This window comes from Anaerobutyricum soehngenii (assembly GCF_009697165.1).
Lineage (GTDB): Bacteria > Bacillota > Clostridia > Lachnospirales > Lachnospiraceae > Anaerobutyricum > Anaerobutyricum soehngenii.
Genome location: NZ_VULP01000009.1, coordinates 57,672 through 100,293, shown reverse-complemented (window position 1 = coordinate 100,293; position 42,622 = coordinate 57,672). Strand labels below are relative to the sequence as shown.

The 42,622-nt window shown below is 38.3% G+C and carries 37 protein-coding genes (1 of these 37 running past the window's edge); 7 read left to right on the top strand and 30 right to left on the bottom strand.

Annotated features, from left to right (window positions below):
* Positions 1 to 403: transposase (locus tag FYJ25_RS06270; protein ID WP_167513782.1), on the bottom strand; the 403-nt coding region annotated here is incomplete at its 3' end.
* 364 nt (positions 404 to 767) lie between these two features.
* Positions 768 to 1,940, bottom strand: coding sequence for an ABC transporter ATP-binding protein (locus tag FYJ25_RS06265; protein WP_147607985.1), 1,173 nt, complete (start codon positions 1,938 to 1,940; stop codon positions 768 to 770).
* Between the two features lie 494 nt (positions 1,941 to 2,434).
* Between FYJ25_RS06265 and FYJ25_RS06260 the strand changes: the two genes are divergently transcribed.
* From FYJ25_RS06260 to malQ, 5 genes are all read left to right on the top strand, one after another.
* Entirely contained in the window at positions 2,435 to 3,754 is a 1,320-nt protein-coding gene (locus FYJ25_RS06260; RefSeq protein ID WP_154580814.1) for an ABC transporter substrate-binding protein, read from the top strand.
* A gap of 138 nt (positions 3,755 to 3,892) precedes the next feature.
* The gene (locus FYJ25_RS06255) at positions 3,893 to 4,735 is read left to right on the top strand and encodes a carbohydrate ABC transporter permease (protein ID WP_005348304.1); all 843 of its coding nucleotides are present in this window, start codon (positions 3,893 to 3,895) and stop codon (positions 4,733 to 4,735) included.
* The gene (locus FYJ25_RS06250; RefSeq protein ID WP_005348302.1) at positions 4,735 to 5,568 is read left to right on the top strand and encodes a carbohydrate ABC transporter permease; all 834 of its coding nucleotides are present in this window, start codon (positions 4,735 to 4,737) and stop codon (positions 5,566 to 5,568) included. The genes FYJ25_RS06255 and FYJ25_RS06250 overlap by 1 nt, the downstream gene beginning before the upstream one ends.
* A gap of 35 nt (positions 5,569 to 5,603) precedes the next feature.
* The gene (locus FYJ25_RS06245; RefSeq protein WP_147607983.1) at positions 5,604 to 6,614 is read left to right on the top strand and encodes a LacI family DNA-binding transcriptional regulator; all 1,011 of its coding nucleotides are present in this window, start codon (positions 5,604 to 5,606) and stop codon (positions 6,612 to 6,614) included.
* A 40-nt stretch (positions 6,615 to 6,654) separates the two neighbouring features.
* Positions 6,655 to 8,136, top strand: coding sequence for a 4-alpha-glucanotransferase (malQ, locus tag FYJ25_RS06240; protein ID WP_154580813.1), 1,482 nt, complete (start codon positions 6,655 to 6,657; stop codon positions 8,134 to 8,136).
* A gap of 171 nt (positions 8,137 to 8,307) precedes the next feature.
* Here the strand turns inward: malQ and FYJ25_RS06235 are convergent, their stop codons facing one another.
* The 3 genes from FYJ25_RS06235 to FYJ25_RS06225 all read right to left on the bottom strand — a co-directional run bounded on the left by FYJ25_RS06235 (position 8,308) and on the right by FYJ25_RS06225 (position 11,059).
* Positions 8,308 to 8,829: a DUF6548 family protein gene (locus FYJ25_RS06235; RefSeq protein ID WP_005348296.1), complete on the bottom strand. Its 522-nt coding sequence runs from the start codon at positions 8,827 to 8,829 to the stop codon at positions 8,308 to 8,310.
* 517 nt (positions 8,830 to 9,346) lie between these two features.
* Positions 9,347 to 10,216 (bottom strand): class II fructose-1,6-bisphosphate aldolase, encoded by an 870-nt coding sequence (gene fba / locus FYJ25_RS06230; RefSeq protein WP_154580812.1) that lies wholly within the window; start codon positions 10,214 to 10,216, stop codon positions 9,347 to 9,349.
* 96 nt (positions 10,217 to 10,312) lie between these two features.
* Positions 10,313 to 11,059, bottom strand: coding sequence for a peptidylprolyl isomerase (locus FYJ25_RS06225; RefSeq protein WP_096239082.1), 747 nt, complete (start codon positions 11,057 to 11,059; stop codon positions 10,313 to 10,315).
* Between the two features lie 641 nt (positions 11,060 to 11,700).
* Here FYJ25_RS06225 and FYJ25_RS06220 point away from each other — a divergent pair.
* On the top strand, positions 11,701 to 13,383 hold the full coding sequence (locus tag FYJ25_RS06220) for a phospho-sugar mutase (RefSeq protein WP_154580811.1): 1,683 nt from the start codon (positions 11,701 to 11,703) through the stop codon (positions 13,381 to 13,383).
* A gap of 535 nt (positions 13,384 to 13,918) precedes the next feature.
* On the opposite strand, the gene proS is transcribed toward FYJ25_RS06220, so the two are convergent.
* The 19 genes from proS to FYJ25_RS06125 form a co-directional block, all read right to left on the bottom strand.
* Complete coding sequence (gene proS / locus FYJ25_RS06215) at positions 13,919 to 15,355, bottom strand: proline--tRNA ligase (RefSeq protein WP_154580810.1); 1,437 nt, start codon at positions 15,353 to 15,355, stop codon at positions 13,919 to 13,921.
* A gap of 149 nt (positions 15,356 to 15,504) precedes the next feature.
* Entirely contained in the window at positions 15,505 to 16,218 is a 714-nt protein-coding gene (locus tag FYJ25_RS06210; protein WP_154580809.1) for an RluA family pseudouridine synthase, read from the bottom strand.
* A 70-nt stretch (positions 16,219 to 16,288) separates the two neighbouring features.
* The gene (locus tag FYJ25_RS06205) at positions 16,289 to 17,026 is read right to left on the bottom strand and encodes a response regulator transcription factor (protein WP_154580808.1); all 738 of its coding nucleotides are present in this window, start codon (positions 17,024 to 17,026) and stop codon (positions 16,289 to 16,291) included.
* Between the two features lie 501 nt (positions 17,027 to 17,527).
* Positions 17,528 to 18,727 (bottom strand): bifunctional phosphopantothenoylcysteine decarboxylase/phosphopantothenate--cysteine ligase CoaBC, encoded by a 1,200-nt coding sequence (gene coaBC / locus FYJ25_RS06200; RefSeq protein ID WP_154580807.1) that lies wholly within the window; start codon positions 18,725 to 18,727, stop codon positions 17,528 to 17,530.
* Positions 18,728 to 18,729: 2 nt separating this feature from the next.
* Positions 18,730 to 19,131 (bottom strand): aspartate 1-decarboxylase, encoded by a 402-nt coding sequence (panD, locus tag FYJ25_RS06195; RefSeq protein WP_154580806.1) that lies wholly within the window; start codon positions 19,129 to 19,131, stop codon positions 18,730 to 18,732.
* A gap of 64 nt (positions 19,132 to 19,195) precedes the next feature.
* Complete coding sequence (panC, locus tag FYJ25_RS06190; protein WP_154580805.1) at positions 19,196 to 20,041, bottom strand: pantoate--beta-alanine ligase; 846 nt, start codon at positions 20,039 to 20,041, stop codon at positions 19,196 to 19,198.
* Between the two features lie 41 nt (positions 20,042 to 20,082).
* A complete protein-coding gene (gene panB / locus FYJ25_RS06185) occupies positions 20,083 to 20,910 on the bottom strand; it encodes a 3-methyl-2-oxobutanoate hydroxymethyltransferase (RefSeq protein WP_021907390.1) in 828 nt (275 codons plus the stop codon).
* 16 nt (positions 20,911 to 20,926) lie between these two features.
* Positions 20,927 to 21,799 (bottom strand): Rossmann-like and DUF2520 domain-containing protein, encoded by an 873-nt coding sequence (locus FYJ25_RS06180; RefSeq protein WP_154580804.1) that lies wholly within the window; start codon positions 21,797 to 21,799, stop codon positions 20,927 to 20,929.
* Positions 21,800 to 22,247: 448 nt separating this feature from the next.
* Complete coding sequence (gene metK, locus FYJ25_RS06175) at positions 22,248 to 23,435, bottom strand: methionine adenosyltransferase (protein WP_154580803.1); 1,188 nt, start codon at positions 23,433 to 23,435, stop codon at positions 22,248 to 22,250.
* 21 nt (positions 23,436 to 23,456) lie between these two features.
* Positions 23,457 to 24,770 carry a UDP-N-acetylglucosamine 1-carboxyvinyltransferase gene (locus FYJ25_RS06170; RefSeq protein ID WP_154580802.1) on the bottom strand — a complete coding sequence of 438 codons (1,314 nt, stop codon included), beginning with the start codon at positions 24,768 to 24,770 and terminating at the stop codon, positions 23,457 to 23,459.
* 327 nt (positions 24,771 to 25,097) lie between these two features.
* A complete protein-coding gene (locus FYJ25_RS06165) occupies positions 25,098 to 25,682 on the bottom strand; it encodes a flavin reductase family protein (RefSeq protein WP_021907394.1) in 585 nt (194 codons plus the stop codon).
* A 125-nt stretch (positions 25,683 to 25,807) separates the two neighbouring features.
* Positions 25,808 to 26,224 carry an HIT family protein gene (locus FYJ25_RS06160; protein ID WP_021907395.1) on the bottom strand — a complete coding sequence of 139 codons (417 nt, stop codon included), beginning with the start codon at positions 26,222 to 26,224 and terminating at the stop codon, positions 25,808 to 25,810.
* A gap of 54 nt (positions 26,225 to 26,278) precedes the next feature.
* Positions 26,279 to 28,195 carry a GlgB N-terminal domain-containing protein gene (locus FYJ25_RS06155; RefSeq protein ID WP_154580801.1) on the bottom strand — a complete coding sequence of 639 codons (1,917 nt, stop codon included), beginning with the start codon at positions 28,193 to 28,195 and terminating at the stop codon, positions 26,279 to 26,281.
* Between the two features lie 298 nt (positions 28,196 to 28,493).
* Positions 28,494 to 30,452 (bottom strand): PTS fructose transporter subunit IIABC, encoded by a 1,959-nt coding sequence (locus FYJ25_RS06150; RefSeq protein WP_154580800.1) that lies wholly within the window; start codon positions 30,450 to 30,452, stop codon positions 28,494 to 28,496.
* Between the two features lie 27 nt (positions 30,453 to 30,479).
* On the bottom strand, positions 30,480 to 31,388 hold the full coding sequence (pfkB, locus tag FYJ25_RS06145; RefSeq protein WP_154580799.1) for a 1-phosphofructokinase: 909 nt from the start codon (positions 31,386 to 31,388) through the stop codon (positions 30,480 to 30,482).
* A gap of 150 nt (positions 31,389 to 31,538) precedes the next feature.
* A complete protein-coding gene (locus FYJ25_RS06140) occupies positions 31,539 to 32,852 on the bottom strand; it encodes an ABC transporter substrate-binding protein (RefSeq protein WP_154580798.1) in 1,314 nt (437 codons plus the stop codon).
* 10 nt (positions 32,853 to 32,862) lie between these two features.
* Positions 32,863 to 33,528, bottom strand: a complete 666-nt coding sequence (locus FYJ25_RS06135) for a response regulator transcription factor (RefSeq protein WP_021907400.1) — start codon at positions 33,526 to 33,528, stop codon at positions 32,863 to 32,865.
* On the bottom strand, positions 33,521 to 34,879 hold the full coding sequence (locus FYJ25_RS06130) for a sensor histidine kinase (RefSeq protein ID WP_021907401.1): 1,359 nt from the start codon (positions 34,877 to 34,879) through the stop codon (positions 33,521 to 33,523). The genes FYJ25_RS06135 and FYJ25_RS06130 overlap by 8 nt, the downstream gene beginning before the upstream one ends.
* A gap of 17 nt (positions 34,880 to 34,896) precedes the next feature.
* Positions 34,897 to 35,859, bottom strand: coding sequence for a sugar ABC transporter substrate-binding protein (locus tag FYJ25_RS06125; protein ID WP_167513781.1), 963 nt, complete (start codon positions 35,857 to 35,859; stop codon positions 34,897 to 34,899).
* Positions 35,860 to 36,194: 335 nt separating this feature from the next.
* Between FYJ25_RS06125 and FYJ25_RS06120 the strand changes: the two genes are divergently transcribed.
* Complete coding sequence (locus FYJ25_RS06120) at positions 36,195 to 37,028, top strand: zinc ribbon domain-containing protein (RefSeq protein ID WP_021907403.1); 834 nt, start codon at positions 36,195 to 36,197, stop codon at positions 37,026 to 37,028.
* Between the two features lie 89 nt (positions 37,029 to 37,117).
* On the opposite strand, the gene FYJ25_RS06115 is transcribed toward FYJ25_RS06120, so the two are convergent.
* The 6 genes from FYJ25_RS06115 to uvrC all read right to left on the bottom strand — a co-directional run.
* Positions 37,118 to 37,381 carry an HPr family phosphocarrier protein gene (locus FYJ25_RS06115; RefSeq protein WP_021907404.1) on the bottom strand — a complete coding sequence of 88 codons (264 nt, stop codon included), beginning with the start codon at positions 37,379 to 37,381 and terminating at the stop codon, positions 37,118 to 37,120.
* Between the two features lie 75 nt (positions 37,382 to 37,456).
* Positions 37,457 to 38,410 carry a DNA-binding protein WhiA gene (gene whiA, locus FYJ25_RS06110; RefSeq protein WP_096239062.1) on the bottom strand — a complete coding sequence of 318 codons (954 nt, stop codon included), beginning with the start codon at positions 38,408 to 38,410 and terminating at the stop codon, positions 37,457 to 37,459.
* A gap of 20 nt (positions 38,411 to 38,430) precedes the next feature.
* Positions 38,431 to 39,306, bottom strand: a complete 876-nt coding sequence (gene rapZ, locus FYJ25_RS06105) for an RNase adapter RapZ (RefSeq protein ID WP_021907406.1) — start codon at positions 39,304 to 39,306, stop codon at positions 38,431 to 38,433.
* Positions 39,303 to 40,232 carry a UDP-N-acetylmuramate dehydrogenase gene (gene murB / locus FYJ25_RS06100; RefSeq protein WP_154580795.1) on the bottom strand — a complete coding sequence of 310 codons (930 nt, stop codon included), beginning with the start codon at positions 40,230 to 40,232 and terminating at the stop codon, positions 39,303 to 39,305. Before murB ends, rapZ begins: the two co-directional genes overlap by 4 nt.
* Before the next feature lie 253 nt (positions 40,233 to 40,485).
* Entirely contained in the window at positions 40,486 to 41,430 is a 945-nt protein-coding gene (gene hprK, locus FYJ25_RS06095) for an HPr(Ser) kinase/phosphatase (RefSeq protein WP_154580794.1), read from the bottom strand.
* A gap of 109 nt (positions 41,431 to 41,539) precedes the next feature.
* Positions 41,540 to 42,622: the 3' portion of an excinuclease ABC subunit UvrC gene (gene uvrC / locus FYJ25_RS06090; protein WP_147607751.1), read on the bottom strand. The gene runs 807 nt beyond the window's last position; 1,083 of the gene's 1,890 nt are visible here — the last part of the coding sequence; its start codon lies beyond the right edge, outside the window — the gene reads right to left on this strand; the stop codon is at positions 41,540 to 41,542.

Below are 42,622 nucleotides of genomic sequence, written 5' to 3'. Positions count from 1 at the left end.
CGGAAGAAAATCCCCATTCCACTGCACCGGAGATCCGGCGGTTGAATTCATAAAAAATCTCTTTCAGGCTGTCTATGTTGTTTTTCCTGAAATCTGCAATGGTGCGAAAATCCGGTTCTACACCTCCGATCATCCATTTCACTTCAAGATTTACTTTACAGCTTTCAGCCAGTTTCCGTGAAGAACGGATACCTTTCCTGCTTCCGTAAATATAGATCTTATAAAGGCTCTTAGGATCGTAAGATGGACGGCCTTCTGCTGCCACAGGTTTTACACCGTATTTCCCTATATCAAGATGGTTCACAAACGCATCAATTATCCTTGCAATACTTTCTTTATCTACAAATGCGTCCCATGAACAGCACATCAGCTGGTCACGGTCAAAACCTGAAACATATGGCATCTCAATTCACCTCAGAACAATTTTTCTCTGGTTTCATTATACTATATCTGAAACATAGATGCACGATTTCTGTGTACTTTATTCAGTTTTCAATGTGCAATTTTAATTTATCTTGAATGTTCACAAGAGCATACCTATCTTTTTCTCATAAGATTAGATTATCCGAGTTTTCGGACAGTCTCCCCTTTATCTCCCCAAAGACTATTGAATTCATTCCTTCTGGAGCCAAAACACAGAAAAAAGAAATAATACCATATCCCAGATGCGGCTTCGGAGCGTGTTTAAGATGCGTATAAGCATCTTAAACACAGCGACTACAGAGCAGGTGGGATATGGTATTATTTCTTTTTTCGTCTGTTTTTCTCTAAATGAATTCCAGATTCTCTCCACTTTCTTTATTGAACACATGGACTGCGTTTCCGCCAAATGCGAAGGAGATTTCGCTTCCAATCGATAAATCTTCTCCACCTGTTAAATCCATCGTCTGTACAATGATGATTGTATCTCTTCCACAGGCATTGACATGTAAATGAATCGCACTTCCCATCATCTCGGATACGTCCACTTTACCTGTGATGGCATCCTTGCCAGCCTCTGCTAAAGCGATGTGTTCTGGGCGGATTCCAAGGGTGATCTCCTGTGATTTTACGTTATTTTTAGCGAGTGCTGCCTGTTTTTCTTCGGAAAGTATAATGGAAACACCACCTAATTCTACACTGTATTTTCCAGACTGTTCTATGAGTTTCGCATCAAACATATTCATCTGTGGCATACCGATAAAGCCTGCTACAAAGATGTTCGCCGGATGGTCAAATACTTCCTGTGGAGTTCCGACCTGCTGTACGATTCCGTCCTTCATGATAACGATACGGTCACCAAGTGTCATGGCTTCTGTCTGGTCATGTGTTACATAGATAAATGTTGTATCAATTCTCTGACGGAGCTTGATAAGCTCTGCTCTCATCTGGTTACGAAGCTTAGCATCTAAGTTTGATAAAGGCTCATCCATTAAAAGAACTTTCGGTTCTCTTACAATCGCACGACCAATGGCAACTCTCTGGCGCTGTCCACCGGATAAGGCCTTTGGCTTACGGTCAAGATACTGTGTAATATCAAGAATTTGTGCTACTTCGTCCACTCTCTTATTCATCTCATCTTTTGGCATCTTGCGAAGTTTTAATGGGAATTCCATGTTCTCGCGAACTGTCATATGTGGATACAGCGCATAACTCTGGAATACCATAGCGATATCACGACCCTTTGGAGCTACATCATTCATTCTCTTTCCATCAATGAGGAGTTCTCCGCCACTGATTTCTTCGAGGCCGGCTACCATACGAAGTGTTGTGGACTTACCACATCCGGATGGACCTACTAATACGATGAATTCTCGGTCCTTGATGTCAAGATTGAAGTCCTGAACTGCTAATACGCCTTCTTCTGTAACCATAAGATTGCTCTTCTTCTGGCCCTTTTTGCTCTTCTTCTCTGTGTTTGGGTAAACTTTTTTAATGTGTTTTAATGTTACCTCTGCCATATTCTTAGACTTTAGTGATACTGCCTCCGCACGATATCACCTCGCAGCCGGCGATTACTTCCGCGCCACATTACGACAGGTCTCCACACTGCCGCACCGCAAGTCTGACGGTTATCCTCCTTTTCTTTGCCCTAACCGTTCAGAAAGTGGAGTGAGACGGTGCAGGGGGAATAAAATTTTTTAATTTTACAGGATTTCCCTGTAATTTAAGGCTGAGTATACACTACTTTTTTTAGTTTGTCCATACCTTTTTAAAAAAAATTTATTTTACAATTAAATCCTTTGTTCAATATGCATAATTTTTTTTATGTTTTTCAATCACTTTTAACAAAATTTTTGTATTCGACAAAAAATGCTTGTAATTTTGCTCATATAAGTTATATAATATGCTTATCAAACAACTGGAAACATTTCCGAAAACGATTCCAGTACATAGTTACATACTCTTAAGTCGCAAGACACGCAAGGATATTTAAAAAGGAGGATTCATTATTATGAGAAAAATGAAACGATTACTTGCAGCAGGCTTAGCAACAATCATGGCTTGTTCCATGCTCACCGGATGTGGCGGCGGAAGTTCCGATAAGAAAGCATCTTCTGATAAGGACTCATCCAAAGGTTCTGTTTACTATCTTAACTTCAAACCAGAAGCAGATGAACAGTGGCAGGAACTTGCAAAAGAATACACAGACGAAACTGGTGTTCCAGTTACAGTAGTAACAGCAGCAGCAAACCAGTACGAAACTACTTTAAAGAGTGAGATGGGTAAATCCGAAGCTCCTACTCTTTTCCAAGTTAACGGTCCTGTAGGTCTTGCTTCATGGAAAGACTACTGCTACGATTTAACAGGTTCTGATATTTTAAATGAACTTACAAGTGATAAGTTTGAATTAAAGAACGGCGATGAAATCGCAGGTGTTGGTTACTGTACAGAAACTTACGGTTTAATCTACAACAAAGCACTTCTTAAAAAAGCTGGTTACACACAGGATGATATCAAATCTTTCGCAGATTTAAAGAAAGTTGCTGAAGATATCACAAAGAGAAAAGATGAATTAGGATTCTCCGCATTTACTTCCGCTGGTATGGACGGTTCTTCTGACTGGAGATTTAAAACGCATCTTGCAAACCTTCCTATTTACTATGAATACCAGAAAGATGGAATCACAGATACAAAAGCAATCAAAGGTACTTATCTTGATAACTACCGTAACATCTGGGATTTATACATCAACAATGGAACATGTGATGCAAAACAGTTAAGCAAGAAGACTGGTGATGACGCTGTAGCTGAATTCACAACAGAACAGGCTGTATTCTATCAGAATGGTACATGGGCATATGGTGATATCGCTGATGTTGGAGATGATAATCTTGGAATGCTTCCTATTTATATTGGTGCTCCTGGTGAAGAGAAACAGGGACTTTGTACTGGTACAGAGAATTACTGGTGTGTAAATAAAAATGCAAGCAAAGAAGATATTCAGGCAACACTTGATTTCATGAACTGGTGCGTAACTTCTGAAGAAGGTACAAAGATGATGTGCAGCGCAGACGGAATGGGATTCGTTATTCCTTTCAAAAACAACTTAGAATCTGAAAACCCACTGGTTAACATCGCAAACGACTACATGGAAAAAGGTTATACTCCTGTAGACTGGACATTCTCCACAATGCCATCTGAACAATGGAAGAACGACTTAGGTTCTGCACTTACTACTTATGCAGCAGATCAGACAGACGCAAACTGGAAGTTAGTACAGAATGCATTTGTTGACGGATGGGCTAAAGAAGCCGCTGCCGCTACAAAATAACTTTTTATAACAAGTTTAAACTCTCCTCTATTTAAAACAGTTTAAATACAAATCGAAACAAAAACTTATAAACATATCTCAGATGCAGGGTGGACATACCGTCCTCCCTGTATTTTTTATAAGGAGGCTATTGCTACTATGGAAAAGTCCATTAAAAAATACTGGCCGATTTTTGTACTTCCTACATTCGCAGCATTTATCATCGGCTTCATCGTTCCTTTCATCGAAGGTATTTACTTATCATTTTGCAAGTTTACTACAATCAGAGATGCCTCTTTCGTGGGCTTATCTAATTATGTAGAAGCATTTAAAGACAATACATTTACTCATGCATTTGGCTTTACAGCAGTTTTTGCTGTTGTAACTTTAGTTTTAATCAACGTTCTTGCCTTTGCTATCGCACTTGCACTGACACAGAAAATCAAAGGCACAAACATTTTCCGTACTATATTCTTTATGCCTAACTTAATCGGTGGTATCGTACTCGGTTATATCTGGCAGTTAATCTTTGATGGTATTTTTGAAAAATTTGACCTGGCACTGAAATTAAGTGCAAAGCTTGGTTTCTGGGGTCTTGTCATTTTAATATGCTGGCAGCAGATTGGTTACATGATGATTGTTTACATCGCCGGACTTCAGGCAATCCCAGGCTCCTTAAATGAGGCTGCCATGATTGACGGAGCAAATAAATGGCAGCGTCTCATCCATGTTACGATTCCAAACATGATGCCTTCTATTACAATCTGTACATTTTTAACAATTACAAACTCTTTTAAACTCTTTGACCAGAACCTGTCCCTGACAGGCGGTGAACCGATGCATCAGACAGAAATGATGGCACTGAATATTTACGATACCTTCTACGGTCGTGTCGGATATGAAGGTGTCGGTCAGGCAAAAGCGGTTATCTTCTTTATCATCGTTGTCGCTATCGGTATGATTCAGCTTTATGCTACTAAGAGCAAGGAGGTACAGCAATAATGAAAAATAAAACAAGTGGTATTTTTGCAACTATATTTTTTACCCTTATTTCCATATTATTTGTCTCACCAATTTTAATCGTTTTGATGAACTCCTTTAAAAAGAAAGCATTCATCAGTTTAGAGCCATTTAAACTTCCAAATGAAAAAAGTTATGTAGGTCTTGAGAACTATTTAACCAGTATCTCAAAATACGACTTTATCAAAGCAGTAGGCTGGACCGTATTTATTACCGTTCTCTCTGTTATCGTTATCCTCGTATGCTGTTCCATGTGTGCATGGTACATTACCCGCGTACAAAACAAGATTACAAAATTAATTTACCTTTTATGCGTATTTTCCATGGTAATTCCTTTCCAGATGGTTATGTTCACTTTATCAGGAACTGCTGATACACTTGGATTAAATACTCCATGGGGACTCATTATTGTTTATCTGGGGTTTGGTGCCGGACTTGCCGTATTTATGTTCTGCGGCTTTGTAAAGTCTATCCCTGTTGAAATCGAGGAAGCAGCTATGATTGACGGATGTAATCCTATCCGTACTTTCTTCTCTGTTGTCCTTCCAATTATGAAACCAACTTATATTTCTGTAGGTATTCTTGAAGCAATGTGGATCTGGAACGACTTCCTTCTTCCATACCTGATTCTTGATATTAAGAAATACAAAACCATCTCCATCATCATCCAGTACATGAAGGGAAGTTATGGACGAGTAGATATGGGTGCCATCATGGCATGCCTGATCATGGCAGTTATCCCTGTTATTGTATTCTACTTAAGCTGCCAGAAATATATTATTAAAGGTGTTGCGGCCGGAGCAGTTAAAGGGTAATATATTACATATCATTTATTTGGAAGGTAATGCGTATGACAATCAAAGATATTGCTCGTTTATCGGGATACGGTATCGGAACCGTATCCCGGGTTTTAAATAATCACCCAGATGTCAGCGAAAAGGCCAGAAAGAAAATATTGAGCGTGATTGAAGAAAATAATTTCCAGCCAAACAGTAATGCCCGACATCTGAAAATGCAGTCCAGTTCCTCTGTCATTCTTATTGTAAAAGGAACTTCTAACCTGCTATTTGCCGACATTGTAGAACAGATGCAGTCTCTCTTCTTAAAGAATGGAGAAAATGTTTCTACCTATTATATAGATGAAGATGCCAATGAAGTAAACTATGCAATCCAGCTTTGCCGCGACCGCAATCCAAAGGGAATCGTTTTCTTAGGCGGTAACTTAGAATATTTTAAAGAAGATTTTGCCCACATCCACATTCCCTGTCTTTTATTGACCAACAATAGCAGTGATTTGGACTTTGACAATCTTTCTTCTGTGACAACCTGTGATGAACAAGCTGCCCAGTCCGTCATTGAGTATCTTGCTAAAAAGGGACATACCTCTATCGGTGTGGTCGGCGGTAATCTGACCGAAACAGAAATCAGTTTCCGCAGATTTACCGGTGCAAAATGGGGATTTAAAAACAGCAAACTTTCATTTAACCAGCGACTGCAATATGAGCCTTGCCGTTTCTCCATGGAAGAAGGCTATCAGGCAGCTATGCGGCTTTTAAACCGTAATACTGCTATCACTGCTATTTTTGCAATGAGTGATCTAATTGCCCTTGGAACAATGCGTGCAATCTATGACATGGGAAAAAGAGTGCCAGAAGACATTTCCATCGTTGGATATGATGGTATCGCACTTTCCAGATACTGCGTCCCCCGCCTTACAACTGTACAGCAGGACACAACACAGCTCGCTAAAAAGGGAGTTGACCTGATACTACAACGAATTAATTATCCTTATCATGCAACACATAAAACAACACCATTTCATTTAATTGAAGGTGAAAGTGTCATGGAATTAAACAATTGAAGAATTAAAAAATTAAAATAGAAAAAACAGGAGGTCTCTTATGAGAACCGCAGGAATACTAATGCCGATCACTTCCCTTCCTTCCCCTTACGGAGTTGGAACACTAGGACAGTGCGCGCGTGATTTTATACAATTTTTACATCGTGCCGGACAGACATACTGGCAGATTCTTCCGATATGTCCAACAGGATATGGAGATTCTCCTTATCAGTCTTTCTCCTCCTATGCCGGCAATCCATATATGATTGACTTTGATGATTTAAAAGAAGAAGGGCTGTTACAAGAAGAAGAATATGCCTCTCTCTCCTGGGGCGATCAACCAACTACAGTAGATTACGGTCTGCTTTACGGTCATAAATTTACTGTCTTAAAAACAGCCTGCTCCCGTATATCCGGAGCACTTTCCGAACAATTTCAAAAATTCTGTAAAGAGCAGAAATTCTGGTTAGATGATTATGCATTGTATATGTCAATTAAAGATTACCATGGCGGTCAATCCTGGAAAGAGTGGCCAGAAACTCTCCAGAAAAGAGAAAAAGATTCTCTTGAAGCCATCCATCAGGAACTTACCGATGAAATTCTGTTCTGGAAAAAGGTACAGTTTTTATTTTTCTATCAATGGGACAGATTAAAAGCATATGCAGAAGAAAATAATATAAAAATTATTGGTGATCTGCCTATTTATGTTTCTTACGACAGCGCTGACGTTTGGGCACATCCGGAAGAATTCCAGCTTGATGAGAACCTTTGTCCAATCGAAGTTGCCGGATGCCCACCCGACGGATTTTCCGCTGACGGTCAGCTTTGGGGAAACCCTCTTTTCAACTGGGACTATATGAAAGAAACTGGGTACCAATGGTGGGTAAACCGTATTGCTTACCAGTCGAAAATCTACGATGTGATCCGCATCGACCACTTCCGCGGATTTGATGAATACTATGCCATTCCATACGGTGATTCCACCGCCAAAAATGGACATTGGAAACCAGGTCCTGGCATGGATTTATTCACTACGATCGAGAACAAACTTGGCAAACTGCCTATTATTGCAGAAGATCTCGGATTCTTAACAGACTCCGTAAAACAACTTTTAGCAGCCACTGGATTTCCAGGAATGAAAGTCCTTGAATTTGCCTTTGACAGCAGAGATACCGGTTCCGGTTATCTTCCACATTGCTATCCAAATAATTGTATTGTATACACAGGAACACACGATAATGATACCATCCTTGGCTGGTTTGAAACCGCTCCGGAAGAATTCCAAAACAATGCCATTCGCTACCTCCGTCTTACAAAAGAAGAAGGTTATCATATTGGTATGATGCGTTGTGCCTGGGCAAGTGTTGCCGATACTGCGATTATGCAGATGCAGGATTTTCTTGGACTTGGAGTAGAAGGCAGAATGAATACACCTTCTACACTGGGCGGAAACTGGACATGGCGATGCCTGCCAGGAGATTATAATGACGAACTGGCCGATTGGCTCTATGAAGAAACCAAAATATATGGTCGACTGAATTAATTGAAGAAAACAGACGAAAAATAAAAAGTATAAGGTAGAATCTGTACCAGCAGTCTCTAACTTATACTTTTATTTTTCTGTTTTTTCATCAATTCTTTAAATAAAATTTTTTATTTTACACAGTTTTTTTCTATTGCTAAATTGAAGAATCAAATTTAGTTTTATCTTCCATTAACTTATCATAAGCATTATAAACAAAACCACAGCTAAATTGATTCCCATTATTATAAGAAACTTTAAAATAATGTTTAAAAGTCGTAAACCTTCACCATCATCGCTCTTAGAGTTTACATTCTGATATTGTAGTTGCTCCCCTTCTCCTCCTTCCGTATATCTGATATATTTAACATCCTCGACAGCTTTATATGAACTCTTTTCTCTCCTGTACCGAGCCAAAGGGTCTGTAGTTTTCATAATTTCTTTATAAAAATTATTTAACCACTCTATATCGTCTCTTGTACAAATATCATATTGTGATGTTCCAACCTCATGTACATAATTATTTCTAATATGTCTATAATGTTTTAACTTATATAGCGTTTTATTCCATAAAGGGACATATCTATTTCCATCATTTACTTCTTTCATCGTATCTATATATGTAGTAACACCTTTCTCACTATTAAAAATTTCTTTACATATTTTATCCAGATGTTTATAAGATTCCATAAAATCATTATTTAAATTAGTCATTTCTTACCTTTCTTCTATTCTATCAGAAAATTCTCCGTAATACATTTTATACTGCTCAAATACTTCCAAGTTTTTTAACCAGCAATTCTCCTTGTACAGAATTTGTCTTTAATCAATCTTATTTTCACTATACTCTACATGAAAAGCCATTGCCACATCTTTATCTCTCCTCATAAATAATACAGTATATATTTCTTAAAGAGCTGTCAATTTTAATAGTTAACTCCTTTTAAATAATAAAGAACTTTTCTAATATCAATTTATTATTTTCCCTGACGAGAATGAAGATACCATAAACATTATATTTCCATATTGTCCCATATTCAACAATACTTATAATTTATTCTTAATGAAATATTCTAAACAAAAAAGAACTCTACCTCACAAACGTAGTAGAATAAAGAAAGATATATCCGTATATCTTCCAAAAACGATACCACGCCATCGGTAGAGTCCTTTTTCTTTTGAAGTATAGTTACTACCATAATTTCTATAGTAGCTCAATTACATTCTATAATTATTCAGCTTTTCCGATAGAACCGAAGATTTCCATCTTTTCTTTTACAGTAGCTTTGATTGCTTCTGCACCAGGAGCTAATAACTTACGAGGGTCAAATCCTTTTCCTTCTAAGTCTTTGCCTGCTTCGATATATTTACGTGTAGCTTCTGCGAAAGAAATCTGACACTCTGTGTTTACGTTAATCTTAGAAACGCCAAGGGAAATAGCTTTTTTAATCATATCTTCTGGGATTCCTGTACCACCGTGTAATACGAGAGGCATTTCTCCAGTTAATTTCTGGATGTCATCTAATACGTCGAACTGTAATCCAGCCCAGTTTTCTGGGTATTTTCCGTGGATGTTACCGATACCTGCTGCTAACATTGTTACACCAAGATCAGCGATGGCTTTACATTCCTGAGGATCTGCACATTCGCCCATTCCTACAACGCCATCTTCTTCTCCACCGATAGAACCAACTTCTGCTTCGAGAGACATTCCTTTTTCGTTACAGATTGCTACTAATTCTTTTGTCTTCTCTACGTTCTCTTCAAATGGAAGATGAGAACCGTCAAACATGATACTGGAGAATCCAGCTTCAATACACTTCTTAGCTCCTTCGTATGAACCATGATCAAGATGAAGTGCTACAGGTACTGTAATGTTTAACTCTTCTAACATTCCGTTTACCATACCTACAACAGTTTTGTATCCTGCCATGTATTTGCCCGCACCTTCGGATACACCTAAAATAACTGGGGATTTACATTCTTCTGCTGTTAACAGGATTGCCTTTGTCCACTCAAGGTTATTGATATTGAACTGTCCTACTGCATAATGTCCTGCTTTTGCTTTCTGAAGCATCTCTTTTGCTGATACTAATGCCATAATTATTAACCTCCATAAATATAAATATCTGCTTGTGCAGTTGTCGATGTATGGTCGCATCGCCCTAAGTTATACGAACTTATTATAACCCTAACATCATTTGAATTCAAGACCGTATTTTTCAATCATTGCCTGGCGTACTTCCATATACTTTTTGTTCTGTGCCTCTGTTGTAAGCTGCTGCATAATCTGTGGGTAAACTTCTGCAAATTCAGACTGTTCTCCACCTGTCAGCTCATCTACACAGATTAAATGATAACCGAAGTCTGTCTTTACTGGTCCGATAATCTTACCAACTTCTGCAGTAAATACCGCTTCATCAAACTCTTTTACCATCTGTCCGCGTCCAAATGTTCCAAGACTTCCACCCTGTGCTTTTGATGGGCATTTGGAATATTCCTTCGCAGCATCTTCAAATGTCTTAGCACCACTTTCGATCTCTTCTAATACTTTCTTACTTTCTTCTTCTGTTTCTGTAAGAATGTGCTTTGCCGTAGCCTTTGCTTCTTTTACGAACATTGCTTTATGCTCGTTATAATATGCCTCACACTCTTCCTGTGTTGCCTGGATATCTTTGATCTCCTGAGTTAAAGCATACTGACCTAAAAGTTCTCTCTTCACTGCTTCCATTGTAGCAATAAAAGCTTCATCCTGATCATACTTCTTGTCATATCCAAGCTTCTCAAATAAGAAGTAGTTTGCATACTGAGTTAATGCCTGCTTTCTTCCTTCTTCTGTTGCTACATAAGCCTGCTGCTGTTCTGGAAGCTTGCTTAAAAATTCGTTAAATTCTGTTTCTGTGATTTCTCTTCCTGCGGAAACTGCAATAATTTTTTCTGCCATAGTTAATCTGCCTTCTATAATTACATGATGTCAGGGTCAAAAGGTCAAAACGCCGTTCGTGCTTGTACGATAAGGTGTTTGACTTTGAGACCCGCGGAACATGAGAAAGTAGCGATTTACATAGTAAATCAGCGGATTTCGAATGTTTCAGAATTACGGGAGCTACATTAGCTGCGGAGTAATTCGTGACATCAAGTTAGGGGCAAAATACCTTTTGACCCTAACATCATTACATAGGATAAATTCAAGAATGCCTCGACATTCTTCTCTATATTAATATTAATGTCTGTCTTTATGTCTCTCTTCTTCGCTTATCTTATCAGCTTGTAGAATTCTATCCTATAAATTTAAATTAAGAAGGCTTCTCCCTTTCTTTTCTTAATTATGACTCCTGTGATACCACAAATGCCACGTATTTTATATAATACCACAGAAATACTTATCTTTGTGAACTATTTTTTAATTTTAATGGTAATTAAAATAAGAGATGTATTTTCTCTTTCTTACCTGTCATGTTTCGTTTTCTTTTCCAAAAGTATACATAATTTCGTCTTGATAAATAGTACCTGTTATGGTAAAATTAGATACATAAAATAAGCTTTTATAAAGCACTAACATTTAACATTGGAAGGAGTTACAACATGTATTTAGACGAGTACAAACGCTGGCTTGCTGCTGACCTTGAAGATAGTGATCTTCATCCTGAGCTTGCCGGTATCGAGGGAAATGATGACGAGATTAAAGACCGTTTTGCAGTTGCACTAAAGTTTGGAACTGCCGGCCTTCGAGGTGTTCTTGGAGCCGGAACTAACCGTATGAACATCTATGTAGTGCGTCAGGCTACACAGGGTCTCGCCAACTGGGTAAAGACACAGGGTGGTAACCAGACAGTTGCCATCAGCTACGACAGCCGTATTAAAAGTGATGTTTTTGCCAAAACTGCTGCTGCCGTTCTCGCTGCTAATGGAATTAAGGTTCGTATCTATGATGCATTGATGCCAGTTCCTGCACTTTCTTTTGCTACACGCTATTATGAGTGTAATGCAGGTATCATGGTTACTGCATCTCATAACCCAGCTAAGTATAACGGTTATAAGGCTTATGGTCCTGACGGATGCCAGATGACTGATGATGCAGCTGCTATCGTATACGAAGAGATTCAGAAGACTGATGTTCTTAACGGGGCAAAATACATTTCTTTTGCAGAAGGTGTTGAGCAGGGACTCATCCGCTTTGTAGGAGATGATTGTAAGAACGCATTCTATGAAGCTATTGAAGCACGTCAGGTTCGTCCAGGTCTTTGTAAGACTGCCGGTCTTAAACTGGTATACAGCCCACTGAACGGTTCCGGTCTTGTTCCTGTAACAAGAGTTTTAAATGACATTGGTATCACAGATATCACTATCGTTCCTGAACAGGAATATCCTAACGGATATTTTACAACATGCAGCTATCCTAACCCGGAGATTTTTGAAGCCTTAAAACTCGGTCTTGAACTTGCGAAGGAATCCGATGCAGACCTGATGCTCGCTACCGATCCTGATGCTGATCGTGTCGGCATTGCCATGAAGTGTCCGGACGGCTCTTATGAACTTGTATCAGGTAATGAGATGGGTGTTCTGCTTCTTGATTACATATGTGCAGGACGTAAAGAATTAGGTACACTCCCTGAAAAGGCTGTTGCAGTGAAGTCAATCGTTTCCACACCACTTGCAGAAGCCGTTGCTTCTCATTATGGCGTAGAGATGAGAAATGTACTTACAGGATTTAAGTGGATCGGTGACCAGATCGCTTCCTTAGAAGCTGCCGGAGAAGTAGACCGATTCATCTTTGGATTTGAAGAGAGTTATGGTTACTTAGCAGGACCTTACGTTCGTGATAAAGATGCTGTAATCAGCTCCATGCTCATCTGTGAGATGGCTGCTTACTACAGAAGTATCGGAAGCTCTTTAAAACAGAGACTGGAAGAGATTTATACAGAATACGGCCGTTACTTAAATGTTGTAGACAGCTTCGAATTCCCTGGACTTACAGGTATGGATAAGATGGCTGGCATCATGCAGGAACTTCGTGATAACCCACCTGCAGCAATCGGAAAAAGAAAGGTTGTCAGTGTAACAGATTATAAGAACACAGAAGCTACCGGTCTTCCATCTGCTAACGTACTGACATATGGACTCGATAACGGTGCAACTGTTGTTGTTCGTCCATCTGGTACAGAACCTAAGATCAAGACCTACTTCACCACCCTTGGAAAGGATCTTGCAGAAGCTCAGGCAATCAAAGATGAATTAGCTGCTGCATTAGCTCCACTGTTTAAATAATTTAATGGATTAAAGAGACGAAAAGCAGAAATTTAATATAGAGTGGAATGTGAAGATAGTCGCGGCATATAAAATGCCTGACCGGCATTTTTATTTGCTCTGACATCACATTCCACTCTATATTAAATTTTTGCTTTTCTGTTCTTTGGCATCAGATGAATTTAGTATTTTGTGTGGGAAAAATAAGGGGTGTCTCCAGAAGATTATGAAAGTTAACCAGAGAAAATTCTCCATAAGAAAATAGCAGGGGATATCATCAGAAGAAATAGAACTTCTCTCCTATCAATCAAATATTGTTTTTTTATTCTTTAGATGACTGAGTACAATTCAGCAGAAAGATACTCACTTCTGGACAATCCCCATTCTCACAAATTGTGGATTTAGATAGTCAGAAAAAAGAAAAAATACCATATCCCAGATGCGGCTTCGGAGCGTGTTTAAGATGCGGATGAGCATTTTAAACACAGCGACTACAGAGCAGATGGGATATGGTATTTTTTCTTTTTTCGTCTATACGAAATCTACGAATTCATATTTAGTATGCTTTTCCAAAGTATACTTCACATTTTGCTGGTTTTCCGCAATGTACGCATACATCAGAATGTTTTGCCTGTACAAATGGAATACAACGTGTTGTTGCACCATTCTCGTCTTTGATGGCTTCTTCGCATTCTCTTTCTCCACACCACATTGCGCGGATGAATCCCTGCTGATTCTCAAGGATATCATTAAATTCTTCCCAGTTATGTGCAATGTGTGTATTCCTCTCAAGATGTGCTTTTGCCTTGTTATACATATCGTTCTGCATTGTCTCCAGAACTTCTGCTAAAGTTTCTTCAATCTTTTCGATCGGTGTGACAATCTTTTCTCTTGTATCACGACGAACAATCACTGCCTGACCTTTTTCGATGTCCTTAGGTCCAATTTCGATACGTGTAGGAATTCCCTGGATTTCCTGTTCGCTGAACTTCCATCCCGGAGATTTATCGGAATCATCTACTTTTACAGAGAAGTTGGACTTGAGCATATCACGAATTTCAAATGCCTTGTCTAATACGCCTTCTTTCTTCTGCTGAATTGGGATGATCATTGTCTGTACTGGAGCGATTCTTGGAGGTAATACAAGTCCGCTGTCATCTCCATGTACCATGATGATCGCGCCAATAATACGTGTGGACATTCCCCATGATGTCTCATATACAGGAGAAAGCTTATTCTCTTTATTGGTATATTCAATGCCAAATGCTTTTGCGAATCCGTTACCAAAGTTATGGCTTGTACCAGACTGTAAAGCTTTACAATCATGCATTAATGCTTCAATTGTATAAGTAGCTTCTGCACCTGCAAATTTTTCTTTGTCTGTCTTTTTTCCTTTTACTAATGGAATCGCTAAAACGTTCTCACAGAAATCTGCATATACATTAAGCATCTGCTCTGTTCTTTCTTTTGCTTCTTCTGCTGTTGCATGGAAAGTATGTCCTTCCTGCCATAAGAATTCAGAAGAACGAAGGAATGGACGAGTAGTCTTTTCCCAACGAAGTACAGAACACCACTGATTGTATACAACTGGAAGGTCGCGGTAAGAATGAACAATATCCTTTACATGATCACAGAATAAAGTTTCTGATGTAGGACGAATGCAAAGTCTTTCGGAAAGTTTCTCTTCTCCGCCATGAGTTACCCATGCTACCTCTGGTGCAAAACCTTCTACATGATCTTTTTCTTTCTGTAAAAGGCTCTCAGGAATTAACATCGGAAGATATACATTATCTACTCCTGTTTCTTTAAATCTTGCATCTAACTGCTTCTGAATGTTCTCCCAGATTGCATATCCTCTTGGACGAATGATCATGCATCCTCTTACGTTAGAATAAGAGATTAATTCTGCCTTTGTTACTACGTCTGTATACCACTGGGCAAAATCTTTATCCATTGGTGTAATTGCTTCTACAAGCTTCTTTTCCTTAGCCATAATATTTCCTTTCTATGAATACCTGGAATACCTGCTGAATACCTCAGGCAAATATAAAGGATTGCTGCTTAAATTTCCGCAACAATCCACGCTGTCAGTCTGTTTTTTATTGTAAAATAAGTCCTCTGATTTGTCAAGAATATGAAGACTTAAAAAGCCTCCACGTCCATCTTTTCAAACGCTTCTCCACATGGTTCTGTCTTAAATGTCATTCTTTCTCCCGTGACCGGATGAAGGAAGGATAATCTTGTAGAGTATAATCCAATCTCTGTATACTTCTTCTTCGTTTTCTGGAAAGCCGGATTATACTTTGTATCACCATAAAGGCCCAATCCACGAGAAGCAAACTGTACTCGAATCTGATGATGACGGCCTGTGTGAAGAATAACAAGCACCCATGTGAGTATACCTTCTTTGGTCTCAATACAGTCAATCAATTCATAATCAAGTTCTGCCTTCTTTGCATCAGGAGTTCCTGCTTTTACAACTTCTGTCTTGTTCGTTTTTCCATTTTTTAAAAGATAATCTTCAAAAGTTCCAAAATCCTCTTTAAGATTACCGCATACTACTGCTTGATAATTTTTTTCAAATTCAAACTCTTGAATCTGTTTACTTAAACTTGCCGCTGCCTCTTTTGTCTTGGCTAAAACCATCAATCCTCCTACTGGTCTATCTAAGCGATGTACAACAGTAAGGTAAGGTTCTTCTTCGCCTGCCTGTTCTTCAAAAATATGGTGTTTTAATGTGGTAAGGACATCCAGATCTCTTGTATGATCGCTCTGTACCGGCATACCGGCAGGTTTCTCACATATGATAATCGCATCATCTTCAAATATAATCGGAACTCTCTTTTTCTTTACCATGTTTTTCTATTACTCCTCTTTTCTTTCTGTCTTTTTGTCCTTTTTATTATACTTATTTAAAACATCAAAATCAAATTGCGTTAATAACACTTTCCTTTTCTTCGTCTACTTTCCCATTCAGAACACGAAAACGATAGCCTGCCCCCCATACCGTCTCAATATAACCTGTTTTTACATTACTATTCTCTGTTTTCTTTCGTATTTTTTTAATATGAACTGTCACCGTTGCAATCTCACCCATGGAATCCATTCCCCATACGGCACTGAATAACTCGTCTTTAGAAAATACATGATTCGGATGCGTAGCAAGATAAGTAAGTAGATCAAACTCCTTTGTTGTGAAGCATCTTTCTTCCCCATCAACAAAAACCCGACGAGCAGTCCGATCAATCTTCAAGCCAGGATATTCGATATATTCATTTTCATCACTACGTTTTCTGGTCAGCCTTATGTAACGATTCAAATGTGCCTTTACTCTTGCTACCAGCTCATTTGGACTAAATGGCTTGGTAATATAATCATCTGCTCCTATACCCAATCCCCTTATCTTATCAATATCACTTTTCTTCTCAGACACAATAAGAATCGGTATATCTGTTCTTCGACGTATCTTTCTGCAAGCTTCAAATCCATCCATATCTGGAAGCATCAGATCCAGAATTATCAGATCAATATCATTCTTTAATATTCTTTTTAATCCCCCTTCACCCGTTTCTTCAATTGATACTTTCAAAGAATTGATTTCCAAATAATCTCTTTCTAGTTCTGCAACGGTTCTCTCATCCTCTATTATCAAAATATTCTTCATAAACACCTCTCCATTCTTTGCGGACTTCCCTGTAACTTTTATGTGAAGGAAAGTCCGCCTGCAACAGGAGTACTTTTCGCCCACACAGTATTGTGGTCTTCTATAATTTTTGACAATAGAAAATCCCAATTATGCTGCCTTCTCCGACAATACTCTTTTCATTTATTTTTCTGATATAATTATAACATAAATTGTTTTTTAAAACACAACTTTTCAAGAAGTAAACCATATTTCTTAAATATTTTATAATTTTTTTATTTTTTAGGTAAAACAAAACATAAAGCTTATATGATAGAAATTATACCAATAAATGCAAGCATTGCTTTAACAAGAACATGAAAATATTTTATATAATATCCACTCCATATTGTCAAAAGCAAAAATCGAAGAAAATCACTATGTAATACCTTCTTCTTAGAGTGAAAACAAATACAAAGAGCATTTGTCACACAATCCGTAAAACAATTTTACATAATCATCTTCTTCGATTTTGTGTATTCTTTATTTCACCTGATTCATCTGAAGAATATAGTCTAAAATCTCATCTGCCACTTCTTCCTTTGACATAAGCTCCAGACTTTTTTCTTCCTTTTCTGAAATAAGTGTAACCCTGTTGGTGTCTGTTCCAAAACCTGCACCTTTTTCTTTTAAATTATTCGCTACGATTAAATCAAGATGTTTTTTCTTTAATTTCTTTCGAGAATTTTCAAGCATATTTTGTGTTTCCATGGAAAATCCACAAATAATCTGTTCCGGCTTTTTATTCTCTCCTACATGACCAAGAATATCGGTTGTTCGTTCAAGAGCGATTGCCATATCGCCATCTTTCTTTTTTACCTTCTCATCGCTGACAACAGCCGGGCGATAATCTGCGACTGCCGCCGATTTGATCAGAATATCCTGTTCAGAAAAACTGTTACTCACTGCTTCAAACATATCCTGTGCTGTAACTACGGAAACCATCTTCACGAACGGAACGGGATTTAATGCAACCGGACCGGAGATAAGTGTTACATCCGCGCCACGCAGCATTGCCCTTTTTGCAATCGCATATCCCATCTTTCCTGTGGAATGATTGGTGATATAACGTACTGGATCGATCGCCTCCTGTGTTGGTCCTGCAGTCACCATGATTTTCTTACCTTTTAAATCTTTTTCGCAGGCAATTTCTCTTAGAATATATTCAAATAAAACTTCTGGGTCTGGCATCTTTCCCGCACCGGTATCTCCACATGCAAGATAGCCTACTGCTGGCTCTACCACTTCCATATCGTACTTTTTCAATATGTTTAAATTGTCCTGTACAATTGGATTTTCAAACATATGGACATTCATTGCCGGAGATATGATCTTCTTTGCACTACAAGCCAGAGCTGTTGTACTTAACATATCATCCGCAATCCCATGTGCCAGTTTCGCAATGATATTAGCAGATGCCGGGGCGATCATCATCACGTCAGCCTTCTGTGCCAGTGAAACATGCGCTACATGAAACTGAAAATTTCTATCAAATGTATCTACCAGACATTTATTATTTGTTAATGTCTCGAATGCGATTGGATTGATAAAGTTCGTTGCGTTCTTTGTCATAATTACATGAACATCGCAGTGCTGTTTTACGAGCATACTTGCAAGACTTGCAATTTTATATGCTGCAATACTTCCAGTTACCCCTAAAACGACAGTTTTTCCTTTTAACATTTTTATCCTAACCTCTCCATGTCGAATAAACGACCGTGTTTTTCGTAATTTGTAACACGACTGATTTTATTCTCATCATCTACAAATACAACATTCGGCTTATTTTCTTTGGCTTCTTCTGGAGTCATCTGTGCATATGCCATGAGAATAATCTTATCATTCACACTGACACATCTTGCTGCTGCACCATTTAAACACATAACTCCACTGCCTCTTTCACCGGCAATTGTATAAGTCTCAAAACGATTTCCATTATTTACATCCACAATCTGAACCAACTGATATTCTTTAATTCCGGCTGCATCAAGTAAATCCTCATCTACTGTGATACTGCCTACATAATCAAGCTCTGCCTGTGTAACAGTTGCTCTGTGAATCTTTCCCTGTAACATTGTAATCTGCATATTTATTCCTCCGAAATAATCTCACATAAACTCTGATAAAATCTTTAGCCACTCGCAGCGATAACTATTCTTCTACGATAAAGTTATCTATGAGTCTTGTTTTTCCGATATAAACAGCCATAGCTACCAGTGCCGGTGCTTTGATTTCTTCTACTGGCTGCATGGACAATCCATCTACCGCTTCTACATAATCAATCTTAGCCATTGGCTCAGACTCGATTTTCTTAATCATCGCTTCTTTTACTACTGCAGCGGATGTCTCTCCATCTGCTACCATTTTCTTTCCAAGAGCAACTGACCTACTTAAAATTAAAGCAGCTTTTCTTTCTTCTTCATTTAAATAAGTATTTCTGGAGCTTTTTGCTAATCCATCCTCTTCGCGGACAATCGGACATCCTACTATTTCAATATCCATATTTAAGTCTCTTACCATACGACGGATAATGGCCAGCTGCTGCGCATCTTTTTGTCCAAAATATGCGCGATCCGGTGTCACAATATTAAAGAGCTTACTTACAACTGTGCATACTCCTCTGAAATGAATCGGTCTGCTCTTTCCACACAATGTTTTAGACAGAACATCCATATCTACCCAAGTGCAGAAATCGGATGCATACATTTCAGATGGTTCCGGATGAAATACTAAAGCTGCTCCAATGGACTCACAGAGTTTACAGTCCGCTTCAAAATCTCTTGGATAAGCCTCTAAATCCTCTGTTGGTCCAAACTGTGTAGGATTTAAAAATACACTGACTACAACTTTGTCATTCTGTTCTACTGCTTTTTGAATCAGGCTGGCATGTCCTTCATGAAGGTATCCCATTGTAGGTACCAGTCCAACACTCAGACCTTCTTTTTTCCATGCTTTTACTTGTTCTCTTACTTCTTTTATTGTATATACTTTTTCCATAATCTTATTATCCTTCTTTTTATCCAAAAATGCCTCGGCATTTAGTAAAGTTTATCTAACACTTCTTCATCTATCTTAAATGTATGTTCCTGTGCCGGGAAAGAACTGTCTTTTACTGCAGCATCGTAATCTTTAAATGCCTGTGACATAATCTCTCCTACATTTGCAAAACTTCTTACAAACTTTGGTGAAAAATCAGAAAACATAGATAACATATCTGCATAAACAAGAATCTGTCCATCGCAGCCAGCTCCCGCTCCAATTCCAATCGTAGGAATATGAATTGCCTCTGTTACTTTACGGGCAAGCTTTTCCGGAACACACTCTAAAACAACCGCAAATGCCCCTGCTTCTTCTACCGCTTTCGCATCTTCAATCAACTGCTGTGCAGCTTCTAATGTTTTCCCCTGTACTTTAAATCCACCAAATGCATTGACAGACTGTGGAGTCAGTCCAATATGTGCCATTACTGGAATAGAAGCATCTGTAATCGCCTTAATCTGTGGACATACGCTCTTTCCACCTTCTAATTTCACACAGTCACATTGTGTCTCTTTCATAATCTTTCCGGCATTTACAACCGCATCATAAACGGAAGTCTGATAAGAAAGGAATGGCATATCTACTACAACTAAAGAATTCTTTGCACCTCTTGCAACTGCAGCTCCATGATGGATCATATCCTCTACTGTTACAGGGATTGTTGTGTCATATCCTAAAACAACATTACCAAGAGAATCCCCCACTAAGATTCCATTAATTCCGGCAGCATCTTCTAATTTTGCTGTAGAATAATCATATGCTGTCAGCATGGAAATTTTTTCGCCTTTATCTTTCATTGCCTGAAAAGTTGTTACTGTGTTCTTCATTAATACCCCTCCTGATTTACTGTTCATCAATATTACAGTACTGCTTATTATCGAGAATGTCTTTTAGCTTTCCGTAATCTCTTTCCGGATTTTTCTTTTCCCCTATAGAAATGAGAATCTCTGACAAAAGACAATAGAGCATCTGCTGACTTTTATTAAGACAGTTTAAATGTTTCTCTACGGTCTTTACATCGGCTCTTTCTACTGGTCCGGTCAGACTGTTTACCGTTCCGTTCTCCACGATATGCTGCATATTTCCAAGCATGATTGGAGCTAATGCTTTAAGCGCACTCTCTTCGTCAAATCCGCACTCCCGCATCAAACTTAAGCTTTCCTGTATAAGCGCAACCACATGGTTACTGCATACGGCGGCAGCACAATGATATTTTACTTTATCTTCGGCTGCAATATAACACACCTCATTTCCAAGATTTCTGAAAATCCCGGCAATGTCTTCCCGATGTCTCTCATCGCCTTCTATTACAAAATACGCATGTGATAGCTCTTTGTAAGAATTGTACTTATCGCTGACTGCAAAGAGCGGATGGACAGAATATCCGAAAGCACCACACTTATCAATTCCCGGAAATGCATCTCCGGATGATAAGGCACCACTGCAATGACATATAAACTTTCCCTCAAGGGACATATCCTTAATCTGATTCCATACAATCGTAATCAGATCATCAGGAACAGTAAGAAACAGAGTATCACTTTCTTTTACAATTGTGTCTAAATCTTTTATAAAAGCTGTTGCTGTAAAATCTGCCGCTTCTTTTGCAAGATTCTCGTTCACATCGTAATATCCTGTTACTTCCAGATCATTCAATCTGAAATACTTACCAAGGGAACACCCAACTTTCCCTGCACCTATAATTCCTGTTCTCATATTTATCACCCTGCCTTTCGCATGGTGATACTCCGAGTCTTATTCCTAAAGGATATAAGCTCAATACCTGTCAGTTACACGCGGTATGGTTTCGCTAACGAATACCATCCATAGTTACCTACACACTATACCATTTTAAAATACATTCGTAAATAAACTTTTCGAAAAAAATTGTTTATTTTTTAACACAAAATCTCCAATACATCCAAGGACTTGTGCTTTGCATTTCTTTACAAACAAGTGTACTGCTATACCGCATAAATCTTGTCACAAAATCAAGCGCAAAAAGATTCCGAGAGTACATAATAAACAAAAATTCCACAATACTATATTGCCATTTGCAGCCTCTGATCAAATGGAGAAGTGAAGAAACACTCCCCACGCATTCAGACAGCGCAAACGTAATATAGTATTGCAGAATTCTCGTCTGTGTTAAACACAATACATTTTATAAATACTTCTTCAGAGTTTCTACTTTATCAAGTCTTTCCCATGGAAGATCCAGATCATTACGTCCAAAATGACCATAAGCTGCAGTCTGTTTGTAGATTGGTCTTCTTAAGTCAAGCATTTTAATAATTCCTGCTGGTCTTAAGTCAAAGTTTTCGCGGATCATATCTACAAGTTTTTCTTCTGCAATCTTTCCTGTTTCAAAAGTATCTACCATGATAGATGTAGGCTGCGCTACACCAATAGCATAAGATAACTGAATCTCACACTTATCTGCGAGTCCAGCTGCAACAATATTCTTTGCCACATATCTTGCAGCGTATGCAGCAGAACGGTCTACCTTTGTACAGTCTTTACCGGAGAAAGCTCCACCGCCATGACGTGCATATCCGCCATAAGTATCTACGATAATCTTTCGTCCTGTTAAACCACTATCTCCATGTGGTCCACCGATTACAAATCTTCCTGTTGGGTTAATGAAGAACTTTGTATTATCATCAACCATATTTTGTGGAAGAATCGGATCAAACACATACTTTTTAATATCTTCATGAATCTGTTCCTGTGTTACATCAGGATCATGCTGTGTAGAAAGAACAACAGCATCTAAACGATCTGGCTTGCCATTCTCGTCATATTCTACAGTAACCTGTGTCTTTCCATCTGGTCTTAAATAAGATAATGTGCCATCCTTACGAACCTTTGTAAGCTGTCTGGATAACTTATGTGCTAATGCGATAGGATATGGCATATATTCTTCTGTCTCATTGCTGGCATAACCAAACATCATACCCTGATCACCGGCACCAATTGCCTCTAATTCTTCATCACTCATCCTATTCTCTCTTGCTTCAAGTGCCTTATCAACACCCATAGCAATATCGGAAGACTGCTCATCTAAGGCTACCATAACACCGCATGTATCTGCGTCAAAACCGTATTTACCTCTTGTATATCCAATCTCTTTGATCGTATCACGAGCGATTTTCTGAATGTCTACATAAGCATTCGTTGTCACCTCACCCATGACAAGTACAAGACCTGTTGTCATAGCTGTCTCGCAGGCAACACGACTCATTGGGTCTTTTTCCATTAATGCATCAAGTATTGCGTCAGAAACCTGATCGCACATCTTATCCGGATGTCCTTCTGTTACAGATTCTGATGTAAATAATCTTCTTTCCATTGTACTACTCATCTCCAATTCTTAATTTACAGTACCTGTTTTATAAATAAACTTATTGGTTTCTTTCTCGGAATTAACTTCTTCAATTAAACCACCGAGAGCACGAAGCTTCTCATCAAATCGCTCATACCCTCTCTTAATATAACCAATCTGAGTTACCGTTGTATATCCTTCTGCCGCAAGCCCTGCGATAACAAGCGCTGCTCCGGCGCGGAGATCCGGTGCTGCCACCGTAGCTCCTGTATATTTTTCAACACCATGAATAATCGCAGTGTTACCTTCTACCATCTTTATATTGGCACCCATACGGCGAAGTTCTTCTACGTAACGGAAACGATTCTCAAAAATACTTTCTGTAATCGTACTTGTTCCGGTAGAAAGCCCCAGAGTAATTGCCATCTGCGGCTGCATATCCGTAGGGAATCCAGGATATGGAAGGGTCTTGATCTGTGTATTGCAAAGTCGCTGTGTTGCCACAACTCTTACCGCATCATCAGACTCTTCAATCTGTGCTCCAATCTCAGACAGCTTTGCGGAAATCGTCTCTAAATGCTTAGGAATGACGTTCTTAATCAGAACATCTCCCCTTGTAGCCGCCGCTGCCATCATAAATGTTCCTGCTTCAATCTGATCCGGAATCACAGAATATTCTGTATCGTGGAACTTCTCCACCCCTTTAATACGAATCACATCTGTTCCAGCACCACGAATATCTGCGCCCATACTGTTTAAGAAGTTCGCTACATCTACGATATGTGGTTCCTTAGCTGCATTCTCGATAACGGTATTCCCCTGTGCCAATGCTGCTGCCATCATAATATTGATCGTTGCTCCAACAGAAACAACGTCTAAATAAATACGACTACCTACAAGCTGTTCTGCCTGTGCGATAATCATTCCATGCTCAATCTTTACTTCTGCTCCAAGCGCACGAAATCCCTTAATATGCTGATCTATCGGACGGCTTCCGATATCACATCCTCCTGGAAGAACAACCTGCGCCTTTTTATACTTACCAAGAAGAGCACCGATCAGATAATAAGATGCTCGGATCTTTCTGATATATTCATTATCTACAATCAGATCACCGGCAGAATCAATATTCTTTCCGCTGATCACTACTTCGTTATCCCCTTTACGTTCAATACGGGCTCCGATTCCTTCCATTGCCTGTAAAAGAACATTCGTATCTCTGACATTTGGCATATTATCAATTAAACATTCTCCATCTGTCATAATTGCTGCTGCCAGAATTCCAAGCGCTGCATTCTTTGCTCCACCAATTACAACTTCACCAACTAACGGATTACCACCTTTAATAATATACTGTTCCATTTTGCACCTCTATAATCTATCCTAAACGTTATTACTCTTAACACTAATTTTCAAACTAAAGTAAAATCAAATAAAATTCCAGGTAAAATATCTCTACCAAAAAAATGGAATTCCTATTCCAAAGATTACTCTTTATATTTTATACAAAAAAATAAATTAAAAATAAAATTATCGTAATCCTGTTTCAAAAATTCCTGTCATGATATTTTATATCTCAAACAATATGTACTTTTCTTCACAATTCAAACTAAACCTAGAATCATTTTATTATATCATACTTTTTTGTTTATTGTAAATCAAAAATTGTTACAAAATAAACATCTTAATTTATTTGTTTTTTCTCTTTTTTTTCTTTTTGCGAACAGAATATCCAAATGTCCCCAAAGATTCTCCCAATCCAAAATATGTTCCATGAGAATATACAATCGGTGCCGCCTTCTCCAAATGAAACGTGCCCTTCTCATCCATATAGGCATCATCTACTGTCACATGTACAACGTCTGCTATAAACATTGTATGAGAACCAAGTGCCACTTCTTCTCTGACACGACACTCAATATTCACCGGACTATCTTCAATCACAGGCGCATTGATTTTCTTTGCCTCTCCCTTTTTCAGATCGGTCTGCTCAAACTTATCCATATCCCGTCCGGAACGAACACCACAAAAATCCGTAGCCTTCGCAAGCTTTTCTGTAGTAAGATTCACCACAAACTCTCCCGTTTCATGCAACGCTTTATAAGAATGTCTCTCCGGACGAACAGAAATGTAGAGCATGGGCGGATTGGTACATACCGTTCCTGTCCAGGCAACTGTTATAATATTATCATTCCCTTCTTTATCCCTTACCGATACCATGACCGCCGGAAGAGGATATAACATATTACCCGGCTTAAAATCTAACTTACCCATGCTCTTTCCCTTCTATTTCTATTTCTATTTGTATTTCTTTTCTGTTTCTATTCTTATTTCTGTTTTCTGTTTCTTTTATTTTTATTATTTACTTTTGTTTCCAAAGTATTCTTCTACCCGTATTGTTAGATTGACTTTTTAATAGACTGTCTGATTTCTTCTAACTGTTCTCCTGAAATCTCCTGCTGTGGCCAGTTAAGATTCAGTCCATCACCCTCATAACGAGGAATCAGGTGAAGATGAAAATGATTTACCGTCTGTCCCGCAACTTCTCCATTATTCTGAACAAGATTCAAACCATCGCATTTTAATGCATCCTTCATTGCTCTTGCAATACAAGTAGCCAGTGCAAATAACTTTCCGGCTGTCTCGCCATCCAGATCATAAATATTATCAAAATGTTCCTTTGGTATAATCAGACAATGTCCCTTTGTTGCCGGATTCACATCAAGAATTACTGTGAAATGGCTGTCTTCATAAACTGTAGCAGAGTGAATCTCTCCTTTTGCTATTTTACAGAATAAACAATCTTCTTTTATCATTATTACAAACACACCTTTCTTTTTCTTTACTAATAATGTATATATTAAAACCCTTTAAAACTTAAAAATCAACGTTGCCAGAGGCGGTACGGATATTTTAATCGAATACGGTCTTAAATCCCAACATTCCGAAACGGCTTTCACTTCCTGATGCTCTCCGCGGCCTTCGCCACCAAATTCTACTGCATCACTATTAGAAATCAAAGTATATTTACCATTTTTCGGAATGCCTACCCGATAATGTTTCTTCTCCTCTTCACTAAAATTACATACAAACAGCAGATTATCTCTTCCGGATGGCGACTTCCTTATAAAACTTAAAATGAAAGATTCTGCATCCATCCCATTAATCCACTCAAAAGGAGCACGCATTGGGTCATACTCATAAAGGGCAGGATATTCCTGATAAATCCGAAGCAGTGACTTCACATATTCCTGTGAAGAAATATTCTCATGTGAATGCAAGTCCCATGCCTTTCTTCCTGGAACTCCCATCAAATAACCATAAGACATCCTGACTCCTGTTAACTTATCATAATCACAAGAAGCCTTCTTGTCAATGAAAGATTCTTTAAAAAGATTATTTTTCTCTATACTAATTTCTTTATTAAGTAATAATAACGCCTGAGAAAAATCTCCGTTCATCAATGGCTGTGTCAACTGAAAATATTCTTTCTTCCTGCTATGAATATCTGCCTTTAAATACTTATCTACTCCTGCCTTTATTTCCAGATTCCATTCAAAATCAAAGAAACTTTTCAAATCTTTATCCGTTGTCTGCTCTCCGATAAATAAAATATTACTGTCTTCTTTTTTAATTACTTCTTTGGCCTTTTTTAAAAAATCAGCAGCACCTTCACTTAATCCTCGAAATACAAATCCATCGATATGATATTCCCGAATCCAAAAAAGAATATTTGCAAGAAGATAATTTACGGCCTGTGGGTTTTTCTTTTCAAAAAGGTTCACCGCCCTCCTTAAATATTCCGGTGATATTTCTAACAGAACCCCGATATTTCTTTTATGAGAACGGTTAACAAAAAAACGCATTGTATCGGGTGTATTCCCATAAAAAGCCGGTTCAAAAAAGCCTTTATGCGCCCCAAGTTTTTCTCCTTCTGATGTTCCACGAAGCAAAATATGTGTATGTCCCATATCCTGTACAGTTTCCTGTACCTTCTCATCCGGAGAATCTAATTCACTGATCCGTACTTCACAAACAGACATAGGCCTTTTTAAAACATTTCCTCGATATCTTTCAGAAAGCCATCTCATATCCTCCCAGTGAAATCGCTTAAGATCAAACATTCTTGAGGCACCGTTCTCTTTTTCCTCATTCATAACGGCATAAGGATCAACCATCTGTGTGATCTCCCCCTGTGCATTTTTCACTTCAAATTTATAAAACTGCCCACAGGAAAGTCCCGGAATAAACAACTCAAAAATATCAGAATTCTTCATCTTGTGCATCGGATACAGCATTCCATTCCAGAAATTAAAATCTCCAACGACACTGACACGTTTAGCGCCCGGTACCCATACTGCAAAATACATTCCCTCGGTATCTCTAAGCTTCACTTTATGACACCCCATCTTATGATATACCTCAGTCCAGATTCCCTTTGAAAACATTTTTTCCTCTTCTTCGGTAATCAGCCCTTCATAACTATAGGGATCATTACAGATATACGTATTACCATCATGGAATGTCATATGTATCTGATAATAAAAAGGTCTTTTATGCGGAAGAAACAAGGAAAATACCGGCTGTCTTTCTACGGTGTCCATCGGATAGTGTTTTCCATCTTCTGAAATAACTTCCATCTTTACCGCATCGGGATGATAGGCAGAGATAACTTGTCCTTCCATAATAAAATGCCGCCCCAGTAAATCTTTAGGTTTACTGCAATTACCAAAAACCAATTCCATAACCTGGTCTTTTTTTATAACTTCGCTGATTTCATATCTCATGCCGTTCCCTCCTCTTTTCAGTTTCTTTTCAAAACAGGCATCTATATATCAATATATTCAAATATGCCTACTGTAATTCCTGTTTGAATAATTCTATATCATGAATCGTTCACCACTCATCATTCCTTTACATAGCTATAGTTATCTATAGTTATATTATAATTTTTTTGCGCAAGGAAGTCAATAAATGGCAAAAAAGAAGAAACCCTGAATACAAAAACCGCATCCAGGATTTCTTCTTTTATTCATTTATAGCAACTAAATTTAGGAAATTAACTTTGAACAACATACGGCGTAATTACTTACTTTCTACCGGTTTTCTTAAAAGTCCGAGCATGATTGCTCCAACGATAGCACCGATTAATAAAGCTACGATATACATTAATGCATGTCCTACTACAGGGAATACGAAGATTCCACCATGAGGTGCCATCAATGTACACTTAAACGCCATAGATAACGCTCCGGCTACTGCAGAACCGATTACACAGGAAGGAATAACGTGGAGGGGATCTCCTGCTGCGTATGGGATTGCTGCTTCTGAGATAAAGCAAAGACCCATGATCGCATTAACTGGTGCTGTTTTTCTATCATTGTCTGTAAATTTATTTTTAAATACCCAGGAGGAAATTGCAATGGCAATTGGAGGAACCATTCCACCTACCATAACGGCTGCCATAATCATATAACCTGCCTCTGTCTGATATGCTAAGGAAGCTGTACCAAATACATATGCTGCCTTGTTAAATGGACCACCCATATCAATAGACATCATACCACCAACAATAACTCCAAGTAAGATACTATTTGCTCCTGATAAGGAATTTAACGCATCGGCAAGCAACTGATTTAACCAAGAGAAGAATGGATTGATCGCGAACATGATCACACTGATCAATAATAATCCAACTACCGGGTAAATTAACATCGGACGAAGACCATCCATGGAATCTGGCATTTTCTCTGTAATCTTTTCTAAAGCTAATACAAGATAGCCTGCTAAGAAACCTGCAAATAATGCGCCAAGGAAACCACCGGAAATCACTGTAACATCCGGATTAAAACAAGAAGCAAATGTTGTTCCTGCACTTGCAACAGAACCACCTACAAAACCAACCATTAAACCTGGGCGGTCTGCGATACTCATTGCAATAAATCCTGCAAGGATTGGAAGCATAAAGTTAAATGCCACACCACCTGCTGTCTTAAAGAATGCCGCTGCCGGTGTGTTCATACCAAAGTTAGAAGGATCAATAGAATAATCATCTAACAGAAAAGCAATCGCAATAAGAATACCACCACCGATTACGAATGGTAACATATGAGAAACTCCATTCATCAGATGTTTATAAATCTGACGGCCAAAGCTTTCATCTCCATCTGAAGATGTGCTTGCCGCTTTTCCACCTTCGTGATGATAAATCGGTCCGTCACCTTTTACTGCTCTCTCAATTAATTCCTGAGATTTATGAATACCGTCGGAAACCTTTACTTTAATAACTGGTTTACCGTCAAAACGAGCCATTTCTACATTTTTATCTGCCGCAATAATAATTCCGTCGCAGGCATCGATTTCTTCCTGTGTCAGAATATTTTTTGCTCCTCCGGAACCGTTTGTTTCTACTTTAATAGAAATTCCTAATTCCTTACCTTTTTCTTCAAGTGCTTCTGCTGCCATATAAGTATGCGCAATACCGGTAGGACATGCTGTTACTGCAAGTACCTGATATCCAGATTTCTTTGCCGGAACTTCCGCTGCTGCTTCTTCTACCTGAGCTGCTTTATCTTCGTCCCCGTACTTTTCTGTTTCTTTTTCATCAATTGCTGCAAGGAAAGCTTCTACGTCTTTTGCAGATAATAATTTTTCACGAAAAGCTGGATCCATTAAAATCGTAGATAATCTGGATAACGCTTCTAAGTGAACATCCGATCCTTCTGCCGGAGCTGCGATCATAAAGAAGAGATTGGATGGTTCCCCGTCAAGTGCCTCGCAATCTACACCACCTGGTACTGTGATTGCTGCGATACCCGGCTTAATAACTGCATCATTTTTTGAGTGTGGAATACAGATACCTTCTGCGATTGCAGTAGGTCCTTCTGATTCTCTTTTCATGATTCCTGCTTTAAAAGCTTCTTTGTCTTCAATGTTGCCAACTTTTTTATGAAGGTCAACGAGTAAATCAAGCATCTGTTCTTTTTCGCTTACATCTGCATTAAGAACAACTGCCTCTTTTTTTAACAAATCGACAATTCTCATAATCTTTTCCTCTCTAAAAAATTAAAACTATTCGCTGATCTGTTTCAGCATCTTTTCGTACATTTCAAGAGATGCAAGTCCCTCTGAAAAAGCAGTGGCGCTTCCTGCTGCTGTACCGCTCTTTAATGCTTCTTCATAGCTTCCGCCACGAAGATAACCTGCGACAAATCCTGCCACCATAGAATCTCCTGCACCAACGGAGTTTACTACTTTGCCCTTCGGTGTTCCCATCTTAATATTCTGTCCATCTTCTGTGATAAGAATGGCTCCGTCTCCTGCCATGGAAATCAATACATTAACTGCTCCCATTTCCTGAAGCTTCTTTGCGTAATGTACGATATCCTCATCTGTTTTACAGACTGTCCCGAACATTTCCCCAAGTTCATGGTTATTTGGCTTAATTAAAAACGGATGATATTTTAAAACATTAAGAAGTAAGTCTTTTGTCGCATCCACAACGATACGGATTCCTTTTGATTCAAGTCTTGCAAGAATCTTTTCATAGATATCCTCTGGTAATGTGTTTGGAATACTTCCTGCTAACACAAGAATATCCTCTTTTGTAAGAGTATCCAGTTTTGCAAAAAGTCCATTAATTGCTTCGTCAGTAATTATCGGTCCCTGCCCGTTAATCTCTGTTTCATCACCATGTTTTACTTTCACATTAATTCTGGAATTGCCTTCTGGAAGATGAATAAAATCTGTATGAATTCCCTGTGATGCCAATCCATCTTCAATTGCCTTTCCTGTAAAACCTGCGATAAAACCAAGAGCGGTTGTTTCAAGACCAAGCGTATTCAAAATCGTAGATACGTTGATTCCTTTTCCTCCATAGAAAATAGATTCTCTTGTGGAACGATTCACATCTCCTAATTTCAGATCAGCAAGAAATACAACATAATCTAAAGCCGGATTAAAAGTTACCGTATAAATCATTACTTTTGCTCCTCCTCTCGCTTTGCCCTTTCTCTCTTTTTAATGGCTTGCTTTGTTTGTGATTAAAGTATAACAAAATGATAAATTTTATACATCTAACGAATGTCATTGATATCGATTTGTATTTGTCATATCTTTATATGACATTTGTCACTTTTTTAGAATTTCATCGATTTGATTCTTCATTTGGAATAAAAACGTACTACTGTCATCCTTCTCATTCACATAACCTTTTATAAGATTATCCGTTTTTTCATATGCTTCTGTATAGTCTTTAAAGCGATAGGGAATCACACCTGTATCAATCACTGTATCAAGAAGAGACATATCTATTATACTGTCTCCCGGAGTATCTTTATTCAACAGGTTCATTGTACTCTTTGAAGTATTTACTGATTTTAATACCGATGCTGCAGAAGTATCTTCATAGATAAGTCTTTGAATATCTTCATCTGTTGTGAGCATCTTAATAAAATCCCAGGCTGCCTGTTTCTTTCCAGTTCTTGAACTCATTCCTGCCATCAGCGCACTCATTTCCGAACGATTATCTCCTGACGGACCGGCAGGCATTCTAATACAGGTCCATTCGAAACTGGAATATTTTTTAATCCGCCATGGATATGGCATATATGTGCGATAGTCAGAAAATGTAAATGGTCTGAACGCCACTTTTCCTAAATCAAAATCATTCGATGTAACCTGATAATTCCGATTTGTCTCTTCCAGACGTTTTACAAATTCAAGTGACTGCGAAAATCTTTCATCTAAGAAATTTGACGATGTTCCTTTTTTGTTGAATGGACTTATTCCATTTGAATACACCGCCTGAAGCCATGTATAATCATAATATCCAAATTGTTCAATCTGTCCATCACCATCAGAATCCTTCGCCACTTTCTCGCAGATACGATAAAAATCATCCCAGGTCCAATCATTATCCGGAACCTTTATTCCTTCTTTTTGTAAAAGGGTCTTATTTACAAACATTAACGTTGGATTACATTCCATCGGGAGTGCGTATTGGCTGCCTCCATACTGACCAGCCTTATATACAGAAGAATAAAACTCTTCCTTTTTAAATTCTTTATCTACATTAATTACACCATCCAGATTTTTCAAAGCTCCAAGTGATGCCAGCGTATGAAAGTCTTCATCGAGAACAAGATATACATCCGGTTCTTCTCCCTTCAAAATCTGTTCAGATAACCATTCTGAATAATCATCAGAAAGTATTCCCTTTTCATATTCTACTTTTATATTTGGATATTTTGATTTAAACTTTTTAATTGCTTTATCAAGTATTTCATAATGCACTGTTCCCGGAACTTCCCAGTTACTTCCGTAGAAGATACCTACCCGGAGAACATCCTGATCCCAATAGCGTAAATATAACAGACTGCTGATAAAAAGCACCGCCATTATAAAAAGAATTCCCGTCCCTTTTTTCAGTTTTATATCTCCCATTGTCTTGCTCCTATATGTATCTGTTGACCGCACCGGTCTGCACTGCCCAGATGGCAAGCTGTGTTCTGTCTCTTAATTCAAGCTTGCTTAAAACGGAACTTAAATAATTTCTGACTGTCCCTTCTGAAAGTGCCAGTTCGGATGCGATTTCTTTATTAGACATTCCACAGCCGATTTTCTGGATAACCTTCCATTCTGTTTTTGTAAGTTCTTCTGTCAGTGCATTATCTACCTGAATAGAATAACTGCCTTGCGCCATATGATTAAACAGTTTTACTACCTTATCTGTAATATCCGGATTAATCATAGCCTTTCCACTCACAACTGTTCGAATCGCCTCAGCAAGATTTTTCATGGAAATCCCTTTTAAAAGATAACCGCTGGCTCCATATTTTAAGGCACCAAAGATATATTCATCATCATCGAATGTTGTAAGAACAATAATATAAATATTCGGATATTTTTCCTTTACAAGACGGGTACATTCTACTCCGTCAATTCCGGGCATACGAATATCCATCAAAATAACATCCGGCTTCTCCTTTTTAATTTGAGAAAGTACTTCTTCACCATTCTCCGCTATACCAGTTACTTCCATATCCTCATTCGCCCCAAGAACAATTTTCAAACTTTCTCGAATTAATTCCTGATCATCTGCTATTAATACTTTAATCATATTCTTTCCTTTCCTCTGTTTGTGTTTTCGTGTCCTGTTCTATCATTATCTTATTTCGAATCGGAATCTTTGCTATCATTGTAAATCCGATCAAGCCCTGATAATTCACTTCACCATTTAACAGTTCCACTCTTTCTCTTATATGTTTTAATCCAAAACCTTCCTTGATATCTTCACATCCGCAGCCATTATCACTGATAATAATCGTCAGTTCCTCTTCTTTTTCGCTGATACGAATCCATATCTCTGTTGCTTTTCCATGTCGTATCGCATTGGTTGTGCTTTCCTGAATAATGCGGTAAATGACCTCTTCTTCATCGGCTTCAAATTTCAGTTCTTCCATATAGGACACAAAATAGATTTTCGTATTTGTTACCTTTGACATATCTTCTATCATCTGATGAATCGCATTATTTAATGACATTCTCTCTAACGCATCCGGCTTTAGCTTTCGGACAGAACGTCGTACATCCTGAAGACCTCTTCTTGCAGTATCTCCGATTCCTTCTAACTGTTCTTTTGCTTTATCCGGCGCAATATCCATGAGAACAAGTACCGCATCGATTCCTACGGATATTCCTGTTAAAATATGACCTAATGTATCGTGAATCTCTCTGGCAAGACGATTTCTCTCCTTCGTCTCTCCCATCAGCTCCTTCTCCTGTGCAAATTCATGAAGCTGTTCATTTGCCTTTTGAAGCTGTGCATTTAAAAGCTGTATCCTCTCCCGTTCTCTCCTGTCTTTCATCATAAGAATCACGATGTATACAAGAAATAATATCATATTCAATATCTCACATATGGTCTTTACTCCAAGAAAAAGACTTTCTGTTTCTCCATCATAAAAAGCCACCCATGTCTCAAATGAATTTAAAGGAATAAACATTGTAACTAGATTATAACTACATACCATATAACAAAGGAAAGAAATAAACAGAAAAATCAATTTGTTCTTCCTGTCTTCCACATAAGTAAGCATGTCTGCTACTATAAGGAAGATTACTCCATTATATGTCATATCCAACTCTTTCAATACGAAAATCAGAAAAATAATTTCAAATACATTCCACAGTAAAACTTTCTCTTTTCCTTCTTCTTCATTTCTTCTTTTATAGTAAATAATCCCGCATAAAAAACATAATGAGAATACGACCATGATAATTTTTTGTTCCGGTCTTTCCGGCATTACCTTAAGTGTTTCAATAAACTGCTGTGCTTCCTGCGCCGCGGCTACTCTGTACTGGGTCAGCACAATAGTAAAAGCAAGGAACAAAACAATAATACAGTTAAGTAATACCATCATCGTAAAACACTGATTCAAATATCTGGCATTCTCTTTTCTTTTTTCCATTCCACCACTTCCTCCTTTTACTGCCATCCTGATAAGCTGTAATCTTCTACATTGTCCCTTGTTATGAGCCTGACCGGAACAATATACTGGCTTTCCACCGGCTTTCCGGCAAGAATTTTATAAAGCATTTCCACTGTTTTCTTTCCCGTTATTCTCGGAGACTGTGCCGCTGTCGCCGTCATTCGATTTTTATAGATCATCGTTTTCGCCTCCGGGGATCCATCAGCGCCATATACAAGAACATCTGACAACATATGTTCTGCATCTAGTGCCGCCATTGCACCCATCGCACTTGGATCATTTAATGCCACTACTACATCTATATCTTTTGTTTTAGTTAAAACATTTTCTACCAAAGGCTGTGAAACTTCTAACTGCCCCTTACATTCTATGTCCCCGATATTTTCATAGTTCCATCCTGCTTTTTCTAATGTTTCTTTAAACCCTTTTATTCTGTCAATCGCTGATTTATTTTCCGACTGTACAAGGAATAAAATCTTTCCCTTTTTTTTACGTTTCATCAAATCTTTGGCACACTGTGCTCCTGCTTCATAGTTATCTGAGACAACAATACCATCGACAAGGCTCTGGTCATAAACAAGAGTATCCACTGCAATAACAGGAATACCTGCTTTTTTAGCTTTCTTCAAGGAGCTGCCGATTGCCTTCCAGTCTACTGCATTAATTAAAATACAATCTACCTTTTCATCAATAAAGCCTTCTACCTGCTCTGCCTGCACCTCTGCATTCATAGCGGAATCTCTCGTCTCTAATACATCCCCTTTATTCTCCACAACCGCTTTTATTTCCTCGTTAATCACCTCAAAATACGGATTGTTCATTGTCATATAGGATGCGCCGATCGTTCTTTTTGCTTTTCCACTTTCATTTTTGTTTCTGCTGTAAAACAAAAGCACAATACTTATGGCAAATACGACTGCTACACTAACATAGCCTACATATAAAATTATCTTCTTCACTCGCACCTTGTTTCCTCCCATTTTTTAATATGTACTCTCAGGTCTTCACTTAATTTCGTATGATTTCCTCTTATTTGTTATTATTATAATTGTAACTTTTTCAGCAATTTTTGTCTATCTATACACGAAAAAATCGAAAAACGCAAAAAACGGCTTACCTTGACACAGTTACTAAAAATACATATACTTTTAAATACCATAACCCTTATGGAATCTTGATGTACTCTCAAAATTTTTAAGACTTGATTTTGTAAGAGTACATACTAATATACTCCCGGAATCTTTTTATGCTTGATTTTGCGAGTACATCATACTATAACGAAGGAGGGCGAATTATGAATTGTCCAAACTGTGGCACATATTACACCGAGAATGAAAAGATATGTAAAAAATGTCATACTCCTTTAAGCAATGCCATTTATAATCCGGTAGAACACGCAGAGGATAACCAGAATACATCGAATAAAAAGAAACGCTTCGCTCCGATTATCGCTGTCTTATTGATTTTTTGCATCATCACAGCAGGAATCGGCGGATACTTTTACTACATTTCCCGCGTCAAGCAAGGATGTCGGGATGCGACAAAACAGATTTTTACTTATGCAAAAAATATGGATTTTTCCGATGTCGCACCATCTGACTTACCTGAACCTTTAAAATCCGAACCAAATGTACGTGAACTTGTAAAGAAGCAGCTAAAAACTTATATTGGTGACAGTCAGCTTGGTTCCCTCGTAGATGTTGACAGTATTGATGTTGATACATTATGTAATGAAATGGTCGAACAAGCTTCCTACAAGATCACTGATATCTCCGCAACCTATAATTCCTGCACTGTTACAGTCACAACAAAAAATATTGACTTTTACAGTTTACCGGAAACGATTTACGATGAGATCAAATCAGAGATTACCGATGGAACTTCCTCCTTATGGACATCCATTAAGAATTCTATTTCTTCTCTTTTAGGAGGCAGTGATCAGACAACGATTGAAAAGATTGATATTTCTCAGAATCTAAAGAACTGGTACAAAGAAACGAAAAAGAACGGACCACAAAGAAAAACAACCGGAAAGATTGTTTTTGGAATCAAAGATGGTAAGTGGACACTCATTTCCTTTGATGAACGACTCATTTACGGATATTACGGTCTGCGTCCAATACAATAATTTTCAAAAGTTTTCAAAAACAAAAGAAGGATAGAACCACAAATATAGCTGTGATTCTATCCTTCTTTTATTCTTTTTTTGTCAAACAATTATTGTTCCTGTTCGTTACTTAAATACTTTCCTATATGTTCAATTGCTTTTGTCTCATCGTTTCCCTCTGCAACTACATTAACTTTTCCGCCTGCAGGAACACCTAAAGTCATCATTCCCATAATGCTCTTGGCATTCACCTTTTTGTTTTTCACCTCCACATATACGCTGCTGTCATACTGACTGGCAATCTGAATAAATAATGCAATGGTGCTTGGATCTAATCCCGAAGGGATCTTAATCTCCATCTCTTTTGAAATCATATTAACCTCCTGTTTTGCTATAAATGAATTTTATCTTAGTATTTTCAGACTTACTAAAGCAAATACTGAAAAAAATTACAAATACCCTTTTTCCCGAATATCCTGAGCTATCTGACTCAGCTTTCTTAATCTGTGATTTACACCTGATTTACCTACCGGAGAATTTAACTTTTCACCAAGTTCTTTCAATGTCGCATCCGGCTCTTCTAATCTTGCATACGCAATATCTCGAAGATTCTCTGATAATCGTTCTAAACCAACTGTATTTTTTATATATTCAATATCTTCAATCTGTTTTCTCGCCGCGGAAACGGTCTTATTTATGTTTGCTGCTTCGCAGTTTACTCTTCGATTCACTGAGTTACGTACATCTTTAAGAATACGTACATTTTCAAACTTCATCAAAGAGATATGTGCTTCTATTATATTCAATGCGTCCGAAATCATAGCACCTTCTTTAAGATATACTACATAGTATTTCTTCCGCAATACAATCTTCGCTTCCAATCCAAAAAATTCAAATAATTCTCTTAATTGCTCTGCTTTCTCTTTTGAAACACAGGCAATCTCAAAATGATAATTCTTTTCCGGGTCTGTAATGGAACCAGCAGAAAGAAATGCTCCCCGCAAAAAAGCTCTGCGGCAGCAGGTTCTCTGCAGCACTGGATTATCTTTTACAAAAAATTCTTCATCCATCTGACCCAGATTATTTATAAGCTGTACTGTCTTTAAAATCTTCAATGCCTGAGCAGAATCTTTGATCGAGATCATGTAAAAGCGATTCTTTTTTAAGTAGTCATGCTGTGTAGTGGAAACTTCCGGCTGAAAATGAAAAACTTCTTTAATCAGGGAATAAAATCTTCTGGCTACCGCTACATTTTCTGTGTGAAGAATCAGCGAATATCTTCCCTCTTCACACTGCAATCTTCCACATAAACCAATGATCGCAGCAAGTTCTGCAATCTTGCAATGAATTTCATGACCGTCCACATGAGAAAGTTCTTCTTTTACTTCAGAAGAAAATGACATATTCTATCTCCTTCCATTCGTTACTTTCCTTTTGTCCGGGCATCTTTTTCAATATCCCTGTGTTCCATACGAACAGTATATGGAAGCTTCTTTAATCTTGCATGCAATCCATTCGTTATGGTAACAGACCGATGCTTTCCACCTGTACATCCAATACCGATCACAAGGCTGTTCTTTCCCTCGTCAAGATAACGCGGAATAAGAAACTGCATTAAATCTTCCAGCTTATCAAGAAATCTTCTTCCATCTCCATTCTTCATGACATATTCCTGAATAGAACGATCATTCCCTGTGAGTGGACGTAATGCCTGCTCATAATAAGGATTCGGAAGGAAGCGGACATCAAATACAAGATCTGCATCAGACGGTATTCCATATTTAAAACCAAAAGAAAGTACAGTAATAATAAAGTTACCGTAACTTTCCGTTCCGACAAAAATTTTCTCCACTTCCTGACGTAATTCTCTAGTAAGAAGAGTTGTCGTATCGATAATATAATCCGCACTATCCCGAATAAAGGAAATCATCTCCCTTTCTCTTGCAATGCCTGTTTCTATGCGGTCTTCTTTTGCAAGAGGATGTGTCCTTCTTGTTTCCTTATATCTTTTAACAAGTGTCTCATCATCTGCATCCAGAAATAAGATTTCATATTCAATACCAAGTTCACACAATGTATCTAGCTGACTGTTCAGCTTCGAAAGCTGTTCTCCGTTACGGATATCTACTCCAACGGCAACTTTATCTACTTCTGTCTGCCTGTCAGACGCAATCTCCCCGAAATTCGGAAGCAATGCTACTGGCAGATTATCTACACAAAAGAACCCAAAATCTTCAAGAACCTTCAGTGCAGTACTCTTTCCGGCACCTGACATACCGGAAACTATTACAAATCTCACTCTCTCACCTCTGTATCCGCAAATCCGATAAAACGGACTTCCGGCTGCATCATAACATTAAACTGTTTCATTACTTTTTTCTGTACCTGCTTGATCAGAAAAACTACTTCTTCTGCTGTGGCACCTCCACGATTGATTACAAAACCACTGTGCTTTTCAGATACCTGTGCACCGCCTACGGTATATCCCTTTAATCCGGCATCCTGAATCAACTTTCCAGCAAAATATCCTTCCGGTCTTTTAAAAGTGCTTCCCGCACTCGGAAATTCCAGAGGCTGCTTCTCCCTTCTGGCTTTGGCCAGTTCATCCATTCTTCCCCGGATCTGATCTGCATCTCCTTTTTCAAATGCAAAACGTGCAGATACTACAACATAGTTTTTCTCAAAAATACAACTGTGGCGGTAAGATAATTCTAATTCTTCAGCCGTCAAAGTAAGGAACTCTCCATCCTGCGTTAACACCTGCGCATCAAGAAGAACATCCTTTATCTCTCCACCGTATGCTCCCGCATTCATAGCGACAGCTCCACCTGTGGTTCCCGGGATTCCCGCTGCAAATTCAAAACCGGTAAGTCCGGCATTCCATGCAGCTCTCGCAGTCCTGCTAAGGAGTGCTCCTGCCTGTACTTCTATTACTGTATCCTGCACAGAAATCTCCTGGAAGTTCTTTCCTATCTGGATGATCATTCCCCGAAAACCTTCATCGGATACCAACAGGTTACTACCGTTACCCATAACAAAAAAAGGAACCCCTGCTTCTTTGGCACAAAAAATCGCATTCTTGATTTCTTCCTTTGTTGCCGGCTGAACAAAAACGTCTGCCGGACCGCCAATAGAAAAACTCGTATGCCTGCTCATCGGCTCCTGCTCTGTAACTGTTCCTGATTTAATCTGTTCTCTCAAACTCTGAAGGAATTCCTTATTCATAATATCTCCTATATCTCCTATCTAAAACATATATGACAACGATATAGTTGCATCCAATATTTAGATACATACTATATGATACTCTAAAATGTGTGGAAGTACAATGTGGAAAAAACACAAAATAAAAGGGAGCTTTTCTTCTCCCTTTAGATAAAACGCCAAAAAAATCTAACATTTTTGCCATCTTTCAGAACATTTACTGGACAAAAAAGTTCTATATACAATTTTGCCCAGAATTTTCTAAACAAAAAAATTACTCGTCCTTCTCTGTTTCTGTATTGTTAGAAAGACTTCCTGTTACGCGGTTGTACAGTTCCTGTGCCGCATTATATCCCATCTTCTTTGCTCGATAATTAATTGCTGCAGACTCAACGATAACCGCCAGATTACGGCCCGGACGAATTGGAATCGAATAGCAGACAACTTTGTTGCCAAGGAACTCGATATATTCTTCATCTAAACCAAGTCTGTCATAATTCGCTTCTCTGTTCCAGTCTTCCAGACGGATCACCATATCAATTGTCTGGTTATACATTACGCTCTCCACACCAAACAGTGTCTTCACATCAACAATACCAATACCGCGGAGTTCAATAAAATGTCTTGTAATATCCGGTGAAGTTCCAAGTAGAGTATCATCACTGATCTTACGGATCTCAACAACATCATCTGATACAAGACGATGACCACGATGGATCAGTTCAAGGGCTGCCTCACTCTTTCCGATTCCGCTCTCACCCATAATGAGTACACCTTCACCATATACATCAACTAAAACACCATGAATAGAAATACGTGGAGCGAGTTCCTCACTCAGCCAACGTACAGAATTCGCAATAAAGTCTGATGTCGTCATCTCTGTTGTAAAAATCGGAACACCGTTTTTCTCTGCTGTATCAAGCATCTGTGGTATTGGCTCTAAGCCACGACAAAATACAAGACATGGAATATTAAAACTGAAAATCTTCTCACACAGCTGGGTGATGGATTCTTCTGGAATCTGCTTTATATATGCTGCCTCAACATTACCGATAACCTGTATTCTCTCTGAATCAAAATGTTCAAAAAAACCTGCAAGCTGTAATGCAAGACGATTAACGCCTGACTGTTCGATCATAATATTGTCTGTATCAATATCCGGTAACAGGCTTTTTAAGTTCATCTTTTTTACAAATTCTGTAAGTTTTACTTTGTACATAATCTCCTCCGTATCATTCCTGATATACTCCCGGAGTCTTTTTGTACAGTAAAGGCACCGGGAATACATCCCTTTTTTCACAATGTTAGTATCTACACTCGTATGTCTACTATACCACATCCCCATTTTTTTTAGAAGTAGCCGTATGAAAAAAGCGATAAATTTCTTCTGCTGTTTTTTCAGTAATTCCATCTGCCTTACAAAGCTCTTCTACTGAAGCCTCTTTGATTTTTCCTATATCTTTAAAATACTTCATAAGACTCTTCCTTCTCGCCGGACCGATTCCCTTGATATCATCGAGAACGGAATGTACCTGTTCTTTGCCGCGAAGAGCTTTATGATACGTAATAGCAAAACGATGTGCCTCATCCTGAAGACGGGTTACCATGCGGAACGCTTCAGAATTCTTTGGAAAATCAATAATCTCATTCTGATAATAAAGACCTCTTGTCCGATGGAAATCATCCTTTACCATGCCACAGACCGGAATGTTTAACCCCATTTTTTCAAGAACTTTTACTGCAATATTTACCTGTCCTTTTCCTCCATCCATCATGAGAATATCAGGGAAACGGGTAAAACTTCCAAGCGACATATCCTGCCCTTTTTCTTCTCGTTCTTTTTGCTCTCTGATACCATGAGAAAATCTTCTCTCTAACGCTTCCTCCATACAGCGGTAATCATCCGGTCCCGCTACTGTCCGTATTTTAAACTTCCGGTAATCACTTCTTTTTGCTTTGCCTTTTTCAAAAACAACCATAGATGCGACATTCTCATAACCATTTGTATTAGAAATATCGAATGCTTCCATACGATTTAAGTTTTCAATTCCAAGAAGCTGCTCTAATTCATGAACTGCTCCAATCGTCCGATGCTCTTCTCTTTTCAGTTTTTCGCTATCCTGAATCAGCACGTTCTGTGCATTTTTTCTGGCAAGTTCCATCATCTGATGCTTACTTCCTCTTTTCGGCATCGCAAAGTTTACCTTTGACCCTCTCTTATCTGAAAGCCATTTTTCAAGAATTTCTTTATCCAGAACATCTTCTTGCGTTAATATTTCTTTTGGGATAAATGGTGTTCCAACATAAAACTGTTTAATAAAATCCGTTAAAATCTCCTGTTTTTCGCTATCCCCAATTCCTGTCATATGGAAATGATCCCTGCCAAGGAGCTTTCCGCTTCGGATAAAAAA

Excerpts from the sequence above, each read along its gene's own strand:
- FYJ25_RS06265 (WP_147607985.1), bottom strand. The coding sequence starts at position 1,940 with ATGGCAGAGGTAACATTAAAACACATTAAAAAAGTTTACCCAAACACA.
- FYJ25_RS06260 (WP_154580814.1), top strand. The coding sequence starts at position 2,435 with ATGAGAAAAATGAAACGATTACTTGCAGCAGGCTTAGCAACAATCATG.
- FYJ25_RS06255 (WP_005348304.1), top strand. The coding sequence starts at position 3,893 with ATGGAAAAGTCCATTAAAAAATACTGGCCGATTTTTGTACTTCCTACA.
- FYJ25_RS06250 (WP_005348302.1), top strand. The coding sequence starts at position 4,735 with ATGAAAAATAAAACAAGTGGTATTTTTGCAACTATATTTTTTACCCTT.
- FYJ25_RS06245 (WP_147607983.1), top strand. The coding sequence starts at position 5,604 with ATGACAATCAAAGATATTGCTCGTTTATCGGGATACGGTATCGGAACC.
- malQ (WP_154580813.1), top strand. The coding sequence starts at position 6,655 with ATGAGAACCGCAGGAATACTAATGCCGATCACTTCCCTTCCTTCCCCT.
- FYJ25_RS06235 (WP_005348296.1), bottom strand. The coding sequence starts at position 8,829 with ATGACTAATTTAAATAATGATTTTATGGAATCTTATAAACATCTGGAT.
- fba (WP_154580812.1), bottom strand. The coding sequence starts at position 10,216 with ATGGCATTAGTATCAGCAAAAGAGATGCTTCAGAAAGCAAAAGCAGGA.
- FYJ25_RS06225 (WP_096239082.1), bottom strand. The coding sequence starts at position 11,059 with ATGGCAGAAAAAATTATTGCAGTTTCCGCAGGAAGAGAAATCACAGAA.
- FYJ25_RS06220 (WP_154580811.1), top strand. The coding sequence starts at position 11,701 with ATGTATTTAGACGAGTACAAACGCTGGCTTGCTGCTGACCTTGAAGAT.
- proS (WP_154580810.1), bottom strand. The coding sequence starts at position 15,355 with ATGGCTAAGGAAAAGAAGCTTGTAGAAGCAATTACACCAATGGATAAA.
- FYJ25_RS06210 (WP_154580809.1), bottom strand. The coding sequence starts at position 16,218 with ATGGTAAAGAAAAAGAGAGTTCCGATTATATTTGAAGATGATGCGATT.
- FYJ25_RS06205 (WP_154580808.1), bottom strand. The coding sequence starts at position 17,026 with ATGAAGAATATTTTGATAATAGAGGATGAGAGAACCGTTGCAGAACTA.
- coaBC (WP_154580807.1), bottom strand. The coding sequence starts at position 18,727 with ATGTTAAAAGGAAAAACTGTCGTTTTAGGGGTAACTGGAAGTATTGCA.
- panD (WP_154580806.1), bottom strand. The coding sequence starts at position 19,131 with ATGCAGATTACAATGTTACAGGGAAAGATTCACAGAGCAACTGTTACA.
- panC (WP_154580805.1), bottom strand. The coding sequence starts at position 20,041 with ATGGAAAAAGTATATACAATAAAAGAAGTAAGAGAACAAGTAAAAGCA.
- panB (WP_021907390.1), bottom strand. The coding sequence starts at position 20,910 with ATGAAGAACACAGTAACAACTTTTCAGGCAATGAAAGATAAAGGCGAA.
- FYJ25_RS06180 (WP_154580804.1), bottom strand. The coding sequence starts at position 21,799 with ATGAGAACAGGAATTATAGGTGCAGGGAAAGTTGGGTGTTCCCTTGGT.
- metK (WP_154580803.1), bottom strand. The coding sequence starts at position 23,435 with ATGGAAAGAAGATTATTTACATCAGAATCTGTAACAGAAGGACATCCG.
- FYJ25_RS06170 (WP_154580802.1), bottom strand. The coding sequence starts at position 24,770 with ATGGAACAGTATATTATTAAAGGTGGTAATCCGTTAGTTGGTGAAGTT.
- FYJ25_RS06165 (WP_021907394.1), bottom strand. The coding sequence starts at position 25,682 with ATGGGTAAGTTAGATTTTAAGCCGGGTAATATGTTATATCCTCTTCCG.
- FYJ25_RS06160 (WP_021907395.1), bottom strand. The coding sequence starts at position 26,224 with ATGATAAAAGAAGATTGTTTATTCTGTAAAATAGCAAAAGGAGAGATT.
- FYJ25_RS06155 (WP_154580801.1), bottom strand. The coding sequence starts at position 28,195 with ATGAGATATGAAATCAGCGAAGTTATAAAAAAAGACCAGGTTATGGAA.
- FYJ25_RS06150 (WP_154580800.1), bottom strand. The coding sequence starts at position 30,452 with ATGAGAATTGTCGATTTGTTAAAAAAAGAGGCAGTTGTTCTTAATGCA.
- pfkB (WP_154580799.1), bottom strand. The coding sequence starts at position 31,388 with ATGATTTATACGGTAACTTTTAATCCGGCTTTAGATTATGTTGTATTT.
- FYJ25_RS06140 (WP_154580798.1), bottom strand. The coding sequence starts at position 32,852 with ATGGGAGATATAAAACTGAAAAAAGGGACGGGAATTCTTTTTATAATG.
- FYJ25_RS06135 (WP_021907400.1), bottom strand. The coding sequence starts at position 33,528 with ATGATTAAAGTATTAATAGCAGATGATCAGGAATTAATTCGAGAAAGT.
- FYJ25_RS06130 (WP_021907401.1), bottom strand. The coding sequence starts at position 34,879 with ATGGAAAAAAGAAAAGAGAATGCCAGATATTTGAATCAGTGTTTTACG.
- FYJ25_RS06120 (WP_021907403.1), top strand. The coding sequence starts at position 36,195 with ATGAATTGTCCAAACTGTGGCACATATTACACCGAGAATGAAAAGATA.
- FYJ25_RS06115 (WP_021907404.1), bottom strand. The coding sequence starts at position 37,381 with ATGATTTCAAAAGAGATGGAGATTAAGATCCCTTCGGGATTAGATCCA.
- whiA (WP_096239062.1), bottom strand. The coding sequence starts at position 38,410 with ATGTCATTTTCTTCTGAAGTAAAAGAAGAACTTTCTCATGTGGACGGT.
- murB (WP_154580795.1), bottom strand. The coding sequence starts at position 40,232 with ATGAATAAGGAATTCCTTCAGAGTTTGAGAGAACAGATTAAATCAGGA.
- hprK (WP_154580794.1), bottom strand. The coding sequence starts at position 41,430 with ATGTACAAAGTAAAACTTACAGAATTTGTAAAAAAGATGAACTTAAAA.